51 protein-coding genes are annotated in these 54,210 nt (G+C 59.2%); 16 read left to right on the forward strand and 35 right to left on the reverse strand.

The features are described 5' to 3' along the window. From ACFQ95_RS22800 to rpsP, 6 genes are all read right to left on the reverse strand, one after another. Positions 1-766 (reverse strand): cobalamin biosynthesis protein (locus tag ACFQ95_RS22800; protein WP_422834771.1); only part of this gene is annotated, 766 nt, incomplete at its 3' end. Between the two features lie 51 nt (positions 767-817). Then, positions 818-1,582 carry a CoA pyrophosphatase gene (locus tag ACFQ95_RS22805; protein ID WP_422834773.1) on the reverse strand — a complete coding sequence of 255 codons (765 nt, stop codon included), beginning with the start codon at positions 1,580-1,582 and terminating at the stop codon, positions 818-820. Between the two features lie 129 nt (positions 1,583-1,711). Then, entirely contained in the window at positions 1,712-2,104 is a 393-nt protein-coding gene (gene rplS / locus ACFQ95_RS22810) for a 50S ribosomal protein L19 (RefSeq protein ID WP_422834775.1), read from the reverse strand. Between the two features lie 172 nt (positions 2,105-2,276). Continuing rightward, a complete protein-coding gene (gene trmD / locus ACFQ95_RS22815; protein ID WP_422834777.1) occupies positions 2,277-3,026 on the reverse strand; it encodes a tRNA (guanosine(37)-N1)-methyltransferase TrmD in 750 nt (249 codons plus the stop codon). 12 nt (positions 3,027-3,038) lie between these two features. Then, complete coding sequence (gene rimM / locus ACFQ95_RS22820; protein ID WP_422834779.1) at positions 3,039-3,623, reverse strand: ribosome maturation factor RimM; 585 nt, start codon at positions 3,621-3,623, stop codon at positions 3,039-3,041. A gap of 62 nt (positions 3,624-3,685) precedes the next feature. Then, on the reverse strand, positions 3,686-3,952 hold the full coding sequence (rpsP, locus tag ACFQ95_RS22825) for a 30S ribosomal protein S16 (protein WP_422834781.1): 267 nt from the start codon (positions 3,950-3,952) through the stop codon (positions 3,686-3,688). Positions 3,953-4,110: 158 nt separating this feature from the next. Between rpsP and ACFQ95_RS22830 the strand changes: the two genes are divergently transcribed. Together ACFQ95_RS22830 and ACFQ95_RS22835 are read left to right on the forward strand one after the other, a co-directional pair. Then, positions 4,111-4,632, forward strand: coding sequence for a GNAT family N-acetyltransferase (locus ACFQ95_RS22830; RefSeq protein ID WP_422834783.1), 522 nt, complete (start codon positions 4,111-4,113; stop codon positions 4,630-4,632). A 19-nt stretch (positions 4,633-4,651) separates the two neighbouring features. Further along, a complete protein-coding gene (locus tag ACFQ95_RS22835) occupies positions 4,652-5,107 on the forward strand; it encodes a hypothetical protein (RefSeq protein ID WP_422834785.1) in 456 nt (151 codons plus the stop codon). Between the two features lie 20 nt (positions 5,108-5,127). On the opposite strand, the gene ACFQ95_RS22840 is transcribed toward ACFQ95_RS22835, so the two are convergent. Beyond that, the gene (locus tag ACFQ95_RS22840) at positions 5,128-6,138 is read right to left on the reverse strand and encodes an inorganic phosphate transporter (protein ID WP_422834787.1); all 1,011 of its coding nucleotides are present in this window, start codon (positions 6,136-6,138) and stop codon (positions 5,128-5,130) included. A gap of 17 nt (positions 6,139-6,155) precedes the next feature. Continuing rightward, positions 6,156-6,803 carry a DUF47 domain-containing protein gene (locus ACFQ95_RS22845; protein WP_422834789.1) on the reverse strand — a complete coding sequence of 216 codons (648 nt, stop codon included), beginning with the start codon at positions 6,801-6,803 and terminating at the stop codon, positions 6,156-6,158. A gap of 565 nt (positions 6,804-7,368) precedes the next feature. Here ACFQ95_RS22845 and epsA point away from each other — a divergent pair. The 4 genes from epsA to epsE all read left to right on the forward strand — a co-directional run bounded on the left by epsA (position 7,369) and on the right by epsE (position 11,757). After that, a complete protein-coding gene (gene epsA / locus ACFQ95_RS22850; RefSeq protein WP_422834791.1) occupies positions 7,369-8,166 on the forward strand; it encodes an XrtB/PEP-CTERM-associated transcriptional regulator EpsA in 798 nt (265 codons plus the stop codon). A 34-nt stretch (positions 8,167-8,200) separates the two neighbouring features. Beyond that, positions 8,201-9,583 (forward strand): undecaprenyl-phosphate glucose phosphotransferase, encoded by a 1,383-nt coding sequence (locus ACFQ95_RS22855; protein WP_422834854.1) that lies wholly within the window; start codon positions 8,201-8,203, stop codon positions 9,581-9,583. A gap of 162 nt (positions 9,584-9,745) precedes the next feature. Beyond that, positions 9,746-10,897: an XrtB/PEP-CTERM-associated polysaccharide biosynthesis outer membrane protein EpsL gene (gene epsL / locus ACFQ95_RS22860; RefSeq protein ID WP_422834792.1), complete on the forward strand. Its 1,152-nt coding sequence runs from the start codon at positions 9,746-9,748 to the stop codon at positions 10,895-10,897. Next, on the forward strand, positions 10,894-11,757 hold the full coding sequence (epsE, locus tag ACFQ95_RS22865; protein WP_422834793.1) for a polysaccharide export protein EpsE: 864 nt from the start codon (positions 10,894-10,896) through the stop codon (positions 11,755-11,757). The genes epsL and epsE overlap by 4 nt, the downstream gene beginning before the upstream one ends. 189 nt (positions 11,758-11,946) lie before the next feature. On the opposite strand, the gene ACFQ95_RS22870 is transcribed toward epsE, so the two are convergent. The 14 genes from ACFQ95_RS22870 to epsF form a co-directional block, all read right to left on the reverse strand. Next, positions 11,947-13,428: a lipopolysaccharide biosynthesis protein gene (locus tag ACFQ95_RS22870; RefSeq protein ID WP_422834794.1), complete on the reverse strand. Its 1,482-nt coding sequence runs from the start codon at positions 13,426-13,428 to the stop codon at positions 11,947-11,949. Beyond that, entirely contained in the window at positions 13,428-14,420 is a 993-nt protein-coding gene (locus ACFQ95_RS22875) for a glycosyltransferase family 2 protein (RefSeq protein WP_422834796.1), read from the reverse strand. The genes ACFQ95_RS22870 and ACFQ95_RS22875 overlap by 1 nt, the downstream gene beginning before the upstream one ends. After that, positions 14,417-15,526, reverse strand: coding sequence for a polysaccharide pyruvyl transferase family protein (locus tag ACFQ95_RS22880; protein WP_422834798.1), 1,110 nt, complete (start codon positions 15,524-15,526; stop codon positions 14,417-14,419). Before ACFQ95_RS22880 ends, ACFQ95_RS22875 begins: the two co-directional genes overlap by 4 nt. Before the next feature lie 23 nt (positions 15,527-15,549). Further along, positions 15,550-16,758: a glycosyltransferase family 4 protein gene (locus ACFQ95_RS22885; RefSeq protein WP_422834799.1), complete on the reverse strand. Its 1,209-nt coding sequence runs from the start codon at positions 16,756-16,758 to the stop codon at positions 15,550-15,552. Next, a complete protein-coding gene (locus ACFQ95_RS22890; protein ID WP_422834801.1) occupies positions 16,755-17,993 on the reverse strand; it encodes a glycosyltransferase in 1,239 nt (412 codons plus the stop codon). The genes ACFQ95_RS22885 and ACFQ95_RS22890 overlap by 4 nt, the downstream gene beginning before the upstream one ends. Further along, positions 17,990-19,642, reverse strand: coding sequence for a GMC oxidoreductase (locus tag ACFQ95_RS22895; protein WP_422834803.1), 1,653 nt, complete (start codon positions 19,640-19,642; stop codon positions 17,990-17,992). The genes ACFQ95_RS22890 and ACFQ95_RS22895 overlap by 4 nt, the downstream gene beginning before the upstream one ends. Beyond that, complete coding sequence (locus ACFQ95_RS22900; protein ID WP_422834804.1) at positions 19,632-20,504, reverse strand: aldo/keto reductase; 873 nt, start codon at positions 20,502-20,504, stop codon at positions 19,632-19,634. Before ACFQ95_RS22900 ends, ACFQ95_RS22895 begins: the two co-directional genes overlap by 11 nt. Positions 20,505-20,508: 4 nt before the next feature. After that, positions 20,509-20,973: a serine O-acetyltransferase gene (locus ACFQ95_RS22905; protein ID WP_422834806.1), complete on the reverse strand. Its 465-nt coding sequence runs from the start codon at positions 20,971-20,973 to the stop codon at positions 20,509-20,511. 116 nt (positions 20,974-21,089) lie between these two features. Continuing rightward, positions 21,090-22,025: a glycoside hydrolase family 26 protein gene (locus ACFQ95_RS22910; protein WP_422834808.1), complete on the reverse strand. Its 936-nt coding sequence runs from the start codon at positions 22,023-22,025 to the stop codon at positions 21,090-21,092. A gap of 13 nt (positions 22,026-22,038) precedes the next feature. Then, complete coding sequence (locus ACFQ95_RS22915) at positions 22,039-23,226, reverse strand: OpgC family protein (RefSeq protein ID WP_422834810.1); 1,188 nt, start codon at positions 23,224-23,226, stop codon at positions 22,039-22,041. Beyond that, complete coding sequence (locus tag ACFQ95_RS22920) at positions 23,219-24,607, reverse strand: hypothetical protein (protein ID WP_422834812.1); 1,389 nt, start codon at positions 24,605-24,607, stop codon at positions 23,219-23,221. The genes ACFQ95_RS22915 and ACFQ95_RS22920 overlap by 8 nt, the downstream gene beginning before the upstream one ends. Next, positions 24,502-25,530 (reverse strand): glycosyltransferase family 2 protein, encoded by a 1,029-nt coding sequence (locus tag ACFQ95_RS22925; RefSeq protein WP_422834814.1) that lies wholly within the window; start codon positions 25,528-25,530, stop codon positions 24,502-24,504. The genes ACFQ95_RS22920 and ACFQ95_RS22925 overlap by 106 nt, the downstream gene beginning before the upstream one ends. A 4-nt stretch (positions 25,531-25,534) precedes the next feature. Next, the gene (locus tag ACFQ95_RS22930) at positions 25,535-26,491 is read right to left on the reverse strand and encodes a polysaccharide biosynthesis tyrosine autokinase (protein WP_422834815.1); all 957 of its coding nucleotides are present in this window, start codon (positions 26,489-26,491) and stop codon (positions 25,535-25,537) included. A gap of 8 nt (positions 26,492-26,499) precedes the next feature. Continuing rightward, a complete protein-coding gene (gene epsF, locus ACFQ95_RS22935) occupies positions 26,500-27,909 on the reverse strand; it encodes a chain length determinant protein EpsF (RefSeq protein ID WP_422834816.1) in 1,410 nt (469 codons plus the stop codon). Positions 27,910-28,108: 199 nt separating this feature from the next. Between epsF and ACFQ95_RS22940 the strand changes: the two genes are divergently transcribed. The 3 genes from ACFQ95_RS22940 to ACFQ95_RS22950 all read left to right on the forward strand — a co-directional run bounded on the left by ACFQ95_RS22940 (position 28,109) and on the right by ACFQ95_RS22950 (position 30,829). Continuing rightward, positions 28,109-28,393: a hypothetical protein gene (locus ACFQ95_RS22940; RefSeq protein WP_422834818.1), complete on the forward strand. Its 285-nt coding sequence runs from the start codon at positions 28,109-28,111 to the stop codon at positions 28,391-28,393. 346 nt (positions 28,394-28,739) lie between these two features. Then, positions 28,740-29,828, forward strand: a complete 1,089-nt coding sequence (gene opgC, locus ACFQ95_RS22945) for an OpgC domain-containing protein (RefSeq protein ID WP_422834819.1) — start codon at positions 28,740-28,742, stop codon at positions 29,826-29,828. Positions 29,829-29,995: 167 nt separating this feature from the next. Beyond that, positions 29,996-30,829 carry a THxN family PEP-CTERM protein gene (locus ACFQ95_RS22950; RefSeq protein ID WP_422834821.1) on the forward strand — a complete coding sequence of 278 codons (834 nt, stop codon included), beginning with the start codon at positions 29,996-29,998 and terminating at the stop codon, positions 30,827-30,829. Between the two features lie 218 nt (positions 30,830-31,047). Here the strand turns inward: ACFQ95_RS22950 and ACFQ95_RS22955 are convergent, their stop codons facing one another. From ACFQ95_RS22955 to ACFQ95_RS22990, 8 genes are all read right to left on the reverse strand, one after another. Beyond that, positions 31,048-31,416, reverse strand: a complete 369-nt coding sequence (locus ACFQ95_RS22955; protein WP_422834823.1) for a DMT family protein — start codon at positions 31,414-31,416, stop codon at positions 31,048-31,050. A gap of 53 nt (positions 31,417-31,469) precedes the next feature. Then, positions 31,470-32,936 (reverse strand): TrkH family potassium uptake protein, encoded by a 1,467-nt coding sequence (locus ACFQ95_RS22960; protein ID WP_422834825.1) that lies wholly within the window; start codon positions 32,934-32,936, stop codon positions 31,470-31,472. 16 nt (positions 32,937-32,952) lie between these two features. After that, the gene (trkA, locus tag ACFQ95_RS22965; protein WP_422834826.1) at positions 32,953-34,419 is read right to left on the reverse strand and encodes a Trk system potassium transporter TrkA; all 1,467 of its coding nucleotides are present in this window, start codon (positions 34,417-34,419) and stop codon (positions 32,953-32,955) included. Between the two features lie 9 nt (positions 34,420-34,428). Continuing rightward, positions 34,429-34,938 carry a 2-amino-4-hydroxy-6-hydroxymethyldihydropteridine diphosphokinase gene (gene folK / locus ACFQ95_RS22970; protein ID WP_422834827.1) on the reverse strand — a complete coding sequence of 170 codons (510 nt, stop codon included), beginning with the start codon at positions 34,936-34,938 and terminating at the stop codon, positions 34,429-34,431. Further along, on the reverse strand, positions 34,931-36,577 hold the full coding sequence (gene pcnB, locus ACFQ95_RS22975; RefSeq protein ID WP_422834829.1) for a polynucleotide adenylyltransferase PcnB: 1,647 nt from the start codon (positions 36,575-36,577) through the stop codon (positions 34,931-34,933). Before pcnB ends, folK begins: the two co-directional genes overlap by 8 nt. Further along, positions 36,574-37,266 carry an HAD family hydrolase gene (locus ACFQ95_RS22980; RefSeq protein ID WP_422834831.1) on the reverse strand — a complete coding sequence of 231 codons (693 nt, stop codon included), beginning with the start codon at positions 37,264-37,266 and terminating at the stop codon, positions 36,574-36,576. The genes pcnB and ACFQ95_RS22980 overlap by 4 nt, the downstream gene beginning before the upstream one ends. Before the next feature lie 139 nt (positions 37,267-37,405). Then, complete coding sequence (gene hda / locus ACFQ95_RS22985; RefSeq protein ID WP_422834833.1) at positions 37,406-38,092, reverse strand: DnaA regulatory inactivator Hda; 687 nt, start codon at positions 38,090-38,092, stop codon at positions 37,406-37,408. Positions 38,093-38,106: 14 nt separating this feature from the next. Further along, positions 38,107-39,186: an AI-2E family transporter gene (locus tag ACFQ95_RS22990; protein ID WP_422834835.1), complete on the reverse strand. Its 1,080-nt coding sequence runs from the start codon at positions 39,184-39,186 to the stop codon at positions 38,107-38,109. A 200-nt stretch (positions 39,187-39,386) separates the two neighbouring features. Here ACFQ95_RS22990 and purM point away from each other — a divergent pair, with 200 nt between their 5' ends. Next, on the forward strand, positions 39,387-40,433 hold the full coding sequence (gene purM, locus ACFQ95_RS22995) for a phosphoribosylformylglycinamidine cyclo-ligase (RefSeq protein ID WP_422834837.1): 1,047 nt from the start codon (positions 39,387-39,389) through the stop codon (positions 40,431-40,433). Positions 40,434-40,505: 72 nt separating this feature from the next. Here the strand turns inward: purM and ACFQ95_RS23000 are convergent, their stop codons facing one another. Both ACFQ95_RS23000 and ACFQ95_RS23005 read right to left on the reverse strand, forming a co-directional pair. Then, positions 40,506-42,140, reverse strand: a complete 1,635-nt coding sequence (locus tag ACFQ95_RS23000) for a methyl-accepting chemotaxis protein (protein ID WP_422834838.1) — start codon at positions 42,138-42,140, stop codon at positions 40,506-40,508. Positions 42,141-42,404: 264 nt separating this feature from the next. Continuing rightward, a complete protein-coding gene (locus tag ACFQ95_RS23005; protein WP_422834840.1) occupies positions 42,405-43,304 on the reverse strand; it encodes a LysR family transcriptional regulator in 900 nt (299 codons plus the stop codon). A gap of 114 nt (positions 43,305-43,418) precedes the next feature. Here ACFQ95_RS23005 and ACFQ95_RS23010 point away from each other — a divergent pair, with 114 nt between their 5' ends. The 5 genes from ACFQ95_RS23010 (at position 43,419) to ACFQ95_RS23030 (ending at position 47,548) form a co-directional block, all read left to right on the forward strand. Beyond that, on the forward strand, positions 43,419-44,432 hold the full coding sequence (locus ACFQ95_RS23010; protein WP_422834841.1) for an aldo/keto reductase: 1,014 nt from the start codon (positions 43,419-43,421) through the stop codon (positions 44,430-44,432). An 83-nt stretch (positions 44,433-44,515) separates the two neighbouring features. Next, the gene (locus ACFQ95_RS23015) at positions 44,516-45,148 is read left to right on the forward strand and encodes a LysE family translocator (protein ID WP_422834843.1); all 633 of its coding nucleotides are present in this window, start codon (positions 44,516-44,518) and stop codon (positions 45,146-45,148) included. 117 nt (positions 45,149-45,265) lie between these two features. Next, the gene (locus ACFQ95_RS23020; RefSeq protein ID WP_422834845.1) at positions 45,266-45,832 is read left to right on the forward strand and encodes a cysteine hydrolase family protein; all 567 of its coding nucleotides are present in this window, start codon (positions 45,266-45,268) and stop codon (positions 45,830-45,832) included. Then, positions 45,829-46,440 carry a DJ-1/PfpI family protein gene (locus tag ACFQ95_RS23025; protein WP_422834847.1) on the forward strand — a complete coding sequence of 204 codons (612 nt, stop codon included), beginning with the start codon at positions 45,829-45,831 and terminating at the stop codon, positions 46,438-46,440. The genes ACFQ95_RS23020 and ACFQ95_RS23025 overlap by 4 nt, the downstream gene beginning before the upstream one ends. A 7-nt stretch (positions 46,441-46,447) precedes the next feature. Next, the gene (locus tag ACFQ95_RS23030) at positions 46,448-47,548 is read left to right on the forward strand and encodes a GlxA family transcriptional regulator (protein WP_422834849.1); all 1,101 of its coding nucleotides are present in this window, start codon (positions 46,448-46,450) and stop codon (positions 47,546-47,548) included. An 89-nt stretch (positions 47,549-47,637) separates the two neighbouring features. Here ACFQ95_RS23030 and ACFQ95_RS23035 read toward each other — a convergent pair whose 3' ends face one another. Next, positions 47,638-48,942: a hemolysin family protein gene (locus tag ACFQ95_RS23035; RefSeq protein ID WP_422834850.1), complete on the reverse strand. Its 1,305-nt coding sequence runs from the start codon at positions 48,940-48,942 to the stop codon at positions 47,638-47,640. Positions 48,943-48,966: 24 nt separating this feature from the next. Between ACFQ95_RS23035 and ACFQ95_RS23040 the strand changes: the two genes are divergently transcribed. Next, a complete protein-coding gene (locus ACFQ95_RS23040) occupies positions 48,967-49,812 on the forward strand; it encodes a symmetrical bis(5'-nucleosyl)-tetraphosphatase (RefSeq protein WP_422834856.1) in 846 nt (281 codons plus the stop codon). A gap of 77 nt (positions 49,813-49,889) precedes the next feature. Here the strand turns inward: ACFQ95_RS23040 and ACFQ95_RS23045 are convergent, their stop codons facing one another. Next, entirely contained in the window at positions 49,890-51,389 is a 1,500-nt protein-coding gene (locus ACFQ95_RS23045; protein ID WP_422834851.1) for a DEAD/DEAH box helicase, read from the reverse strand. Between the two features lie 209 nt (positions 51,390-51,598). Next, complete coding sequence (gene lon / locus ACFQ95_RS23050) at positions 51,599-54,037, reverse strand: endopeptidase La (RefSeq protein WP_422834853.1); 2,439 nt, start codon at positions 54,035-54,037, stop codon at positions 51,599-51,601. Positions 54,038-54,210 lie beyond the last annotated feature (173 nt).

The following is a 54,210-nucleotide window of genomic DNA, read 5'->3' on the forward strand; positions in this document are numbered from 1 at the left end:
CGCCGGAAGTGGCGGCGAGAATCACGCCGTCGTTGTCGTTCGGAAAGTGTTCGGCATAGTTGCGCCAGCTGTCGATGGCGTCTTCAAAGCTGCCCATCACCGCGAAACCCAGCGCCGTGACACGCGCCGGCACCCAATCGATCAGCATCCAGGCACTGGCTGCAGCACCGCGCACGGCGGGACTGGAATCCTGCTGGGCAAACGGGTTGTTGGCCTGCCAGTAGCGCGAGGCAAATTCGCTCAAGCGGTAGAACACCGCGCCCGCCGGCCCCAGCCCCACGGCGGCCAGCACCAGGGTCCAGCACAACACGCCAAACACGTGGCGATGGGCGGCCAGCACCGAATACTCGATCACGTGGCGCACGACTTCACTGCGCGGCAGCGCACTGCCATCGACCCGCTGCCATTGCGCCAGGAGCTGGCGGGCCTGGATTTCATCACCCGCTTCCAGTGCATCACGGATGCTGGTGAAGTGGTGGCTGAACTGGCGAAAACCGAGTGTAGCGTAGAGCACCACCACGTTCCAGATAATGGCGGCCGGCCAGCCCAGCGTCCACAGCAGGGCCCAGTGCATGCCCAGCACGGCTGCCGTGGGCACCAGCACCGCCAGTGACCACACCACCCAGCCATGTGCGGGGCGGCCAGCGTCGAAGTTGCGGGCCATGGTGCCGACCCATGCGCGCAGCGCCATGTGCACCGCGTTATCACGCGCCAAAGGGCGCACCTGTTCAATCAAAAGAGCAAAGAGAATGGCAAAGAAACTCATGCGTGCATCATAACGAGGCACTGCAGGGCAACACGTCGGATCAGGCGCCTATCAACGCCCTGCGGGCAGCATCAACGGCACGGACAGGAATCTGTAGAAGTTGCGCAACATTCCCGCCGTGGCACCCCAGACAAATCGCTCGTCCGCACCATCCTGGTAGGGCATGGAAAACCATTCGCGGCGTTCCGGGCCGGTTGGTGTTTGCCAATCAAAGGCGTGGCGCTGGTGGTGCGCCGGGTTCATCAAAAAGGCCAATGGCACTTCAAAAGCCGCCGCCACTTCATCCGGATTTGGCCGCAGCACAAAGCCGGGTCGCACCAGCGCCACCACGGGCGTGATGTGAAACGACGTGCCGGTCACGTACTCGGGCAGCGTGCCCAGCACTTCAATAAACCCGTCTTCCAGCCCCACCTCTTCCCAAGCTTCACGCTTGGCCGCATCGATGACGCTGGCGTCGTCGGCATCAACCTTGCCCCCCGGGAAGGCGATCTGGCCGGAGTGCGTCGACAGATGACTGGCACGCTCGGTCAGCAGCACCGTCACCCCACCCTGCTCCGGCGGGTGCGCCACGATAGGGATCAGCACCGCCGCCTGCATGGGCAGACGGTCGGCAAAGCGCTTTTCCAGCCACACCTCGGGCTGCCACACAGGCTTTGCCTGAAATCGCGCGCGCAACGCTGACGGCAAGAGTTGCTCGAGCGCAATCGCCGGCAAACCCGCGTCATTGCCCAGCAAGGGCGCATGGCGTGGATCGAAATTTGGCAGTTTCGACAACGGCGTGGACGCCGCTGGCAATGGTTTGTCGGATGGATTCAAGGCAACAGGCTCAGCGATGAAAACTCGGCACTGGCGAGCCAACGGGCACGGCTCCAGAAGCGCGCGCCCATGAAAAAAGCCGCCACATGCTTTCGCTGTGGCGGCTTGTTTTGCACGGCTTGCGAGTGCTTATGCTGCGGTGGTAACAGCAGCCACCTTGGCGGCGCGCTGTGGCAGCTTTTCCTTGATACGTGCCGAGCGGCCGCTACGGTCGCGCAGGTAGTACAGCTTGGCGCGGCGCACATCGCCACGACGCTTCACTTCGATGGCAGCGATCAATGGGCTGTAGGTTTGGAACGTACGTTCCACGCCTTCGCCGCTGGAGATCTTGCGCACGGTGAAACCGCTGTTCAGGCCACGGTTACGCTTGGCGATCACAACACCTTCGTAGGCTTGCAGACGCTTGCGGGCACCTTCAACCACCTTCACGCTCACGATGACGGTGTCACCGGGGGCGAATTCAGGAATGTCTTTGCCGAGGCGAGCAATTTCTTCTTGCTCAAGAGTTTGAATCAGGTTCATGAATTTCCTTCAATGATCGTGTCCGCGCTGTCGGGATGACACAAAGTTCTGTGGACTTGATTTGCTCCGTTGGTGCCAATCAAGTGACCAAAAAACGGCCGGGCAGAGGATCGAAAAGCCTTTGAGTATAACAGTTTAGACCGCCTCAAGGCAAACAATGTACTGAACCGCGCTACAGCTCGCGCAGGACCTTCTCATCCAGCTTGTCCAGCCGTCCCGCAGTGCGTGCTGCGGTTATCAAATCAGGGCGATGCTTGGCCGTGATGGCCAGGCGTTGATCACGGCGCCAACGCTCAATCTTCAGGTGGTGGCCGGACATCAACACATCCGGCACCGTACGCTCGGCCCATACTTCGGGGCGGGTGTAATGCGGACAGTCGAGCAGACCATCCAGCGCCGGGTTGAAGCTGTCGAGTTGATGGCTGCCCTCGTCGTTCAGCACACCAGGCTGCAGCCGGGCCACCGCATCCAGCAGCGCCATGGCCGCAATCTCGCCGCCGGACAATACAAAGTCACCCAGGCTGATTTGATGCGTTACGTGAGCGTCGACAAACCGCTGGTCCACACCCTCGTAACGGCCACATAAAAGCACGGCGCCAGCGCTGTCAGACCAGTGCGCGACGGCCGAATGGTTCAGCGCCGGGCCCAGCGGCGAAAACAGAACAACCGGCGCAGGCTCGGCATCCGCACGCTCTGCCCGAATTTTGTGCAAACACAAAGCCAGTGGCTCGGCCATCATCACCATGCCCGGGCCGCCGCCAAACGAGCGATCGTCGATACGGCGGTAATTGCCTTCGGCGAAATCGCGCGGATTCCACAAATGCACCTGCACCAGCCCGGATGTATAGGCGCGCCGGGTCACACCTGTTTCCAGGAATGGCGCAAACAGCTCAGGAAACAGGGTGATGACGTCAAATCGCATGGCCAGCCACGATCAAACCGAATAATCGGGCAACCAGTCGACGTTGATACGGCGCGCCGCCAACTCAACACCGTCGACAAAGTTGGCAACAAACGGGATCATGCATTCCAGCGTTTTCGGCTGACCTTTGTCGTCCACCCCTTGCGAGCGGATCACCAGCACGGTTTGCGGGCCGGTCGACATCAGTTCGGCCACCTGGCCCAGGTTCACACCTTCACGGTTCACCACGTCCAGGCCAATCAGGTCAACCCAGTAAAACTCGTCCGCCCCCACGCTAGGGAAGCTTTGGCGCGAAATGAAAATGCGCGCACCGCGCAGTGCTTCGGCGGCATTGCGATCGTCTACATCTTGGGCAGTGGCAACCACGGTGCCGGAGTGGTCCTTGGCTTCGCGCACCTTCATCAGCAAAGTGCCAGAAAACGTCTTGGCGCCCTTTTCTGCGGGCAGCAGGTACCACCGCTTGGACGAAAAAAGCGCTTCCGGGTCGGCGCTGTAGGGCAGCACCTTGAACCAGCCCTTGATGCCCCAGGCGTCGGCAATACGCCCCACTTCTATGGCGTCTTCAGGCAGCTCGGCCGCTTCCAAAATGAGATTCATAAGTTCCAATGAAAAAAAGCCCGCCGCCAATGGCGACGAGCTTTCAAGGTCTTGAAAAGGCCTTAAACGGCTGCGGGAGCAGCAGCCTTCTTAGCGGCTTGTTGAACCAGGCGTTCCACGGTGGGGGACGCTTGGGCGCCAACACCACGCCAGTAGGTCAAACGGTCTTGTTCAATACGGATGCTTTCTTCGCCACCGCGAGCCAATGGGTTGTAGAAACCCACGCGCTCGATGAAACGGCCATCGCGACGGGTACGCTTGTCAGTCACCACGATGTTGAAGAAGGGACGTGCCTTGGAACCGCCACGGGAGAGTCGAATAACGACCATGATTTATCCTTTGGGAGGACTGAATACAAATTCAGCCGACAATATCGGTCTTGAGAACCGACGTTTTATTCCAGCGTTGAGACACGCGACTGACCACCCGACCAGCGACACGCCGAAAAGCCCATCATTATACCTTTTTCTCCAGCAACAACCAAGACATGCCACTCATACGCCCTAGTCGAGAAGACGACGTCGCTGCCATCACGGCCATTTATGCCCATCACGTTCTCCACGGAACCGGCTCTTTTGAGACCACGCCGCCAGATACCCAGGCCATGGGCGAACGCCGCGCCGACGTTTTGTCCAAAGGGCTTCCTTACATCGTGGCCGAAGACCAGGGCCGTATCGTCGGCTTTGCCTACTGCAACTGGTTCAAGCCGCGCCCGGCCTACCGCTTCTCCGCCGAAGATTCTATTTATGTAGCAGCAGACCAAGGCGGCAAAGGCCTTGGCCGCCTGTTGCTGACAGAACTCGCGGCCCAGGCGGAACGCGCCGGGGTGCGCAAACTGATCGCCGTGATTGGCGACTCCGCCAATGCCGGCTCGATTGGTGTGCACCGCGCGGCAGGCTTCAAACAAGTGGGCGTTTTCGAGTCTTGCGGCTGGAAATTCGATCGCTGGCTGGACATCGTGCTGATGGAGAAATTCATAGGCGCGGGCAATACTACCGCCCCGGTTTAACACAGCAAGCCAACCCCGCATGAAAAACAAAACTCTGGCGGCCTGGCTGTCAATCCTGGGCCAACCACTGGGCTTGCAGCGCTTTTATCTGCATGGATTGGGTGACATCTGGGGCTGGCTCAGCCCCATTCCCACGGCACTCGGCGTCTACGGCGTGCGCCGCGCCCAAACCCTGGGCCTGGACGACCACCTGAGCTGGCTGCTGATTCCCCTGCTCGGGCTAATGGTCGCCATCGGAGCCCTTACGGCCATCGTCTATGGTTTGATGACACCCGAGAAGTGGAATGCGCGGTTCAACCCCGAGCTTGGCCCAGATGCGGCCAGCGGCCAAACCAATTGGCTCACAGTCGGCGCCCTGGCTTGCTCACTGTTGATAGGCGCGGGTGTGTTGATGGCCAGCCTGGCCTTCAGCTTTCAACGCTACTTTGAGTATCAGATAGAAGAAGCGCAAAAGATCAGCCAGCCAGATTCTTGATTCTGGCTGGCACGCCGTCATCAAAAGATTTGCAGGCTGATCCAGTAACCAATCGCTGCCACAAAGGCGGATGCCGGGATCGTCAGTATCCAGGCCCAGACGATATTGCCCGCTACCCCCCAACGCACAGCACTGGCACGCTGGGTCGAGCCCACACCCACAATAGCGCCGGTGATGGTGTGTGTGGTCGATACCGGAATACCCAGCACCGTCGCCAGGAACAAGGTGATGGCGCCACCGGTCTCGGCACAAAAACCACCCACCGGCTTGAGCTTGGTGATCTTCTGCCCCATGGTGCGCACAATGCGCCAGCCACCAAACATGGTGCCACCGGCGATGGCCGCATAACACGAGACAATCGTCCAGGTGGGCGGCGCCGCATCAGAGGACGAGGCGTAACCCGTGGCGATCAACAACATCCAGATGATGCCTATGGTTTTTTGGGCGTCGTTGCCGCCGTGGCCCAGGCTGTAAGCACCCGCAGACACCAGTTGCAGCCGACGGAACCAACGGTCCACCCTGGACGGCGTGGAGCGCCGGCAGATCCAGGCCACCAGGACCATCATCAGTGAACCAAGCAAAAAGCCCAGCACTGGCGACACAAAAATGAACAACACGGTACGCCATATACCCGAGGCCACCAGCGCACCCGTACCCGCCTTGGAGATCACGGCGCCCACGATGCCACCGATCAGCGCGTGGGATGAACTGCTGGGAATGCCGTAGTACCAGGTGATCAGGTTCCAGGTGATGGCACCCGTCAACGCGCCGAACACCACATGAATGTCAATCACGTTGGCATCGGCAATGCCCTTGCCCACCGTGGCCGCCACACTCAGATGGAAAACGAATAGCGCCAGCAAGTTAAAGAAAGCGGCAAACACCACGGCCTGCCCAGGGCGCAGCACACCGGTAGAAACCACGGTTGCGATGGAGTTCGCCGCATCATGAAACCCGTTCATGAAATCGAACACCAGCGCCAACACGACCAACAAAATCACGGCCCACAGGGCCACTTGCGCGGTTGCCATACCCTAGCCCCGCGTGATCAGGAGTTTTCGAGGACGATGCCCTCGATCAGGTTCGCCACGTCTTCACACTTGTCGGTGATGGTCTCCAACAGTTCATAGATCGCCTTGAGCTTGATCAATTCACGCACATCGGGTTGCTCACGGAACAACTTGCTCATGGCCGCACGCATCACACGGTCAGCATCCGACTCAAGGCGGTCAATCTCCTCACAGGTCTTCAGCGCAGCCTCGGCCGTGGCCGGGTCGGCAATGCGCTCCAGCATGTAGATGGCGTCCTTCAGACGCTCGCAGCACTTCACACTCAACTCGGTGAGGCGCACCATTTCGTCGGTCATATGGTGCACGTCGTACAGCGCCATGGTCTCGGCCGAATCCTGGATCAGATCGGCCACATCGTCCATGGTGTTGATCAGCGAGTGGATTTGCTCGCGATCGATAGGTGTGATGAAGGTCTTGTGCAAGGCACGGTTGACTTCGTGCGTGATGCGGTCCGCAGCCCCCTCGGCCCGGTCGACTTCGGCGTTGTACTTGGCCCGCGCATCCAGATCCGCATAGTTCCCCACCAGCTTGGCAAACGCATGCGCCGCCTCGACGATACGGTCGGCGTGCTGATTGAACATTTCGAAAAAATTGCCTTCGCGCGGCAACAACTTGCCAAAAAACATGGCGTAACTCCTCAGGATGGGGGATGAACGCCAGAATGTGACGTTTACATGACAAACCCCGGAAGTTTAACCGGCGGCAATTTACCCGTCGGCGCACCCCAAAAGCCCAGCGTTAGGCGACAACGATCAAAACGTTGGTTTTTTGCGACTCAAGGCCACGGCATCCCCGGCCGACGATGCCGCACATTCATTACAAGATGTACGAAGCAAGTTGGTCCATGGATCGCCTTTTTTGCGCTCAACCCCTCTTGGATCACCGCGAAATGGCCAGCCCCACCCGGTACGGTTCCTGCAAGCGCAACAAAGCTCTCTAATTGTGTCGGTCATCTGGCACCAATTTGAACGAATTGGCGCTTCATGTTGGGCATAACCGTCGAGTCGTTGCGTTCACTTACTAAAAAAACCCGCCCAAGTAAGTGCGCGTCATCAATTGATTGCAACATACAAGGGTAACTACTCACCGATATTCACAACTATTTAACGCTTCCGAGAAGCGGAGATCTTGACTTCCCCAAGACAACGATCCGCTTCGACGAACACAGCAAGATAAAACCTAAAAGCCTATATGTCATTTCTGACCAGCTTCTCAGAGGACGATCAGAGTCACTTCTTCCAAGTGGCGGGACAGGTGCCGGACATCCACTCACACTTTGACCTCTTCATGTGGCTAGGTGGTGGCTTGCAGCGCTTTCTTCCGCATGACATTCTGGTCGCGGCCTGGGGCGATTTTCAAAGCGGTGCATTACACATCGACATTGTTTCGCCGCTGACGGGCATACGCACAGACGACATCAACGTGCGTGCTGCAGCGCCTTTGATGAGCGACATGTTCAAGCGCTGGCAAACCGGACAAAAAGTCCCGTATGCCATACAGGTCGGAAGCAAAGGGTTTGATCTCCCCGAAGGATATGCAGGCTCGCCTCTGGGCAGAGCTCTGCAACAGATGCAGGCGAGTGTGGTGCACGGCATTACCGACCATCGCGGCCAATACGATTGCATCTACGCCATTTTCAGCAAACAACCGCTGCCGCCCAGTAGTCGTTATGCGCTCGGTGTCCTCTTGCCCTACATTGACAACGCATTGCGCCAGGTGATGCATACCCCGGCAGACATCCCTGACAGTCAGCCGGCGGCACTCGCCGCCAGCGCGGCCGCACGCTCAGGTGTTGCACCGATGTCGGAACGAGAGCGCCAGATCATGCGCTGGGTGCGTCAAGGCAAAACCAACGGTGAAATTGGCACGATTCTTGAGATTAGTGCCTTCACTGTGAAGAACCACATGCAGCGGATCTTCAAGAAGCTGGATGTCTACAACCGGGCCCAGGCCGTTTCCAGATTCAAGGACAGCACACTCAATGGATAGCCAAACTTTGCAAAGCGCCGGTTCGCCTCTGGAAATGAACCGAACCGGAGCTGGAAGCGTCGGCAGAGACACGTTGCTGAGCATGATAGAGTCGTTAATCGACCCGGGCATGCTGGTGCTCTCTTTGTGGGCAGTGGCAATTTTTTATGAAAAAACGGTGCCGCCTGCGTACTTGATCCTGTCCGTCATTGTCTTCGCAATGACTTTCCCAGGTACTTCGCATCTCCAGTCATCTTTCACCAAGCTGGTCGGCCAAACGCTCATCAACTGGATAGTAGTGGCTGCACTGGTGTTGGTCACGGGCATCGTCACCCGCTACATCAACGAGTTTTCAACCAATGCTGTGCTCGCCTGGCTGTGGGTCGCGCCGGCCTCACAAATCGCCGCACACCGCGCATTGCGCCTAGCGGCACCGGCTGTGATTGCACTGCAAGGTCCGCCACGCCGTGCGGTGATTGTGGGCATGAATACCCAAGGCATTGCCTTGGCACGGCGAATTCGTGAAACACCCTATTCTCGAATCGAACTCACCGGTTTTTTTGACGACCGCGAACTGCACCGGCTCAACGCACCACCTGGCTTTGCGCTCATAGACAAACTCAAAGCCCTGCCCGCCTTTGCCAAAGAACACGGCATTCAGCAAATCTACTTGTCGCTGCCAATGGCCTCGCAGCCACGCATCCTGCAGGTGCTCGACGACCTCAAAGACACCACCGCCTCGATCTATTTCGTGCCCGACATGTTTGTCACCGACCTGATACAGGGTCGCAGCGGCTCGGTCTGCGGCATGCCGGTAATTGCTGTTTGCGAGACCCCGTTCCGCGGCACCAATGGCGCGGCCAAACGCCTGAGCGACATCGTCCTGTCGTCGCTGATTCTGCTGCTGGTGTCGCCGGTGCTGCTGGCAGTGGCGGCCGCCATCAAGTTCACCTCGCCCGGCCCCGTCATCTTCAAGCAGCGCCGCTACGGGCTCGATGGCAAAGAAATCCTGGTCTACAAGTTCCGCTCCATGACCGTGACCGAAGACGGTAAGAGCACCTACACCCAAGTCACCCGCAATGATGCACGTGTGACCCGCGTTGGGGCGTTCATACGCAAAACATCGCTAGACGAACTGCCGCAGTTCATCAACGTGCTCGAAGGCAAGATGAGCATTGTGGGCCCACGCCCGCATGCCATCGCCGTGAACGAGCAGTACCGCAAACTCATTTCGGGCTACATGGTGCGCCACAAGGTCAAACCCGGCATCACCGGCTGGGCCCAAGTCAACGGCTACCGTGGTGGCGACGATCTGGTCCACATGCGCCACCGCATCGAGTACGACCTGGACTACCTGCGCAACTGGACGTTGCGCCTGGACCTCTACATTATTTTCCGCACCGTGAAAGTGGTGTTCAACGACAGCAAGGCGTTTTGATGCAGTGTGCAGACGAAGTGTTTGATACGGAACGCAGTGCCTCATCACTAGAGGCCATGTCCGCTTGCACGCTGGTGCCATCGATTGCGTCATAAGCGCATGCGTTCGCGGCTGGTTTTAGGCCCCCTGGCCACAGCTCTTTTGCCATTGCTGCATGTTTCCATGGCCCGGGCTGATGCGGAAGACACGCTGAATCTCACGGCCAGGTACTCGGTGCGAACCGATAGCAATGTGTTTCGCCTGTCCTCGGCGGCGATCCAATCTGGCACGCCGGGTAACCAACTCGAAAGCGAAAGAATCGATACCGGGTCTGTTCTGATGTCCATAGACAAAAGTTACTCCTTGCAGCGCTTTCGCCTCAATGGAAGTCTTGTGGACTACCAATACAAGACCTACAGCTATTTGAGCTTCAACGCGGTGAACTACGCTGCCATTTGGGACTGGAGCGCCACCCCCTGGCTGCACGGCAAACTGTCGACCACCCAAGAACAAGGGCTGAACAACTTCGCCGACTACCGCGACTCACGAGAGCGCAACGTCCGCACCACCAAGACCACGTTATTCGATGCAGAAGGCAACCTGGGCGCGGCTTGGCGCCTGCTGGCCGGGGTAGAACAATCCAGCCGCAGCAACGAACTGCCCGTGGCGCAAGAGGGCGACGACCGGGCACACAATTACTCACTCGGACTTCGCTACATTTACCCCTCGGGCAGCACGTTCAGCTACCGCATGCGCAATGCAGAAGGCGACTACTTGAACCGCGTGCAAACCATTCAATCGGTGCTGCCGCGCCATTACGACGAGCGTTTGCATGAGCTCCGCGCCTCGTTGCCGCTGACCGGCAAGTCCAGTTTGCAAGCGCGACTAGCGCACATCGAGCGCACGCATCCGCTGCTAAGCGTTCGAAACTACAGTGGCCCGGTTGGCGACATCACGTTCAACTGGGCGCCCACCGGAAAACTGAACATTGCCACGACGCTGGGCCGCAGCATCGCCCCGTACCAAACCGACACCAGCAGCTACGTCAACCGGGACAACTTCAGCCTGACGCCATCTTGGCAACTCACGGCCCACACCAGTCTGCGGGCCACGTACACCAGAAGCAATGAAAAGTTCGGCGGTGCCCTGCCCGGCCGCGCGCCCGCCTTCGAACGGCACGACAAGCTGGACGCCATACAGCTCGGCCTGGATTGGCGTCCTCGGCCTACCATGGCGCTGAGTCTGTCCTTGCAAAATATCAACAACCAGAGCAACACCACTGGGTACGACTACAAAGCCCACGGCGCAACAGTCTCAGGTCAGATCACGTTTTGACTGTTCACCAGCACACCCTGTCACCCTTAGCCCACTACGGACATCCAACGCGTATGCCATTCACTAATCCATCCCGTTTTCTGGTTGCCATCTTCTTCGTGCTTTCACTGCTGATGGCCAAAGCAGCCACGGCACAGGACTACCAGCTCTCCCTGGGCGACACCATCCGCGTGCAGGTGTTTCAAAACCCAGACCTCACGGTCGAGACCCGCATTGCTGAAAACGGCATCGTCACCTACCCGTTGGTCGGTACCATTGCGCTGGGTGGTCTGAGCATTCCGGCAGCCGAGAAAAAACTGGCTGATGCACTGCGTACCGGAGGCTTTCTCAAACAGCCCCAGGTCAACATCACGCTACTGCAAGTACGCGGCAGCCAGTTCTCGGTGCTGGGGCAGGTCAATCGCCCAGGCCGCTTTGCGCTCGACACGGCCAAGCTTCGCGTCAGCGACGCCCTGGCGCTGGCTGGTGGCGCCACCGGCAGCGGCGACGACACCGTCATCTTGAGCGGCGTGCGCGACGGCAACCCCTTCCGCAAAACCATTGACATCCCAGCCTTGTTTCTGGACGCCAACTCGACAGAAGACGTTCCGGTCGCCCCAGGAGACACGCTATATGTGCACCGCGCCCCCGTCTTCTATATCTATGGTGAAGCACAACGTAACGGCCCGTACCGGATTGAGCGGGGCATGACCGTCATGCAAGGCCTTGCCACCGGCGGAGGTACGACCAACCGCGGCACCGAATCACGCCTACAGCTCTATCGCAAGGATGCCAAGGGGGTGACTCAGAAATTCAGCCCCGAACTGACAGAGCCACTGCAGCCGAACGACGTGATCTACGTGCGCGAAAGCTTGTTCTAAAAGTAAAGGGCGGCCACAGCGGCCGCCCTTTTTGCCCAGTCTTAAGTCGCCAACGAGGCACCAGCCCTGCCGGCACTCAAACCCCTCACGCAGCGACATTCAAAGCCCGATCCACACAAGCAACACAGGCGCTCGTGTGCAGATGGCAAGCTGCGCAGCGCCTGTTTCAGCGTCTACAGAAAAGGCCGGTTACTGGCTCTTTTTCTTGCGCGCCAGCGCCATGCGCACCATGCCCAGCAACTCACGCAACAAGGCTGGCTTCAGCACCTGCACGGCAGCCACATATAGCAGCGCACCTAACGGCACAGCGATCAGCAAACGCAACCAAGCCGATGCCGGCGGCGTCCACAGCCACTGCAGGCCCAGAACCCCGGCTGCGGCCACGGCACAGGCCAGCGCCGGCACAAAGGCGCCACGCCATTGGTCCACATAGCCAATTCCCGACAGCTTTTTCAAAAACCACATGTCAATAGGCGTACTGATCAGCAGCCGTCCGGCCCATACCGCCATGACCAACGCTGGCGAGGGGTTGGTAGCCGCGACTGTAAACATAGCCACCATGAAGACTGTTTGCGACAGTGATCCGACCATGATGGACGATGGCCGTCCCAGCGCACTCAACAGTGGCGTCACAAACATGCGCGGGAAAAAATGCACGGTCAACACAGCCAAGAGGCTCACGTAAGGCGCAGCAGGAATCCACCTCGCCCCAAACGCCACTTCCACCACTTCGGGCGCCATTAGCGCCAGACAAGCAAACACCGGAAACATGGAAACCGACGTCATGGCCACCGCTTTGATGAAGACCGAGCTGCGATCCCCACCATCCCTCTCCACGCGAGCAAACAGTGGCAGCGCCAACTGCGAAACCGCTTGAGCCAACATGTCGCGCATCATGTCCACGACGCGAAACGCCAACGCAATCTGGCCCACTGCGGAGGCGCTTAACTGGGCCCCGGCAAACACTAAGAATACCCGCGAGTTTGCAATCCAAATGAACTGCTGCAAGGTAGTTGGAATACCCACCTTGAGCAAGTCTTTTACCGCTGCGCTATTCCAACCAAACTTGGGCCGCGCCACCGCACTTAACCACCAAAGCGCGGCGGCACTCAGCGTAAACGTCAACACCTGCTGTGCCACCAAGCTCCACACCCCAAAGCCCGCCACCACCATCACAATTGCAATGACCGCAGCGGAACTCCGCGCCGCAAGCGAACGCACTGCCAGAGCGTGAAACACCATTTCCCGGCGGTGCAAAGCAGTAAGCACACTTGCCAACGCTGCACCCAAAATGCTGATCGACATCCACTGCAGAATCGGCGTCATTTCCGGCTTGCCCACCATCCTGCCCCAGGTCGGTGCGGTAAACCACACCGCCACCGTCAGGAAAACGCCAAGACCCAGCGTGGCGGTAAAGGCACTGGCTGCATCTTTGGGCCCGAGCGCTGGGCGCTGAATCAACGGGTCGTGAAACAAGCGCTCCACCAAAACCACCAGCATCTGAACAATCGCCAGCGCCACGCTGGCTACACCAAATTCTTCAGGGCCCAGGTACCTGGACAACACCACCAGCGTGACGACGGACAAGCCCGACAACCCAAAGCTCTCTAACAGAGTCCAGACCAACGCGCGCGCAGCGACCTCTCGATTTGCCCCAGCAGGTGACGCCATCAAACCTCACTCGCGAGCGATGGCTGAGCAGCCTTGTCTGTGCCCGTCAGACGTCGCCATACACCGCGCACCGCTGGCCACGGCCGGTACGCTGCCGCACCGATCAAACTTGCAATGCTTTGAAATCGCCGTCCTTCTGCCTTGTGGTATAGCGCTGAACGCTGCAGCACGTCCGAGCGGAGGTGCGCCTCTTCACGCAGACGCTCCAATACCGGTGCTCTCTCGAGCTTCTGCTCGTAAGCACTGCGCTCAAGCACTGGCAACCCCTGACGCAGTGCGTAGAAAGAGGCGCGCACAAAGTCTTGCGTACGTACCTGATGCGCAACCTTGGACCCTGAAATACTTGCGCCATGCACGCGGTACCGCATCAACACAGCTGGCAACACAATGCCTGGGAAGCCTGCGGCAATCAGCCGACCAAATAACTCCATGTCTTCGCAAGGCTCATACAGTTTGTTGTAGCCACCTACTGCCTTCACCGCGGACGCACGGTAAGTGACAGTGGGGTGCGTAAACACTATGGGCAACTGATCGGCCATCATGGCCTCAAGCTCAGAAACCGTTCCCGGTCGCCCCGTGTATTGAGCGAACACGCGTCCATTCTTGTCAATCATCTCCATGCCACAGGCACAAAAGCCCAGCTCAGTGCGGACTTGCAGAAAGCTGACTTGCGCGGCAATCCTTTCAGGCAACATGATGTCGTCGGCATCCATGCGCACGATGTATTCGCCGCGTGCTGCCGCAATACCGGCATTCAGCGCTGCCGAGATACCAGCGTTGGCCTGGCGCACCACGCGCAGGCGTGGATCGGTCAAAGCGTAGTCCGCCAACATTTGCGGCGAGTTGTCCTTGGAACCATCGTCAATCACCAAAATCTCGATGTCCTGAAATGTCTGTGCCGAGACACTCTGCAGGGTTTCCAGCAAGTAACGCTCGGCGTTATAAACCGGAATCAACACCGTCACTTTAGGGGCAGATTCAGTATTTTTCATACCGAACTTTTCGTCGTTTCTTCACGAACGATGGGATTAACCAACGGGCTGTCCTTCAACCAAACGCCTACGTAGCGAGACAGTTTTCCATACGAGTTATCCGAAAATTGCACCGGCCTTGCCAGGAGTGTCGACAAAATCATGCCATGCAAACGGTCGGTGATCACACGATCATGAGAGCCAAAAATGCCAATGGCGCGTTTCGCCAATCGATCTCGCAACTTGTACCAAACTAACAGCGGCACGCTGTAGCTGCGATCAACATTCGCCACCATTGCTTTTCGAACAAAACGAAACACAAGCTTGTCAACCGAAGTCACGATCGTCGGCCAATCAAGGCGCGTAGACATTCCTTCTGCCATTGCCAAGCCCGTAGATTCGGAGTCGGTACGCTCCATGACCAAGGTTCCTTTACCGCCCTTATTTTGGGCCGGCCATCCCGCCGTGTCCCACAAGGCATGCGCCATGTCAGGGAGTAGCGCACTCGAAATGCCACTGTACTTGCTCAGAGTATTTTGAGATTCCACGTCACGCACACAAACATGAAGATCTGGATGCTTGGAAAGCTGTTCGATGTTTGACTTCTCCTGTTCGAGAGAAGAGAAATGCAAGCTCTGCGGAAGTACCACGATACGACGATCAGGAAACGCAGCTACAACCGCCTTTCGCATCATCTGGAACTCAGGGTAAATGTCACCAAAATTCCCCCCGCCCTGAAATACAAGGATGACGTTCTTATCTAGCCCAGCGAGCCGCTGCCTCGCAAGCTCTTTCAGCTTGGTACGCTCTGGTCGCTGCCAATCCAAATCGCATAGATCAAACATCGACATCCGTAAACGAACATCGTAGGCCATTCGCTTGAAGAACACTTCTGTACCCAAGTTGATCAACTGGTCCCCGACATTGAAGTAAACCGGAAAATCAAGATAGGCGATTGCAGATCCACTGGGAATGAAATCGCCAATTCGATTCAGCTCAGCACTTAGTTTCTGCATGACCACTCTATGCGCTGCAATGGCATCCGCGGATGAGGAAACGGTTACCGAGGGGTTGGGCACAACACGTGCCTTGATGGCAGGAGCGACATTTGGCAAAGGGCTTAACATTTATTTTTTTCCTTTGAGTACGGTTAGGGCTTCGATGTACCCATGGTCACGGCTTTAGCCACTTGGGTTGTGGAGATTCTGAAAGTGGCACGAACATCCACCACCAGCTGCGCCACCGCTTTGGCAAACGCCGCACTCGAGGCTGAAGCCTCATAGCTGGTACGGCCCTCGTCTGCCAACACCTGCCGGCGAGCCTGGCTGCGTAACGAGATTAATATTTGCACGGCAGAATCAATGTCGCCTACCGCAAACAAACACTGACTTGGTATGTAGGCCCGAATGCCAGGTAGGTCGGAGCCCACGACAGGGACACCCAAGGCCATGGCTTCCAGCATGACCAAGGGCACCCCCTCAAACCGCGAAGTCATCAACAAAACATCGTTGCCCGCCAACGCTTGCTCAGCCGGCATCCAGTCGCCCAGAGTCAAACAGCTGGCCAAGGCCGGGTTCACTTGCAGGCGCGCCTCTACCGTGGCGCGGAAGGGCCCCTCGCCCGTCATACACACCAGCAATTGGGCTTGCACCTCCGCCGGCGCAGCGTCCAGATAGTCCAGCAACCAGTCCAGCCCTTTGTGCTTGGCATCCAGTCGGCCCAGCACCAACACGCGCAGGCGGTCACCATCGTTCAGTGGCCGAGGTGCCAACCGTGGCGCGGCCTCAATGGCCGGTGCCACCGTGTTTTGCAGCACAAATACAGGCCCGGTCGGGCGCGCCCAGCGCCGAAAATGCTCGGCGTGGTTCTCGGATATCGCCACCCAGCCACTAGGCACACGCCCATAAACCCAGCGCACAAAAAGATCCTTGATGCGGCCACCCCGGTAGCCCATGGCTTCAAAGGTATCAAGCAGCGGAACATACACCAGCACACGCGCACCCAGCACCCGCGCCACGGTGACCATCAGCATCTGGTAGCCCAACGCACCCGAGGCAAAAACCACACACTCGGGCTTCTCAAGGCTTAGCGCTCGGCGCAGAGTCTTCAGTTCCTGCCAGATGTTGCGCAACCCGCGCAGCCGGCCCGACTGAATCTCAGGCGGAAACGGCTCGAAGGAAAGTGTTTGTTGCGGCGCGAGCTGCTGCAGTCGGCTTCCTGCGCGCGCCAACAGACGCGGCTCCACATCTTTTCCCTGGAGCAACTGCTCCAACCAGCGCAGCAGCATGACCTCGTGCCCGCCGAAATGCGGAATCGCATCGACAAACAACCAACGGCGGCCGTCCTTATGCAGGCTCATGACAGGGCCCGTTCAACTACTGGCAAGCGCGTTGTTGTTTGGCCGGCGGGGGCATTGGAGAGACGACTGATAGCCTCCAGCAGATCACGGCCGCGATCCTCCCAGCGGTAACGCGATTGTGCGGCCGTCAATGCTGCGGCCTGCAGGTTTGAGAGCTTTTCGGTGTTGTCGATATGGGCCACGATATCGCGTACCAAATCGGCTATGTTGGGGCTGCAAATCATGGCATCACGAATCTCGCCGGGCAGGCCGGCAGTCGCATGGGTCAAACTGGCGACCGCCACGCGTGCGAAAAAGTAATCCAGAAACTTGAGTTTGAAGCCACCACCAATTTCCTCGGGCACCACGGCAATCCGCGCATTTGCAAAATGCGGCGCAACATCGTCCACAAAACCATGCAGTACCGTGGCGCGCGTGCTCTGGCGCAACTCGTTGGCAAGCGCCTCGGTCATGGCGCCGATCACATGCAAGGTAATGCCGGCTGCGTGAAAAGCAGCATCTGCAGCCGCCACAAACTGCCGCAGGTTCTCTGATTTGGCCACCCACTTGTAGTTACCCACCATGATCACGTTGCGTGGCACCTCGGGGCCAATGCTGCTGCGCTGCGAAACAGCGCCTAGATAACCGGGCGTAAGCACCACGCTGCCGGTACGCGGCGCATCAGCGGCAAACAACTTGGCGTCCTCGTTGGTGATCGCGGTGACCAGGTCGACGGTACGCGCAATGTGGCGCTCCAACGCGCGCGTTTTAAGCCAGTTCTGCCAAAGCCCGGCACGCCTAAAGAAGGAACCCTGGAAACCACGAACCAATGACTCGTAAACCGAGGCTTCGTGGTCATGTGCCACATGCACCAGCACCGGGGCCTGGCCGCTGATTCTGTGGCTGCGAAATTCGGGCATGGCCCAGCCAGTGCCGTATTGGTCGAACACCACGAAGTCCCACGGCTCCCGCGCGAGTTCGTGCACCAGGCTGCGATAACCTCGCGTGGCATGGGCTGCGGCCACCAGGGGCATGGTGTGGAGCAACGCACGTGCTGTGCCGTGCGGCTCGCCCTCGACCAGGCGCCACTGCACGGGCCAGTCTTCAGGTACAGCACTCGCTGGGGTGGGAGCAAAGCCCACCACCGTCAAATCGGCACCGGCATCAGCCACGGCGCGAATCAAGCGGGCGCTGTAGATACGATCACCGGTGTCCAGCGGAAAGGGCAATGCCCTGGTGATCCAGAGTCCTCTCATACCTTGTTCTCCTGCGCTACCGAGTTGCGCAAATGCTCTGCCAAACGTATGGCCATGGCCACGATGGTGAGGGTTGGATTGGCATGGCTCGAAGTGGGGAAGACACTGGAGCTTGCAATAAATAAATTGGGTGCATCGAATACCGCCGAATGGCGGTCAACCACGCCCAATGCAGGAGATGAGGCCATGCGGGTGGTGCCAATATGGTGCCCTCCCAACGGCACAGAAGCCGCAATGGTTTCTCGCAGCGCCGCGTCGTTGAAATCCAGCACCGCGGCGCCCTCCTCCTGCAAACTCTGGCGCAGGCGCCGGTAGCCGCGACACAGGCTTTCGATGTCGTCATCGGCCAACTTCCACGCCACGTGCACACGCGGCACACCGTAGCCGTCTTTTTGATCGCTGAGCGTGATGCGGCTTTGCCGCAAAGGTGTTTGCTCGGCATTGAACTCCAGCACGAAGCTGCCATCGGCATTGGGCACCAGTACATAAGGCAGTTTGCGCTTGGCCAGAATACGTCGACGCGTCCAGTCCACACCAAAACCAGCCAACTGGGGCAGGCCGGTCGCCACGTTGCGCGCATGGGCCCACGCAGAAGAGGTGCGCACGGCTTCACCCACGCCGTACTGCAGAATGCGCCGGTATTCGGGGATCAAGGTACGTCTGGCGAGGTACACAGCAGACAACACCGCACTGCCATGCGAGGCATCGGCCACGTTGGGGTAGTGCAGCCGAAACGAAGTGTTGAGCAGACGCTCTTGCCTCTGCAGTTGCGGGTCAAAGGTCAGCTTGCGTCGGCCATACACACCGTCGTGGGTTTTCTCAAAATGGAATGCCGCCCCCGGACGACGAGGCCGTAACGTGCCGACGAAGTTTTCGATGTGACAGGTGTAATAACGTCCCACGTTATCGTGTGTGTTGCCAACGTCGGAAGCCAGCAACAGGCGCGCTGTTTCGATGCCGCCGGTTGCCAACACAAAATGCCTGGCTTCGATACGAAACGCTGCCCCGCCCTCTTCTGCACAACATTCGATGGCGGCGATGTGGCCACTCGCCGCATCACGCACCAATCGCGTCACCTGTGCAGGGCCCAACACCGACACGTTGCCCGAAGCGGCGAGCTGAGCGCCATAACGTTTACCAAAATGTGTGGGCAGGCTGTAACGCTCTATGCCATCGGTTTGAATGCCATCGGCCGAAGTCATCCCTGGAATGGTGTCACCTGGTTTGGTGAAGGCCGTTTTGGCATTGAACTCAAACGCGCCAGCATCGCAATACGCCATGGCTTTGGGGTAGTGCCGCGCAACCTCTTCGTAAGCAATGGGCCAGCCGCTGCCCTGCACAAAATCACGCGCCTCAAAATCGATAGGGTCGTAGGGCACACAGCGCCCGCCCCAGATGGCTGTGGTGCCGCCAAAACCACGCCGACGAAAAAAACGCGGCGTGGCATGCGCGCCTTCGCTGGAGCCCTCATAAGGGTCTTGCGAAATCTCTTTGCTGGCATGTATTGCCCCCGCATCCACGAGCAGCACTTGCACGCCCGTAGCATCGAGTTCGCAAGCCAAGGTAATGCCCGCCGCCCCCGCCCCCACAATACAGATGGTGGTGCGCAGCGCCTTCGTGGCCTCCGCGTTGAGTGCATCAAGAATCATGCAGTGCCCCGTCTTCTAGCGCGCGCGCGAACGCCGCCACGTTTTGCCGCAGATGCTGCAGCTTGGTGGTCCCCACAATGAGCCCACGCACAGCGGGCAAGCGCAAGGTCTGCGCAAAGCTGGTACTCAGGGCACTGCCCGGGGCTTGACCATCTGCTGCGCCATGCACAAACCCGCGCAACACTGCGCTCTTGCCGTTAGCCGACAAGGTGTCCAGCAAGGCGCGATGTTCCCTGGAATGGTCAAACGCAAACTGCACCGCTTGCACCGCTTCGTGTTGGGCCGCCGCCCAGGCCACATCAATCTCGTCGCAAGACACCCCAAAGGCGCGAAACAGGCCACGCTGCCCCAGCACCTGCATGCGTCCCATCAACACATCATCAGAGAGTACTTCCAGGTCGGGACTGTGCAGATAGAAAAGGTCCAGATAGCCGGTGTTGAGACGCTTCAAGCTAGCCTCTAATGAACGCTCCACATAATCGACTTCAAAACACCGCGGCACACCTTGCGCACGGTGAGCCGACACACTTGCACGCACCTTGGCACGCCGCGCAGCCAGCCAACGGATAGGTGTTTTGAATTGCGACAGCAGCATCTGTTTGCCAGAAAGCCGCTGCCCGGCTTTACTGGCCAGACAGACATCGCCACGGTGAGCCGCCAAGGCTTCACCAATGTATCTTTCGCTGTCGCCCTGACCGTAAACACTGGCGGTATCGAAGTGGCGAATGCCAAGTTCAAACGCCTGCTCCACCAAGGCAATACACTCCCGGCGCCCAAGCGGTGTCAACGCAGAACCCAGGCGCGCGCAACCCAACGCCATCGCCGAGGTGGCGACATCAGTTCCGGTAAAAGTCACACGCATGGGGCTAGGGCCTCCAGGGGTTTTCAACGTCGGGCGGCATACCGGTTCGCACGATCTGTGCCGGATTGCCGATCACCAGGCTGGCGGGTGGTACGTCTTGGGTGACAAATGCGCCCGCCGCAATACGGCTGCCGCGTCCGACGGTAATACCGCCCACGATCACCGCGTGTGGGCCAATCCATACTTCGTCTTCGACAAGCGGCGTGCCCGTCACACGCGTGCCGTCGGGCGCTACGCGGTCACGTTGGCCGAGTGTGACCCCGTGGAACATGGTGACGTTGCTGCCAATCACCGAGCCCGCGTTGAGCACCAAGCCCCAGCCATGATCGATTCGGAAACCTGGCGCAATGCGCGTACTCCAGGGCAGGTCCAAGCCAGCGAAGTGGCGTGCCGCACGGTGCACCAACACCGCAATAGGCAAAGCCCAGCGCCATGTGGTCGAGCCATCCAAGGCCTGGCACAGGCGCATGGTGAACAATGGGCGATAGCAGCGTCTTGTGAGTGCAGCCAAAACCACTTGTCCCTTGCTCGTGCGCCCTTTCATGCGCAGCAAATCGGCTTGTGTGGCATCCCAAAAACCAGTCATCAACGCGGCCCCCCAAAGGTTTCAAGAAACGCTGCTGCTGCCTCTGGCTTACTGCCATCGGACAGGATTGCATTGAAATCTGGGGCCGGAAAATCCCAGTAGTTGTGATAAGCGACGTTTGAAGACGCAATCCACTCCGCCATTTTCCTGACGTAGTACGGATCGTCGCCACCACCCCGCCCATCCGGTCTAGTGCCTGTGCCCCATTCTGGGAATGACACTGGTTTGCCGCGTGCGGCAGCGAACTCTTTCTGCCACTTCAGTCCATAGGGTGCGTTCAGCTTGAGAAGCCAACGCTCCTGAGGCGTGCGAGGATTCCACGAGGTGTTGTAGACGTCCATGCCGATGATGTCGACATAGGCATCTCCCGGGTAGACCTCGGTTGGCGCAATTTTTCCTTCGCTCCAGGCTGTGCACCAGTCGAATTTGAAGTTCGCTCCTGCCACCGACCGCATGGCGGTCACGATACGCCGCCAGTAAGCCACCCATGCCACGGGATCTGTGTCAGCCCGCCATACAAACCAAGTGTTATTGAACTCCCATCCCACACGCACCACTGCATTCGCCTGGCCATTACGCACCAGGATTTCTGCGATTTTCACGAAGTGCTGGTCGTATTCTCCAGCGGCCCCGCGAGCCAACGTAGACGACTTGTCACGCGGCAGCATGGGCAAGGCAAATGACATCGCAAAGCCGGTTGGTGTCCAGCAACGTGTACTTCGCTCTGCAGCCTTGGCCATTTCCAGCCAGGAGTGGTCGCTAAAGAAATCCGACGCTCGCTCGGGCTTGCGGCCTAGCCATTTTCCGAAGCTCTCAACCCTTTTCACACCGACACAACCGGGCCCAAGGTACATGCCCAGAGGAGCAGCAGGCATCGCGCCAGCGCTACCGGCCAGCAGCAGGCAAGCTAGAAAAGAAACACGGTATTTATGCATAAGCCCTCAGAAATCAGGCGTGCGACAAACCTGATGTGGCAGCGACTGGCGTGGGCGCGGAGGCCTTGGACGCGCCGCTGGAAGGAGGACGCCAAGGAGGAGATTTCAACCACGTAAACCAAAATGCTGCCAAAACAACACCGGCAACATTCACAAACTCCAAAATGAAATATTCCAACGTGCCACGCTCTGTCATTGAAAACAAACCCGCTGTGGCGTAATTCAAGAGAATGCTGAAACAAAAACAATCCAATGAATTTGTTCCAACCTGAGCCACGCCCCTTGTTAACAACCGTTTCTTCACCCAATCATTCGATGGCATCACAATACCAACCAAATAAATTACCAGCATAAAATGGATCAAGCGCAATGGTTCCACATTAGGCTTATCGTGCCAAGGAATGTTAATAGACCCAATGATTGGCATTGAGACATCATACTTATCAACCAGCTTCAGAAGCATAAAAGCAATAAGTACAGCGATCACTCCGGCAATCTTCACTTTGAAATTGTCGCGATTAAACGACGTCAAAGGAAGTTCCTTGGCGAACCACATTCCAAGAAAGAAAACAAATTGCCAAGCAAATGGATTGAAATTCCAAGGCGAATCATTTTTATAAAAATTCAATTGCGGATGAATTTGCACAGCCAGCCAAATCAATCCAGAAAATATAATTGACAAATGGCCAAAACGCTTCTGTAGCCAAATATAGCCGGGCGCAACAATCATCAAAACCATATATAGAGGCAACACTTCCAAATATGTTGGAGCATACTGAAGAGTCATGAATGCTGGAATGCCACTCATTGGAAAAATATTTGCTCTAGCAATTTGCGTGACTTCAAACAATTTTGTATTGTCTGTAAAAAATATACACAACATTGCGACAGCCAACAACCAGATAAAGGCATTTCTGACATACAGCTCCCATGCCCTGTGAAAGCCTCTTAACTGGGTTTTCCAAAAACCTCGATTTTGCATTGATTTTGAATAAACAATCGCAATCACATAGCCGGAGAAAAAAACAAAAAACTCAGCACCGGACGACAAACCAATGCTATTATATGTGTAAATCTTGGCTTTGGCATTTGTTCCTATCAAGGAAAGCAAATAACCAAAATGATCCACACACATCATCAAGATAAAAAAACCACGAATAAAATCAATTCGCGTATCACGCTCATTCAAAGAATTATTCATTATCTTCCACTTCAGATTTAGTAATTTGAGGAGGATTCGGCCACACCACAAGAGCCAGCGCTAGCGCATGTGAAAATGGAATGTAAACACCGCTAAGGAAATAGGTTAGGCCTACCGCAACCCGGATCATGACTGGCGCAGCACTTCGCGCAAGACAATAATAAAGAAAAATGAAATACAGTCCGCCACCAACAATGCCAAATTCAAAAACCATTTTGAAAAAAGCATTTCCGCCTGATGGCAGGGTAGCCTTCTGCTGATAGGCCTGTAAGGAACCCGCACCAAACCCGAATAATCCCCGCAATGGCTCCGGCCACAAGAATTGCTCAAAGAGATAGAAGCCACCTACAAAACGAGCAAAGCCACTGGATCCCGTTGCCGAAAATTCGTTTGCTCGCTTAAAGAAAACATTCAAAAATGGATGGTCAATCAGCATCGCCAAAAAAATCACCGCCGCCAGTCCCACTGCACCTGCGGCGAGAAGGTCAAACCTCCTTTTTGCGATAGCAAGGCACGGCAAACAGGCGGCCAACAACATCAGCCCCGTGCCAGAAAAACAGACAACCATTCCTGTAAAAAAAATACCAAATACCCACAGGCGTCGAAAAGAAATGGCTTCAACCACTATTGCAACAGCAAGGAATTGGCTGAAGAACGATGGCTCCAGCATAAAAACGCCATTGGCACGGTAGACATCAGAACCGTACTCCAAATACCCTTGTTGATTAAATTTCGAAACCAAAAATGGCTCAGGAAAAAAATTCTCAAGAGGAAAAGCAAACTTTGACCCTATTGCAAACTGAATCGAATATTGCAAAATCCCCAAAATAGCAATCACAAGAGCAACATTCTGAAAAAAGGCAAGCACCTTTTTATAATCAGGTCGCCCTGTGAGGCTTAACACATAAGGAAAATGAAGGGCACCGAACAAAAGAAGCGAGGGGAGCGAATAGTTATCTCCACGCGTCACCTGCACCAATGCCATGAAGGACAACAGCAGAATGTAAAACTGCAATCGGCGTGCATCAAAAAGCAAGCGCCCAGACAACACGCCCACAGCGGCGGCCAGGCAGAGCTGGGGAATCGCCAATGAAAGTCCCAGCGCGCCAAAAGGTGGGATAGATATCTTCGACAAAAATGTGGCGGTGATGACAGGCGCACAAGTCAACCATCGGTCGACTCGGCGGCGTACCAAAATCGCATCTGCGCCTTTGAGCAAACCGAATTCCCGGTTCGCTGACTTCACCGCTGGCAAATGAGCCGCTGTCATTGAGCTCAGCCCTGCGGCAGAGAGGAGTCTTGCCAAAAAGGCGATGCGGCAGAGGGAGTCCACTGCTTTTCGCGCAAAAACACAAAACTCCAAACGAAACCGCTTGCCCATGCAGCGTGCATGACCCCAGCAGCAGGCCCGGCCAACAGGCCGCAAACCGAACCCCGCCTCAGCGCGATCATCAACGATGCGCCGATCAATGCGGCTACATAGAGCGCCGGCCAAACCAGCAACCATGGGAGCCACACTGCCAAAACAATGCAGAGGACCGACAGCAACAGATGCACCGGAACCGCCAATTGCCGAGGACGCAAGGAGCCCGGATGGCGACGCACGGTGCGAGCACGCCCTTTGCCATAACCGAAGTACTGCCGCCACAATCCACGCAAAGTGTCCCGCGGGTGGTAGCCCAAGCGAATTTCGGCGTCCAGGTAGATGCGGCTACCCAGCGCCCGTTGGCGGCAGTCCAGCTCGGCGTCTTCGTTGTGCGAGAAGCTTTCGTCGTAACCGCCGGCACGGGTAAAGCTGGCCATGCGAAAAGCGGCGTGGTGGCCGTGGTCGATGAAGCCGCTTTTGCGCCCTCCACGGTGAGCCGAACCGCCAGAGCCCAAAGGCGTGTCAGACACCCAGGCCACCGCGCGCTGCACACAGTTGTCGCCAGTGGAGTCCATGGGCACCACCACGGCATCGGCACCCGTGCGCTGCAAACTTTCCACCAGACTACGCACATAACCACGCGGGTAAACAGCATGCGCATCACAGCGGATCAGCACCTGTGCATCTTGCCCAAATTGGCGCACGGCCAAATTGACCGCCGCACTCTGGATGCGCTTGGGATTGGGGCGCACTTGCAACCGCGGCTCGCTGGCCGCCATTTTTTCAACCAGCGCCACCGTACCGTCGGTACTGCCGCCATCCATCACGACCAGGCGAACACTGGCTTCAGTGGGCAGATCTTCCAGCAGCCGTGTAATGACCGGCTGAATGCCACGTGCTTCATTCAACGTCGGGATCACGACAAGAATGTTGTGCAAGGCCTCAGTGTTCATTGATCATGACCCCTGCAAATCTGGCGTGGCTTTTTTGGACCTGCCCAACCAGCACTTCAATCGCATCCAGGCGGCTACGGCCACGGCGGCCAATCACCAGTGCAGCACCACACTTGGCGGCAATGACGCGCGCATCGGCGCCATGGGTTGCGGCTGGGGTGTCGACGACCACATGGTCGAACTTGGCGCACAGCTCATGCATCAGCAAGCCAAACGTTGGGCGCTGTACCAACTCAAGCGGGTTAGGCGGTACCACACCAACAGGCAACACAAAAACGCCAGGCAAGGCGGTGGATTCATGAATCACATCCGCCTCTGCTCGCCCTGCCAGAATGTTGCTGAGCCCAGTTCGGCCAGGTACATTGAAAATCTCGTGCTGCCGCGGCGTACGCATGTCTGCATCTACCAGCAAGGTGCGCCCGCCAAGCTGACTGAACGCCACAGCAAGATTGGCGGCAAAGAATGTTTTACCGTCACCCACGTCAGGGCTCAACACGGCCAGCGCGCGCGGTGGCAGATCGGGGGCCATGATGCCCGCGAGCAATTGGCTGCGCACGTCACGAAAAATCTCTGATTCGTCGCTGAACGGGTCAATCGCCGTAATCAACTCTTCGTTGAGATTGGCGACATCGCCCTGGGTGGCATAGGGGTAGTGAAACTGTTGCGCCAAAGCCCAAAGCACGTCGTCCCGCGTCGCAAACTTGAGCGCTATAGCCGCCTCACCAAACGGCACGCGGTGTTGGCGTTGGTATTGCAAGACCTGTTCAATCTGCTGCTGATTGAGATTGCGTGCTTCGCGGATCAGGTCACCGATCGATCGCCCCACCACCCGTGCATCCGCGCTCTGCGCAGAATGCGATGCCGCAGCGTTCACCTCTTGGTGCTCGCTGTCCGCCAGCACTTTCATGGCACGTAGGGGGGTTACATCACCTTGCATAGATTTCATAGGGTGCGTTAGGCCGTTTTAATTGCTTTGAAACCTGAAGCAGGCCGCAGACGAGCACTGCCGCGTTTGGAATTCGACTTGGCGGGCAACACTCCCAACAGAGGCAGACGCAAGCTTTTAAGCACGTCGCCATCGGTACGCAAACGCCGATCGCGCGCTTCACGCATCAACGCGGCAGCCAACGCAAGCAGGGCCCCAACCAAGAAGGAGACAGCAATATTGAGAGCGACACGTGGGGACGACGGCTTGATCGGAGCAACCGCACGCTTGAGTACGGACACGTTGGTCTGCGTAGTTTGGCTCTCCATATCGCTCTGCCCGGCACGGGACACAATGGCGTCGTAAGAGCGCTGTGCGTTTTCCACGTCTCGCTGCAACACCGTGAGTTGGTCACGCTGACTCTTCAGGCCCAGAAGCTTTACGCGCTGTTCGGCAACAGATGCCTGCAGTTGGGCCAAGCGGGTTTGGTTGATGTTGTTGGTGACAACCAAACTCCCCACAATACGCTTGGTTTCACTGTCGATAGCCGATTTGATCTGCGCAATCTTGGCGCGCAGCTCCACTATTTCTGGATAGTTTTCGCCGAGCTTTGCGCTCAGTTCGTTCAGCCGGGCTTCATCGCGGCCCAGTTCGGTGGACATCGAGAGAATCAGCGGATTATTAAAAACCTCGGGCATGCGGTTGGGGTTGCCCACCGATTGAGACTGTCGGCCACTGGACTCGTTGGATATACCTTGCAGAACAACCAGTTGAGAAGTCAGCTCCGCTAGCCGCAGACTCTCTGCATCGACCTTTTCGTCTGTGGCAATGATGCCGCTTTTCTGCTGAAAACCGGACAACCTAGCCTGCGCCTCTTCCAGCACGCTGCGCAGTTCTTTGCCCCGCGTATCGAAAAAGCCGTTGTACTGCTTGGCGGGTTCCACACGTAACTCGAGCGTAGTTTCGATATAGGCCTTCACCCACGCATTTGCCACATCGGCGGCAAATGCCGGGTCAGGCGATGTGTAGGCCACCGTGATCACATTTGAATCTTTGGTCGGCGTTACGTCCAACTTCTGCATCATCCCGCCAGCAAGCCAGGACTTGAACTCCCCCTGGCCATCGGTGTCCTCGCGCCACTGATTTTGGAGCTTGGCGTCTTGATCCAAGCCTAACTTTTCGATGGCCCTTATGGCTACCCGCTCGCTCTGGATCACGTTCAACTGCGTAGCCATGTAGCCAGCCGTGTTCAAACCAGGGAGCACTACTCCGGCGATGGGATCCGGAGACTTCACGTCCAGCACGGCGGCGGCAGTCGCCGTGTACTGCGGCGTGCGAAGCAAGGTTATGCCGACCACGAAAGACACAACAAGAACCCATACCAAGGCGGCAATTCGCCAGCGGGCACGTAACGCAATCAAAATTTCAGTAATGGTCATTTCGCAGCTTTCGCAAGATTCGCGCCACGCCACATGCGGTTCGCACGGACAAATTGGCCCCATTCAAAGCGCATTGTGTCTGCTGGTACTTTCTGCAAATTAGTGCTTTCGGACTATTGTTGCGCCGCAGCATTTTCTACATACTAACCCTAGGAACTAGCGCAAGTCCAGCGCTAAGGGGGAGTAAATGATGCACAGAATGTCAATCAAAGTTGCAGTGACGGCCTTGGCTTTCACAGCCCTAACAAACGTCCATGCTGCCGTGGAACAGTCCAAAATTCAGGCCAACAGCCTGCGCACCACGACTGCTATCTCCAGCAGCATCGACCAGCCGACACGTCCCAAACTGATGACCACCAGCACGGTGGCAACCGAGGGTCGATCGAACAACCCGGTTGCGGCGCTGGAGGAATCCAACACACTGGGTATGTTGCTCGCCGGTCTAGCCATCATGGGCTTGGTTGTTCGACGCCGGATGAACTGAAGCTTTGTGCCCCTTGGGGAAACTGTCGCCCCAAGCTTGCTTGAGCCAACGTGGCCGATCTTCCTGATTTGGTTCGCATCAAGCAGCGAGACAAAGTTGGATTAGTCGTGTGGCAACTGGCTTGCCAACCAAGCTTGCGCCAGTAAAGACAGACAAGGGTTTTAGGAAACCCAAATTTCCTCATACGGGATAGGAGCACAAAAATTGCCCTGACAACATCCCCCGAACTCACGAGACTGGCCCGCAGTGGCGCGTTGCTGCGTGTTTGTCTCGGTATCGGCACCTTGGCTCCATGTGACACATTGGCGCACGCCGTTATATCGGCCCTAACACTTCAGAACAGACCATGAATCGAGAAATTCGCATCGATATTATTCGAGGTCTGGCAATGATTACCATTGCGTTGAACCATATGGGTTCCCTACTGGATGATTTGGGTTATCAAGGGATAAACATTCCTACCTTGACTCACTTTGGCTACTCCTCGTCAGCCGAAATATTTTTTCTAATCTCCGGCTATATGGTTGGATTGGTATATCTCGGCAAAGCCAATTTAAAATCAAAAACTTTCTCTAGGGCTGGAAAAATCTACCTATACAACTTATTGACATATATCCTGGTCATTACCTTAGTCTATTTTTTGCCAAACAAGGTTGAAGTCGCCACCGACCTGAACTATTCACTTGATAACCCACTTTTCGCGACCGCCAAGTTCCTGCTACTTCTTCAGCACCCCTATTTACTCGGCGTGTTACAACTTTATGTTCTATTAATGCTTTTAACGCCTGCGGCGGCGGCGCTACTTCAGTACAACAAAATTTTATTTTTCTGCATATCAGGCAGCATTTTTTTAGTTACGAAATTTTTCCCCCATTTCAATTTGCCAGGAGGCTCGCCAGACGGGGACTGGTTATGGAATTTCAATCCATTTGCTTGGCAATTCATCTTCTTTATCGGCATGTACCTCGGGAAAATTGGTATGCATAAACCTTTTTTCGCATGGCTCGACAAATCGAAGAAAAATATTGCATACATTTTAATAATTTTTACTATCTTTGCAGTAATTTTTCGCCTAGGCATTGGCACCGGATTGCATAGTGCTTTCTTCTCTAAAACCAATCTAGGTTTCTTTAATTTTGCACATGCGTTTTTGGGCGTAGCCACAATGGCAGCCTTTTCTACCATACTGATGCATAACGCCAGGTGGATTGAGAAATTACTAACCAATGTGGGAAAAAACACTTTAGAGTGTTATGCAATGAGCATCCCCATTACTTATATTCTGGGTGGGATTTGGCTCAACTTGCCAAATAATCTCTCATCATATATTTTGGTAAATGCTCTTGTGATTGCGGGAGTTCTCATCACCACATTGATGAAATCCCATCTGAATCGCGCCCACCCCACACTCAGTCCGATAAGAAGCGCAGAATAATCTCCTCAAAATCCGATCCAATCCTATAGAGCTAGATTTTCAGTTTCAGGAAATTTATTTCAATATCAAGGAGGAGTCAATTGATTGGTGAGACCGATACAAATCAATGTCGCGGCCTCGTGTTCCCGGGACTTCAAATCTCAATCAATGTGTGAGGAACTTTCACTATGAAATCTATTAAATGCGCCTGGCTTTTAGGTGTGGCAACACTGGCCTGCGTCACGACTGGTTCTGCCGTTGCTGGTCCCGTCATTACGGATTGGAACTACACCGTGAGTGCAGCCTTTGATACCGCATCACCCACTTTTTCCAATTCAAGTGGTTGCAACTCCATAAGCGGCAGCTTATTGTCTTGGGGATCATGTACGTCAAACCTCTCCCCTATCGGTAACCCGAGTCGCAGTGGACTTGGCATAGTGAACAGCAATGCCACAGGTGTCATACAGACCAATGGCGCGGCAGGGATCGCCAATACCTATGTTCATTACAACAATACGGCAACTACCGGGACTCTGCAGACGGCGATAGTCCAATCATCCCTGACTCTTTCTTCTCTTGCACCAGTCGCAGGTTTAGATTTTGGACCGGCGACGTTGCCGTATTTCATCCAGTTTGTGGAAACGGCTAATAACGTCCCCTTATCGACTTGCGTAGTGACGGATAGCACACGCCCTTGTGCCGATATTTTTGTGATCACGGGTGTGCTTGAAAACACATTCAGCCTGGATGGGAATACCTACAAGGTGAGCTTTTTCGCGCCGACAGAAGATCTCTACACACTCTCAGATGAAGTCTGTGCCGCAGCGAATGCGGCTTCGGGTTGCACCGGATTCACTACGCAGGAACGTGAAACCAACGCCTTCACCTTCAACTTCACCATCACCAATGTGGCGGCTGAAGTACCCGAACCATCGAGTTTGGCTTTGATGGGTTTAGGCTTGGCGGCTGCGCTGGGCGCTCGACAAAAGCGTCGTGCTCGGTCGGACCGGGTGGAGAGTTGACACAGAGGCTCTGTCCATTGGCCTTGTTTAGAACAGAGACCGAGTATGGATAGAAGTGAACACGCAGGTACAAAGCCGTTCTGCAGGAACAGGATGTCGGGCGACTGATTCCAGGACTGCCGTCCAATAGTCGCCCGCTTCACGCAGCAGTGAGGCCCACTTGGGACACCCATGGAAATCTAGTTGGGCGGCAGCGCTGCAACCCATCCGACGTGCGATCAAGCCCCGCGAAAGATGAAATACACCGCGCCCACCATGCACAGCCCGGCCCAAACGTAGTCCAGCTTGAACGGCTCGCCCATGTAGAACATGGCAAAGGGCAGAAACACCGACAGCGTGATCACCTCCTGCATGATCTTCAGTTGCCCCAGACTGAACCCGGCCTGCTGAAAACCGATTCGGTTGGCTGGTACTTGTAGCAGGTACTCGAACAGCGCAATGCCCCAACTCGCCGCTGCCGCCAGGTACCAGGGCGCTGTCGCCAGATTCTTCAGATGGCCGTACCAGGCAAACGTCATGAACACGTTGGACAACACCAGCAGCAAAATGGTCTGCAGCGACAGAGGAATGGACGATAGAAATTGCATGGCGGGATTATGCAAAGGATGGACCAAGCGTCTTGTAGGACGCCAGGTAAAGACTAACGCCGCCAGAACGACGGCGTCAGCAACGCCATCAAGCTCAACAGCTCCAGCCGCCCCAGCACCATCGCAAAGGTGCACACCCAGATCTGAAAATCGCTGAGCACCGCGTAATTCGACGCGGGCCCAACCTGACCCAGGGCCGGGCCCATGCAGTTGATGCTGGCGATGACGATGGAAAACGCGGTGACGGGGTCCAGGTCGGTGGCCAGCAACACCATGCCCAGCACCAGGATGGAGCCGCCATACACCAGCATAAACGCCAGCACCGCAAAGATGGTGCGCGGCTCAACCACGCGCTGGCCCAGCGTGACCGGCTGCACCATGCGTGGATGCGCCAAACGTCTGACCTCGTGCAGGGCTTGCTGCACCAGGATCACCAAACGCACCATCTTGATCCCGCCGCCCGTGGAACCCGCGCTGGTCGCCACACCCGATAGCAGCAGCATCAACACCGGCGCAAACACCGGCCACTGCAGAAAGTCGACCGAGGCATAACCCGTGGTCGAGGCGACCGAGATCACATGGAACATGCCCAGACGCAGTGCGGTCAGCGGCGCGTAAACCCCTTTCACCCACAGCAGCAGCGACACCAGCAGGCCGCCCCCGAGCAACGCCGTCATGGTGGCGCGCATCTCAGCATCGCGCCAAAACACCTGCACGCTGCCCTTGCGCACGGCGATGAAGTACAGCGCAAAGTTGCAACTGGCCAGCAGCATGAAGAACATCGCCACCAGCTCCAGCGGCACTGAATCAAAGTACGCAAAACTGGCGTCGTGTGGTGACAAGCCGCCCAGGCTGGCGGTGGTGAACATGTGCATCAGCGCGTCCAGCGGTGTCATGCCACAGGCCCAGTACGCCAGAAAACAGGCCACCGACATCACCGAGTAAATTTTCCACAAACCCTTGGCGGTTTCGGCCATGCGTGGAGTCAGTTTGGTGTCTTTCACCGGCCCCGCCACCTCGGCCTTGAACAACTGGCTGCCGCCCATGCCCAGCAGCGGCAACACGGCCACGGCCAGCACCAGGATGCCCATGCCACCCACCCACTGCAAAAAGGTGCGCCAGATGTTGACCGACACTGGCAAAGCGTCCAGTCCGCTGAGCACAGTGGAGCCGGCCGTGGTCAGGCCGGACACGGCTTCAAAGTAGGCATGGGTAAAAGTCAGCGGCTGCTGCAACAGCGAAAACGCCAGCAGCAAGGGCAGTGCAGCAAACAGCGGCAACACCACCCAGGTGGAGGTGACCAGCATCACGCCATGGCGCGGATGCAACTCGCGCGAGAACTGGCCAAAGCCGCGCCACAGGCTCACGCCGCAGGCCAGGGTGATCATCATGGACAGCGGATAGGCCAGCATCACACCATCGGCAAACCACCAGGAAAACGCCCACGGCACACCCATGGCCAGCGCGAAGAACATCAGCAGCAGGCCAAGCACATGGAGAACCGGGAACAGGTCTTTCATACCGGCAACGCCAACACTAGAAGAAGGTGGCGCTGACGCGGAACAGCTTTTCCACGTCGCGGATCAAGCGCTTGCGCGGCAGGAAGATGACCACATGGTCGTTGCTCTCTATCACCGTGTCACCATTGGGAATGATCACCTGGGGCGGCGGCAGGTCGGCAACATCGTCGTCGGCTGGCACCGTGTGCGACTCTGGCAGACCACGCACCACCAGGCCGATATGCGCCTCCGCCGGCAGGCGTATCGCATCCACCTTGCGGCCCACCACCCGCGAGGTCTTGCGGTCGCCGCGCGCCACGATCTCCAGCGCCTCGGCCACGCCCCGGCGCACACTGTGCACGGCTTGTACATCACCCTGGCGCACATAGGCCAGCAGTTCACCCAGCATGGCCTGTGCGGGCGACAGCGCAATGTCGATCTGCGTGCCGTGCATCAGGTCGGCATAACTGCGCCGGTTGATCAGCGCCAGCACGCGGGTCGCGCCCATTTGTTTGGCCAGCAGGCTGGCCATGATGTTGTCTTCGTCGTCACTGGTGATGGCGAGGAACAGGTCCACATCTTCAATGCCCTCCTCCTCCATCAGGTCTTCGTCGGTGGCGTCGCCCTGCAGCACCAGCACTTCGGCCGGCAAGATGGTGGCCAGCTCGACACAGCGCTGCGGATTCGACTCTATGACCTTGACGTTGTAATTCTGCTCGGACTGGCTGAGCTGCAACGCCAGGCGCAGACCAACACGGCCGCCACCGGCAATCAGGATGCGTTGCACCGGCCGCGCCGTGGCCGGATCACGTCTATGCAAGGCATGCAGCACGGCCGGAATATGCTCGCGCGCGGCCAGCACAAACACTTCGTCGCCGGGCTGTATGCGCACATTGGCTTCACAGATGATGAAGCGGTCGGCCTCTTCTTCGAGCCGCCGGTAGATGGCCACGATGCGCATGGCCACACCCGGCACCAGCGCCGCCAGCTCGGCAATGTTGTGGTTGACCAGGGGTGCACCGGCCACGGCACGCACCGACACCATACACGCCAGTCCGCCCGCGAACTCGCGCACCTGCAGCGCCTCCGGGTGCTCCACCAGCTTGCCTATGTAATTGGTCAGCGACGCCTCAGGGCAGATGATTTGATCGACCGCAAAACCGTCGTGGCCCATCAGTTCGTGGTGCTCTTGAAAGCCGCTGGAGCGCACACGGGCGATGCGGGTCGGCACGCTGAACATCATCTGCGCCAGCTTGCAGGCCACCAGATTGGTTTCGTCGCGTGCGGCACAGGCGATCAGCAAATCGGTATCACGCGCGCCAGCATCGGCCAGCACTTCCGGGTCGACGCCGCTGCCTACCACGCCGCGCAAGTCCAGCCGGTCCTGCAGCTCGCGCAGGCGCTCGGGATCGCTGTCGATGACGGTGATGTCGTTCTGCTCGGACAGCAGCGCGGACGCCACACTTTCACCAATGCGGCCGGCGCCAATGATCAGAATTTTCATGCTGGATCCTCAGCTACACAACGGTGGGCCAGGCAAGCAGTGAATGTCTTGGTCTTGCACTGCCGCCAATTGTGCGGGGCTCACCTGGTCGGGGGCAATCTCGGCCAATGGCAACAGCACAAAAGCACGATGCAGCATACGCGGATGCGGCAGCGTCAGCTGCGGGCTGTCGATATGGCTTTGGCCATACCGCAGCAGGTCCAGGTCGAGTGTGCGCGGGGCGTTGAAATACGGCCGCTCTCGGCCTGCGCCCTGCTCTATGTTTTGTAGCTGCTGCAGCAAATCTGGCGCGCTCAAATGCGTCAAAACCTCTACAACTCCATTCAGGTAATCGGGACCGCTGGAATCGATGGGGGCGCTGCTGTAGAGCGACGAGCCGAGCACCAGGCGGGTACCGGGCAGCGCGGCAATCGCCTGACCGGCAGCACGCAGAGCGGCAGCCGCATCACCCAGATTAGCGCCCAGCGCGACAAAGGCCCGAACTTCAGGCCGCGCGCCCAGGCCAGGAAAATCAGTCACCGCTGCCTGCGTTGGGTGCGCCCGCGCCACCAGCTTCGGCGCGTCCGGCACCCGCTGGTTTGCGACGGCGGCGGCGTTTGCGTGGCGCCGCAGCTTCGCCGCTCTCGCCCGTGACGCCTGCTTCACTGGCCTGCGCTACAACTGCGGCTTCAGCCGCAGCGTCACCCGCAGGCATGGCGGCCTTCTTGGCCGGAGCCGCACGCTTGGCAGCACCTTCGGCTGCGGCTTGACGTGGCACACGCACCACGCGCTGGCGTTGGTTGGCTTCTTCGCGCGCCTGGGCCAGCAGGTCTTCGCGTTTGTCGTCATCACCGACACTGAACTCTTGCCACCATTCACCCAGGGCTTCGTCGACCTCGCCGGTGTCGGCGCGCAGGCGCATGAAGTCGAACGCGGCGCGGAAACGCGGCTGGTCGATCAGGCTGAAGGCCGCGCTGCCGGTGCGCTTTTCAAAGCGTGGCTGCATCAGCCAGATTTCGCGCATGTCGCCGGCCAGTTTGCCACGGCCGGACACGTCGCCTATACGCGAGTCGAACACATCGTTGATGGCATCTTGCAGCGCCGCAAACGGCGGTTGGCGGTGTTTGTTCTGGCGCTGCGCCCAGCCTTCGCGTACATCGGCCCACAACACACAGGCCAGCAGGAAGCTCGGTGCCACGGGTTTGCCTTCGCCGACGCGGCGGTCGGTGTCTTGCAGGGCGGCGCGCACAAACGGCTGGTCGGCGCGCTCCACCACCACGTCCAGCAGCGGGTAGATGCCGGTCGCCATGCCAAGCGCCTTGAGCTGCTCTATGGTGGCAATGGCGTGGCCGGTTTGCAGCAGCTTGAGCATCTCGTCGAACAAGCGGCTCTGCGGCACATCGGCCAGCAGCTTTTGCGAGTGGACCAAGGGTGCGGCCGTTTTCGGCTCGAGCTTGAATCCACGCGCGCCCAGCTTGGCGGTAAAACGCACAGCCCGGATGATGCGCACCGGGTCTTCGCGGTAACGCGTGGCCGGGTCGCCAATCATGCGGATGATGCGTTTCTTGCTGTCCGCCATGCCACCGTGGTAGTCCACCACGATCTGGCTCTTGGGGTCGTAATACATCGCGTTGATGGTGAAGTCGCGGCGCGCGGCGTCTTCGTCTTGCGGGCCCCACACGTTGTCGCGCAGCACGCGGCCGCTCGAATCCACCGCGTGTTTCATGTTCGCCAGTTCACTCTTGCTGGTGCGCTCGTTGCCTTTGACCTGCTCGGCCGCAGCATTGTCCATCTGCGCGCGGAAGGTCGAGACCTCAATCACCTCGTGCTCGCGCCCGCGGCCATACACCACGTGCACGATGCGAAAACGTCGGCCGATGATGAAGGCGCGCCGGAACAGGCCTTTGACCTGCTCGGGCGTGGCGTTGGTGGCCACGTCAAAGTCTTTGGGGCGCATGCCGACCAGCAGGTCGCGCACGGCGCCGCCGACGATATAGGCCTCAAACCCGGCTTGTTGCAAGGTGCTGACCACACCGATGGCGCGTTCGTCCACCAGATTCGGGTCTATGCCGTGGACTGCGGGGCCCACTTCCACGCGTTTGCCGAGTTTGTTTTTCTTGGCCGCAGCAGCGGAGGCGGGTTTCTTCCCGAGAAGCTTGTCGATGAATTGCTTGATCATGTTAATTTTTGGAACAGGTCGAGTATGCGCCATCCGCGCTCGGTCGCGATCGCGCGCAGCCGTTCGTCGGGATTGGTCGCCACCGGATGGTTGACCTTTTCCATCAGCGCGAGGTCGTTGATGGAGTCTGTGTAAAAGGTGATGTCGACGTCGCCCCAATCTAGGCCACGCGCGGCCAGCCACTGCGCCACACGCGTGACCTTGCCCTCACGTGCCGAGGGCACGCCATGGATGTCGCCGGTGATCCAGCCGGGTTGGCCATCCACACCCTGGGTGCGCGCCAGCTCCACGGCCAGCAGTTCCGACACGCCCAGCTCGCTCGCAATCGGCCGGGTCACAAAGTCGTTGGTGGCCGTGACGATGACCACCATGTCGCCCGCATCCTGGTGTTGCCGCACCAGCGCACGCGCTTGCGGCGTGATCGCAGGCAGCACCATGGAGCGCATGAAATCAGCGTGTGCCGCTATTGATTTTTCTGCACCCTGGAGGCGTGCGGCGTCGGTGGCAAAACGCACGTAGTCGTGGATGTCCAACGTGCCGGCCTTGTAGTGGGCATAGAACTCGTCGTTGCGTTGCTTGAATTCGGCCGGGTCGGTCCAGCCGATCTGTGTGGTGAACACACCCCAGGAATAGTCGGAATCTATGGCCAGCAGGGTGTGGTCCAGATCGAAAAGCGCCAGCTTTTTCATGCTTGCCTTGGATGCCGATAGAGATGAATGAAAGCGCCCTCTTCGCGGGGAACGCCGCGGAACCGGCTTTGCCGGGCCGCTGACGTTGCCCCCTGCAAGGGGGTTGGCAGCCACACGAAGTGGGCAAGTCTGGGGGTGTTCACAAATTCTCCAGCATGGATTTGATCAGGGGAATCGTCAGCCCGCGCTGGGTCTGCATGGCAAAGCGGTCGAGATGGTCGAGCAATTGCATCAGGCTGCCCAGGTCGCGGCTGAAGCGTTTGAGCATGAAATCAACCACTTCCGTGCTGAGCTCCAGCCCACGCGCCTCGGCCTCAGACTGCAGCACGGCACGGCGTTCGTCTTCGTTGAGCAACTGCAGCGCGTAGATGTGGCCCCAGCCCAGGCGCGTGCGCAAATCGTCGCGCAGCAGCAGATCGGCCGGCGGCGCATCACCCGCGCCCAGAACCCAGCGTTGCCAGGTTTGCGCGTTGACGAACCATTTAAACGCCGCGTGTTGCTGCTCGGCGTTGAACAGGTGCACATCGTCCATCAGGATCGCGGCCCAGCGCTCGTCGAACTCGGGTGGCGACAATTCGCTGGGGTCCAGCCAGCCAACCACGGCGCCCTGCTCGCGCAGCGATTCACGCACGGCTTTGAGCAAATGGGTCTTGCCACTGCCGCTGGGCCCCCAGATGTAGCTGGGCACAGGTGAACGTGTGGTCTGGCTGGTCTCGGGCCCGGCCCAGAGTTGCAAATGGCGCAACGCGGCTTCATTGGCGCCGGGAAAGAAGTTTTGCAGCGTAGGCCCCGAGGCCATACCGATATCGAGCACCATTTGCTGCATATGCCGAGGCTGGGTCACACCTTGCCCCCGGTATAGAGTGGGCTGGCCAGATAACCGGTGCGCAGGCGGCGAATCGCCACCAGCAGCACGGCACTCGCCGGCAAGGCGATCAGCACGCCCACAAAACCAAACACCTGGCCAAACGCCAGCAGCGCAAAAATCACCGCCAGCGGGTGCAGGCCAATACGCTCCCCCACCAGGCGCGGCGTGAGCACCAGGCTTTCCAGCAGTTGCCCCAGACCAAACACAACAGCCACCATCACCACCACCTTGGCCACACCCAATTGCAATAGCCCGGCCAGGATGGCCAGCAGCAGCCCCAAACCAAAACCCAGGTAAGGCACAAACATGGCCAGGCCGGTGAACAGACCAATCGGCAGCGCCAGATCCAGGCCAAACAGCGCCAAACCAATGCTGTAGAACGCCGCCATGATCAGCATCACCAGAATCTGGCCGCGCAGATATTGGCCCAACACCTCATCGGCCTCGTGGGTGAAGCTGTCAAAACCGGGGCGCGCACGCACCGGCACCAGCTCTTTCAGCCGTGCCACAAACGGCTTCCAGTCCATCAGCAGATAAAACAAGGCCACCGGGATCAGCACGGCATTGCCCACCACCGCCAGGGCCACACTGCCGCCCAGCTTGAGTGAGGACAAGGCAGACGCCAACGAGGCTTCGGTGTTGTCATTCAAATACTGGCTCAGCAGACTTTTCAGGCTGGCGATGTCCAATGACACCTTCAGGCCCCACTGCGCCAGAAGTGGCTGCAGCCAGTCGTTGAAGCGGTCCAGCCCACGGGGCAGTTGCTCGCGCAGCAGCGGGATTTCCTTGGCCACGATGGGCACGATCAACAGCAGCAAAGCCATCAGCGCCAGCAAGAACAGCAGCTCCACCAGCATCACGGCCAACACCCGCGGCACCCGCCCGCCTGCAGCGCGGTCAAGCCGGTCGACCACCGGGGTCAAGCCATAGGCCAGCACGGCAGCCACCACAAAGGGCACCAGCACCGGGCCGAGCAGCCACAGCGCCAGCACGGTCACGGCGGCAATCGACAACCAGGCCAGGGCGTGGCGTTGGGTCGAGGTCAGTTGCATGAGAAGAAAAAGAACATTCAGAGCGCCACAGCAGTGGCCGGTTGGAGTTCGTTGCGGGTCACGGTCCGCAGGCGCGGGACGCGGCAGGGTCAGTAGCCCTTAAAATCAGGCAAATTCTATAGGGATGCGTGCACTTCTCCGCGCTGCGTATCCTGTTTCTGCCCTTTCCCTTCACTGGTTTTCCTCCAAGCAGCTTCAACATGACCTCATCCAACGCCACGCCCCTCTCGTACAAGGACGCCGGAGTCGACATCGACGCAGGTGACGCCCTGGTCGACCGCATCAAGCCTTTGGCCAAGAAAACCATGCGCGAAGGCGTGCTGGCCGGCATCGGCGGCTTTGGCGCGCTGTTTGAAGTGCCCAAGCGCTACAAAGAACCGGTGCTGGTGAGCGGCACCGACGGCGTGGGCACCAAGCTGCGCCTGGCATTTGAATGGAACATGCACGACACCGTGGGCATAGACCTGGTGGCCATGAGCGTGAACGACGTGCTGGTGCAAGGCGCCGAGCCGCTGTTCTTCCTCGACTACTTTGCCTGCGGCAAGCTCGACGTGGACACCGCTGCAGCGGTGGTGGGCGGCATCGCCAAGGGTTGTGAGCTGTCTGGCTGCGCCCTCATAGGCGGCGAAACCGCTGAAATGCCCGGCATGTACCCGCCCGGTGAATACGACCTCGCAGGTTTTGCGGTTGGCGCGGTCGAAAAGAGCAAAATCCTGACGGGCCAGACCGTGGCCGCCGGCGACGTTGTACTCGGCCTGGCCTCAAGCGGCGTGCACTCCAACGGCTTCAGCCTGGTGCGCAAGTGCATAGAACGCGCGGAAGCCGCGGGCACACTGCCCGCCACGCTGGACGGCAAGCCGTTTAAACAGGCGTTGATGGAGCCCACCCGCCTGTATGTGAAGAACGTGCTGGCCGCGCTGGCCCAGCATCCGATCAAGGCGCTGGCACACATCACCGGCGGCGGTTTGCTGGAAAACATTCCGCGCGTGTTGCCCGAAGGCACGGCTGCACATCTGAAGGCTGGCAGCTGGCCACAAACCGAACTCTTCGCCTGGCTGCAAAACACGGCCGGCATCGACGATTTTGAAATGAACCGCACCTTCAACAACGGTATCGGCATGGTGGTGGTGGTGCCCGCGGCTGAAGCCGAAGCCACTGCCGCCACGCTGCGCGCAGCCGGTGAAACGGTCTACACCATTGGTGCCATTGCAGCGCGTGGCCAAGGTGCGGCGGTGGTCGTGGCCTAAGGCCTCAGGCAGCCCCCTAAAAAAAGGCCCGCTGGTTCGCCAGCGGGCCTTTTTTCTTGCGCCTTCAGCTGATCAAGCGGCCGCTTCGCGCGGCGCAGGCAAACGCCCGGCAGCGCGCTCTTGCAGCACAGCGGCATCGCCCGCCAGCGTGAAGATGGCCACTGTCTGCACCAACTGCTGGGCCTGGCTTTCCAGGCTCTGCGCGGCGGCGGCACTCTGCTCCACCAGTGCGGCGTTTTGCTGCGTGGAGTTGTCCAACTGCGCCACCGCTTGGCTGATCTGCGTCACGCCCGTGCTTTGCTCGGCACTGGCGGCACTGATGTCGCTGACGATGAGGCTCACGCGGCGAATCGCCTCCACCACCTCCTGCATGGTTTGACCGGCCTGGTCGACCAGGGCCGTGCCCTGCCCGACTTGCGCCACGCTGTTGTTGATCAAGGCCTTGATCTCCTTGGCGGCGCCGGCACTGCGCTGCGCCAGGCTGCGCACTTCACCGGCAACCACGGCAAAGCCACGGCCCTGCTCGCCCGCACGCGCCGCTTCGACTGCGGCGTTCAACGCCAGGATGTTGGTCTGGAACGCAATGCCGTCGATCACGCTGATGATATCGGCAATTTTGCTTGAGCTGGTGTTGATGCCGCGCATGGTGCTGACCACTTGCAACACCACCTCGCCGCCCCGGGTGGCCACGCCCGAAGCGTCTTGCGCCAGTTGGCTGGCGGTTCTGGCGTTGTCGGCGTTGTTGCGCACCGTGGTGCTGAACTCTGTCATGGTGGAGGCGGTTTCTTGCAAAGCGCTGGCCTGCTGCTCGGTACGCAGGCTGAGATCGGCGTTGCCGCTGGCGATCTGCGCTGAGCCGGTGGCGATCGAGTCTGACGCACCGCGCACCTGGCCGACGATCTGCACCAGGCTTTGCTGCATGGCGCCCAGAGACGCCAGCACACTGCCCATAGGTGCGTTTTGCACACCGACCACCGGGCGCAAATCGCCGTCGGCCACACGCTGCGCCGCTTCACCCAAGGTGCCCGGCTCGGCACCCAGCGCGCGCGACAAGCTGCGCGTGAGCCAGATGCCCGCCACGGCGGCGGCGGCAAAAGCCAGCACACAGGCCGACACCAGCAAGCGCCACGCCAAAGTGAACTGCTCATCGGCCTGGGCAATCAGCTGCTGCGCACGGTCTTCGGTGGAGCGCGAAAACTCTTCCGTCTTCGCCACCAGCGCCGCCAGCAGGGGGCGGCATTCTTCGTTCATTTTGAGGATGGCTTGATCGCGCTTTTGCTGCAAGGCCAGGTCCACAATCGCCAGCGCAACCGGGCCATAGGCGGCTTCGACCTTGTCGATCTCGGCCACCAGTTGCCTGTCGGCCGGGAGCACGCCGGGCTGCGCCATCTGCTCTTTGAGCTTGGCCAAACGAGTCTGTACGTCCTGGTGCGCTTCCACAACGGCCGCCTTCTCCACCGCAATGTCGGCCGGCCGGGTGACCAGCACCAGGTTGCGCGCAGCAATGGCGCGGCGGTCTACCGCTGTGCGCACCTGCTCAGCCAGTTCGGCGCGGGCCTGTATGCCGTCGACAAAGCCAACAAACATACGGTTCGCGTTGCCCAACTCACGGACGGCCAAACCCGAGGTGAGCAACACCAAAATCGCCAATCCACCAAAAGCGGTCGTGAGTTTGGCGCGTACGGTCCATTGCGCAGAAGTCGACATCGTTTAATCCATTTGCTACAAAACCAGGAGCACCGCTGCACTTGCCCTAGCCCTGACGCAACGCGATAACGCACCATCGTGAACCATTTAAGACAAAAGCCGCAAGATTTGCATACATCGCACATCCAACACATTTGTTTTGCTGTTTGGCGAGCGGCACGGAATGTAAATTATTTGTCAATGAAATGCGAACTATTCCCATGATTTGCATCAATAAACGATGCATGGGGCTTCATTTGCTTAATATCCTAAGCAAATCGACCGTCAATGTTTGCTTTGTGCGGCTTTGAGCCAATCGATAAACGCCCGCAAGGCCGGACTCACCTGGCGCCTATCCGGGTAATAAAGCTGAAAACCTGGCTCGGGCGGACACCAATCGGCCAAGGCTTGCACCAAGTTGCCGCTTTTCACGTCTGCAGCGGCCATGGCCTCATAGACGTAGGCCCAGCCGACCCCACCCAGGGCAGCACCCAGCGCGAGTCGCTGATCGTCCACGGTGAGCGGGCCGTTCACGTTCAGCGTCCGAACCACCTCAGCCTTGCGAAACTGCCAGTGGTACAAGGCGCCGCTGGGGAAACGTTGGCGTATACAAGGACGCGCCAGCAGATCATCCGGCACCAGCGGCTCACCCTGGGTTCGCGCCACAGACGGCGTCGCCACCACGGTGAAACGCTGCATAGGCCCCACGGGTATTGCCACCATGTCGCGTGGCAAGGCCTCGGGAAAACGCACACCGGCATCAAAACCACCGGGCACGATGTCGGCCATCGCATCCTGACTGCTCACCTCCAGATGAATGCCGGGGTGGGCCCGCAGAAAGCCGCCGAGCAGCGGCTCCAGCCATAGGCTGGCAGCGCTGCGCGGCAGATTCAAGCGCAAGGTGCCGCGTACCTCGGTTTGAAACTGCCCGACATTGGCCATCGCCGCGTCCAAGCCCGCGAGCAGCGGGCGCAACTCGGCCAGCAGTTGTTTGCCAGCCTCGGTGGGCGCCACACTGCGCGTGGTGCGCTGCAACAGCGGCACCCCAAGCGACTGCTCCAAGGTGCGCACGGCTTGGCTCAGTGCCGAGGGCGACACGTTCATGGCCAGCGCTGCGCGCCTGAAGCTGGCCCATTCGGCCACGGCAGACAAGGCGCGTAAATGCAGCAGCTCGGGTGTAGGCATGGCGTCCATTCATTAACCAAACAGCACAGTACGTACTGATTTCGCCCGATTGTGCCGCAAACGTTTGCAGTGGATGATGCAGCCCTTGCCACTTCACCAACTTGATAAAACACCATGCACACAGCCGCCTCGACCCCTACCCGCGCACTTGCCGGCCACCAAATCCAGCCACTAGGCTTGGGCTGCATGGGCATGAGCGAGTTTTACGGCGCGCATGACGACGCCGAATCCCTGGCGACGCTGCACGCCGCGCATCAGCTCGGTGTGCGGCATTTCGACACGGCCGACACCTATGGCTTTGGCCACAACGAAGAGTTGCTGGGCCGTTTTTTGCGCGGACTGTCATCGGCCCAACGCGCCGAGCTGGTGGTCGCCACCAAGTTCGGCATCGTGCGCCAGCCCGGCCAATACGAGCGCCGCATAGACAACACAGCGGCTTACATTCGCAGCGCCGCAGAGGCTTCGTTGCGCCGCCTGGGTGTGGAGTGCATAGACCTCTATTACTGCCACCGGCGCAACCCGGAAGTGCCGATAGAAGACATGATGGGCGCCTTGGCCGACCTGGTGCGCGCCGGCAAGATAGGCGCCATTGGTTTGTCGGAAGTCAGCGAGGAAACGCTGCGCGCGGCCCATGCGGTGCACCCGGTAGCTGCCGTACAAAGCGAGTATTCGTTGTGGGAGCGCGGTGCCGAAGCCCGGGTGTTGCCCGCCACCCGCGAACTTGGTGCGGCCTTTGTCGCCTACAGCCCGCTAGGGCGCGCATTTCTCACCAACCAGCCGCCGGCCGATAACAGTCTTGCAGCCGACGACTTCCGCCGCGCACTGCCGCGTTTTCAAGGTGAAGCCGGCCAGGCCAACCAACAGTTGCACACCAGCATGGCGGCGATGGCCGCCGAACTGGATCTGCCTGTGGCCACCATCGCATTGGCCTGGGTGCTGCAAAAGCAGCCCCATGTGCTGCCGATTCCGGGCACACGCCGCCAACGCCACCTGGCGCAGAACCTCGCGGCCAGCACGGTCGTGCTGCCCATGCCGGTCATGCAGCGGCTGGACAGCTTGTTTGCGGCCGGAAGCGTACAGGGTGCGCGTTATCCAGACGCCGGCTGGGCCGGGGTCGAGACCCGCTGACCAGCGCCGGGCCAGCGCCGCCAGCCAGCACCAGCCTGGGCGCGCTAGACTGCGACTCCACTCGCAACACACAGAGGCCACACATGTTTGATATCTCTACCCTGGCCACCTTTGTGGCCGTGGTGCTGGGTTTGTTTTTGATTCCCGGCCCCGCCGTGTTGCTGGTGTTGACGCGCACCGTGCAAGGCGGGCGCAAGGTGGGCATCTACACCGGTTTGGGCGTGGCGGCAGGCGACTTCCTGCATACGCTGTGTGCGGCGGTCGGTTTGTCGGCTTTGCTGATGACTTCAGCCCTGGCCTTTAATGTCGTCAAGTGGGTGGGCGCGGCCTATCTGCTGTACCTGGGCCTGCGCGCTCTGTGTGCCAAGCCCGCCGGCGCGTCGGCCGGCCAGCCTACGGCCGCCCCCATCAGCGCCCGCCAGGCCTTTTGGCAAGCCATTCCGGCCGAGCTTTTGAATCCCAAGACGGCCTTGTTTTTCCTGGCCTTTCTGCCGCAGTTTGTGCAGCCGGAACAGGGTTCCTCGTTTCTGCAGTTTGCGCTTCTGGGCTTGATTTTTGTGGCACTGAGTGCGCTCTACACCACGCTGCTGGTACTCGCCATCCGGCCCCTGGGGCGGCTCGTCAAGCGCCTGGCCTGGCTCACACGCTGGCAACACAAGATCATTGGTGTGTTGTTCATCTCACTGGGCTTGCGGGTGGCCATGCAAGCGCGCTGAAGACGCACCAATAAATGTCTCAAAATGATCTAATCTGGTCTTTTTGTGCATTTCATGCAGGCCACTGGCGCAGCAAAATAAAGCGCATCAACCTTCATCCCTCGAAAGTACCGCGCCATGAAAAAATGTCTCATAGTGATCGACGTGCAAGAGTCGTTCCGCCACCGCCCGTTCTTCACCGAGGACGCCCTGCCGGCCTATCTGCAGGCGCAGAACGCGCTGATTGAAGGCTGCGTGCGCGCCGGTGTGCCGGTGGTGCGGGTGTTGCACAGCAGCGGTGCCAACACGGTAGAAAACCCGTTTTCTGCCGCCTCTGGTCACGTGCGCCCACTGGAAGGTCTGGTCGATTTCACTCCCGCCGCTACTTTCACCAAAAGCCGCCACAGCGCGCTGGTGGGTACGGGGCTGGATGTGTGGCTCACGCAAAACGGTGTGCAGCGCTTGTTGGTCAGCGGCATCCGCACCGAGCAGTGCTGCGAAACCACCACGCGCCATGCGTCCGACCTGGGCTGGGAAGTGGATTTTGTGCTGGACGCCAACCACACCTGGGACATGACGCAAGCCGACGGCAGCAGATTGGCGGCGGCAGACATCAACACCCGCACGGCCACCGTGCTGGCGGGTCGCTTTGCGCGCGTCGTCAACTCCGCACAGGCACTGGAAGAACTGGCGGTGGCCGCGTGACCCTGCAAGTCCAAATCCTCGCGTTTGACGATGTTGAAGCGCTAGACCTGGCCGGCCCGTACGAGGTCTTCACCACCGCCACCCGCATGGGCCTGCGTGTGCGGCCCGACGCAGCACCACGCTTCAACGTGGTGTGTGTGGCACGCGACAACGCCACTGTGCGCGCCCGCGCGGGCTTGTCCATCGTCGCCGAACACAGCTTTGCCAACGCGCCCCGGGCCGATGTGCTGATCGTGCCCGGCGGCGTCACCACCCAGGCCGAAGCCTGCGCCGCCACCCGTGCCTGGATCGCCCAGGCCAGCGCGCAGGCGCAGATCACCGCATCGGTCTGCACCGGCGTTTTTCTGCTGGCAGAGAGTGGCGTCCTGCAGCCGGGCGAACCGGTTACCACACACTGGGAAGACATGGCCGAGCTGCGCCAGCGCTACCCCTGGCTGAAGGTGGAAGACGCGCCGCGCTGGGTCGACAACGGCCGCATCGTTACCTCAGCCGGCATCAGCGCCGGCATAGACATGAGCCTGCACCTGGTGGCGCGTTTGGCCAGCCCGGCCTTGGCCGAACGCACGGCGCGGCAGATGGACTACCCCTACCGGCCCGAGCCGCTTTGAAGCCCCGATGAGCACACCCGGCCCTGGCCCCATACAAGTCTTGTTTGTGCTGCTCGACAGCAGCCTGGTGCTCGACTGGGCCGGTCCGGCCGAGGCCTTGCGCATGGCCAACCAGGACCTGCTGGGCAGCGGCGCGGCGGCGCGGTTCACGCTGGCATTCGTCAGCCCCACAGCGCAGACCCAGGGCTCGGTCGGCATCACCCTCGCCGGCCTGGCGCCCCTGCCCGATCTGAGTCCGGGAGACACGCCGCCCACCTGGGTGGTGCTGGTGGGCATGCCGGGCAGCACCATCGACGTCAGCAGCGAAGCCGCGCGCACATTGCTGCATTGGCTGCGCGGCCTGCGCCTGCAGCGCGAGCGCCTGGAGCTGGTCGCGATTTGCGCCGGTGCGTTGCTGGCGGCGCACGCCGGCCTGCTGGCCGGGCGTCGCGCCACCACACACCACCACCATCTGGCCGAGTTGCAGCAGGTGGAAGCACGCTGCGACGTGGTGGCCAACCGGGTGTTTGTGGAAGATGCACCGGTCTATAGCAGCGCCGGGGTGACCGCCGGCCTAGACCTGATGCTGCAGCGAATTGGCGACCACTGCGGTGAAGCACTGGCCGCACGTGTGGCCCAGCGCATGGTGGTGGGCCTGCGGCGCAGCGCACACGACCCAGAACTGTCGCCTTTCCTCGCCCACCGCAACCACCTGCATCCGGCGTTACACCGCCTGCAGGATGCGGTCAGTGCCCAGCCGCAAGACGACTGGAGCGTGCCGCGCATGGCGGCGCTGGCGCATGTGTCGCCGCGCCATCTGGCACGGCTGTTTCTGGAGCACACCGGGGTGTCGCCGCTGCAGTATCTGCGTGGCCTGCGTTTGGCCTTGGCGGAACGTGTGTTGCGCGCGGGCGGCAACGTCACCCAAGCCGCGGCCGATGCGGGCTTCACGTCGGACACACAACTGCGGCGAACCTGGCGCCAGGCCGGACGCAGCGCGCCGCCGTCGCAGTGGCCACGTGGCACTGGTGCCACTGGCGGCACTGGCACTGGCGGCACTGGCACTGGTGGCACTGGCAGTAGCGCAACAACACACCGCGCCGGCGCAACGCAAGCACTAGCAAATTAAGAGCATCTCACGCTTTCCCAGCATGCGCTGGCGGCCGATCTTTCTTGCGGTATTTTGAGTGGCGCGCTGAACCCAGCCTCGACCGCGCTTCAAGCCGCCTGGTCGGCCATCACCGTCGCCAACACCTTGTCAACACGGCGGCCGTCCATGTCGACGACCTCAAACGTCCAGCCGGCGCATTCAATGGTCTCGCCTGCGGTGGGCAGATGACCCGAGACCGACAATAACAAACCAGCCACGGTGTTGTAGCGGCCGCGGTCTTCTTCGGGCAGCTCGGCGCGGATATCGAGCTGGCTCTTCATCTCGCCTATGGGCATCAGGCCGTCCAGCAGCCAACTGCCATCGGCGCGCTGCGTGGCCCAGGCGTCCCCCTCGGTTTGCGGGCGCAGTTCGCCGGTAATCGCCTCCAGCAGGTCACGCGGTGTCATCATGCCTTGCACCACACCGTACTCATCGACCACAAACACCACACGTGCGGACTTGGCGCGGAACTGCTCCAGCAGCTCCATGCCGCTGAGGGTTTCGGGCAAAAAGACTGCCGGCTGGGCATGTGTATCAATGCTGCCCGCATGTGTGGAGCCCAATTCGAGCAGGCGGGCGACGCTGATCACGCCCACCACGTCATCCAGAGAGCCACGGCACACGGGATACCAGGAGTGGGTGCTGCGTTCACCGCCACTCGCGGCTTTTTCCAGGGCTTGAGCCACGCTGCTGCTCGCCTCCAGCCAATCCATGTCGGCACGCGGCACCATCAGCGAGGTCAGAGGACGGTCATCCAGATGGAACACGTTCTGCACCATCCGGTGCTCGTGTTCCTCAATCACACCGGCTTCGCGGCCTTCATCCAGGCTGGCGGAAATTTCTTCTTCCGTCACCGAACGGCCCGCCGCATTGTCGACCTGCAGCAGCTTCAACACCGCCATGGTGCTGAGCGACAACAGGCGCACAAACGGTTTTGCCACGCGCGCCACCCAGGTCATGGGCCGCGCCACAAAGCGCGCCACAGGCTCAGGGTAAAGCTGGCCGATGCGCTTGGGCACCAGCTCACCAAACACAATCGTCACAAAGGTGATCACCGTGATGACCAGGGCAGTGGCGGTGATTTCTGCCGGCTGCCCCGGAACCCCCAGGCCTTGCAGCCAGCGGGCCAGGCTTTCACTGAAGGCCGCTTCGCCCAAGATGCCGTTGAGCATGCCGATGGAGGTGATGCCGACCTGCACCGACGAAAGAAACTGGGTCGGATCGTCCAACAGCTTGAGTGCGGCCTGCGCCCCCTTGTCGCCGGTTTCGGCCATTGCCGCGAGCCGCGCCTTGCGGCTGGATGCGAGTGCCAACTCGGACATGGCAAACACACCATTGAGCAATGTCAAAAACGCGATCAGCAGGAAATCCATGGAAGCAATGTGAGAATGAACACCATGGCAATGTACTTGATCGGTGACATACAAGGCTGCGATGCTGCGCTGGAGCAACTGTTGCAGAAGATTGATTTCTCGCCCAGCCGCGACACACTGGTACTGCTGGGCGACCTGGTGAACCGCGGTCCCAGTTCGGCGGCCGTGCTGCGCCGCCTGGCGGGTTATGGCGCGGCCGCGCGTTGCCTGCTGGGCAACCACGACCTGCATCTGCTGGCCGCCGCGTACGGCGTGCGCCCGGCGCATAGGCTGGACACACTGCAAAACATCCTCACCGCACCCGATCGGCAGGCCATGCTCGATTGGCTGCGCCAACAAAACATGGCCTTGCTGGAACACGTAGCCGGCGCGCCGCTGCTGATGGTGCATGCCGGTGTGTTGCCAAGCTGGAGCGCGAAGAAAACCATCAGTCTTGCCGCCGAGGTCGAGACCGTGCTGCGTGGCCCTGCCCTGCCCGACTTTCTGCGCCAGATGTATGACAACCAGCCCGACCAATGGAGCGACGCGCTGCAAGGCATGGAGCGTATCCGCGTCATCGTCAACGCGCTCACCCGCTTGCGTTTTTGCAGCGCGGACGGACGTATGGAGTTTGACAGCAAAGAAGGCGCGGGCTCTGCCCCCGAGGGCTATATGCCGTGGTTCGATGTGCCACACCGGCGCACGGCGGATATCACCGTGGCGTTTGGCCACTGGTCGACACTGGGCTGGCTGGAGCGGCCCGATGTGTGGTCGCTAGACACCGGCTGTGTGTGGGGTGGCAAGCTCAGCGCCTTGCGTGTGGGCGCCAGGCTGGCTGAGCACACCTTGGTGCAGGTGCAGTGCGCCCAGGCGCAACAGCCCGGGAAATAAGCCGCCGAAAAAAAAAGCGCAAGCCTCAGGCTGCGCTTTCTTGATCTCACGCCTGGCGCGTGTGGACCGAACCGGGCTTAAACGTCGGCGGTCACATTCACCGGGGCGACTTCCACCTTGGCCTGGAACAAAGCCGCCACTCGGCGCTTGGGCTTGATGTTGGTCGAAATACCCTTGCCCATGTTCTTGCGCATGGAGGCTTCCCAAGCCGGCGCGGCTTCGCTGGGCGCGGCGCTTGGCTCATAGGGTTTGTCGAAAAACGGATCCCGCGAGGCACGTGGTGTGCTCGGGCGCGGGCTACGCGCGGGCGCGCCGCTGCCACGGCTTGGGCGCAGCTCGTCGATCACGTCGCGCGGATCATCGCCACCCCAGGCACGGCGGCCATCGTTGAGGCGGCCCTGGGTCTTGATGCGCGGCGTGTCTTCTTCGAACTCCACGGCTTCCAACTCGATCTTGGTGCGTATGAGTTTCTCGATATCACCCACCAGACGCGCATCGGAGCTGGCCACAAAACTCACCGCCAAACCAGAGGCGCCAGCACGGCCGGTGCGGCCAATGCGGTGTACGTAGTCTTCGGCGTTGAACGGCAGGTCGAAGTTGAACACGGCAGGTACGTCCTTGATGTCCAGCCCACGCGCGGCCACGTCGGTACACACCAGCAGATCGACCTCGCCCTTCTTGAACGCGTCCAGGGCCTTCAGGCGTTCGTCCTGGCTCTTGTCGCCATGCAGGGCGGCGGTCTTCAGGCCGTCACGCTCCAGTGAACGCGCCAGACGCGCGCAACCCAGCTTGCTGTTGACAAAGACAAAGGCCTGCTTGTTTTCGCGCGCCCTGATGATCTGCAGCAAGGCGCGGCGTTTGTCGTCGGTGTTGACGCTGTAGAAGTGTTGTTCCACCGTCGAGGCCGTGGCGTTGGAGCGCGCAACTTCGATGGTCACCGGATCTTGCAGGTAGCTGTTGGCCAGGCGCTTGATCTCGGGTGAGAACGTGGCCGAAAACAGCAGCGTGGTGCGCTGCTTGGGCAAGTAGCTCAAGATGCGCTGCAGATCGGGCAGGAAACCGATGTCGAGCATGCGGTCGGCTTCGTCGAGCACCACATACTCAACCTGGTTCAGCACCGCATTCTTGGCTTCGATGTGGTCCAGCAGACGGCCCGGCGTGGCCACCAGAATCTCCACGCCCTTTTTCAGCTCGGCGGTTTGCGGCTTCATGTCCATGCCGCCAAACACCACCGTGCAACGCAGGCCCGTGTGTTTGGCGTATGACTTGATGGCCTGGGCCACCTGGTCGGCCAGCTCTCGCGTGGGCAGCAACACCAAGGCCCGCACCGGGTGGCGTGCGGGCGAGGTGGAATGGTTTTCGTGCCGCAGCATGCGTTGCAGCAGGGGCAACGAGAACGCCGCAGTTTTACCCGTGCCCGTTTGGGCGGCGCCCATCACGTCGCGCCCTTGCAGCACAACGGGAATGGCTTGCGCCTGGATGGGCGTCATGGCCGTGTAACCCATGTCGGCGACGGCACGGGAAAGAGGTTCCGCAAGCTGCAGCTGCGAAAAAGAATCCAAAGGGGTATCGATCATCAAATCCAGCATTGATAGGCTATCAAGTTGATAGCACATTGCGCGCAATCGGCAATGGGAAGTCCATCATTATCGTATAAAACGGAAAATCACTCTCGTAGACCGCCTTTGACGCAGGGTCACCTGTGCCCTGAAAAGCCAAAAGCCAGCAGATCTGAACGATCTGCTGGCTTTTGCCAAAGGCGCAGCAAAGGCAGGTGAGTTGAAACTCAGTGCTTCACGGAACCGGCTTCGGTGCTGGGTGGCGTGACTTCCACGTTCACCTTCAGCGCCACGGTTTCCACCGGCGATTCATCGTCAGACAGCGGCGTGGGCATGGTTTCCAGCGCCACTTCCAGCACCTGGTCTATCCATTTCACCGGCACGATTTCCAGACCGTTCTTCACGTTCTCAGGAATGTCCTGCAAGTCCTTGGCATTCTCTTCCGGGATCAACACGGTCTTGATGCCACCGCGCAATGCGGCGAGCAGTTTTTCCTTCAATCCGCCAATGGCCGTGACTTCACCACGCAGGGTGATTTCACCGGTCATGGCCACGTCGCCGCGCACTGGAATACCGGTGAGTGCGGAGACAAAAGCCGTGGTCATCGCAGCGCCAGCGCTGGGGCCGTCTTTGGGCGTGGCGCCATCGGGCACGTGGATGTGGATGTCCTTCTTCTCGAACACTTCGTCCTTGATGCCCAGGCGGCGCGCGCGGCTGCGCACCACGGTGCGCGCGGCCTCGACCGATTCCTTCATCACGTCGCCCAGCGAGCCGGTGCGGGTGATCACACCCTTGCCCGGCATCAGCGCAGCCTCAATGGTCAGCAGATCGCCACCGACTTCGGTCCACGCCAAACCGACCACCTGGCCGACTTGGTTTTGCTGCTCGGCACGGCCATAGGTGTACTTGCGCACGCCTAGGAAGTCGTTCAGGTTGTCCGGCGTCACCACGATTTGCGGCGTCATCTGCTTGAGCAGCAAGGCCTTGACGACCTTGCGGCAGATCTTGGAGAGTTCACGCTCGAGCGAACGCACACCGGCTTCGCGGGTGTAGTAACGCACTACATCACGCACGGCGGCTTCGGTCACCAGCAACTCTTCTTCCTTCACGCCGTTGTTAGCCAACTGCTTGGGCAGCAGGTACTTCACGGCGATATTGGTCTTTTCGTCTTCGGTGTAGCCCGACAGGCGAATCACTTCCATACGGTCCAGAAGGGCCGAAGGAATATTCATGGAGTTGGAGGTCGCCACAAACATCACGTCGCTGAGGTCGAAGTCAACCTCTACGTAGTGGTCACCAAAGGTGTGGTTTTGTTCGGGGTCGAGCACTTCCAGCAGCGCGCTCGAAGGGTCGCCACGGAAATCCGTGCCCAGCTTGTCGATTTCGTCCAGCAGGAACAACGGGTTGCGTGTGCCCACCTTGTTCAGGCTTTGCAACACCTTGCCAGGCAAAGCGCCGATGTAGGTGCGACGATGGCCGCGAATTTCGGCCTCGTCACGCATGCCGCCCAGCGCCATGCGCACGTATTTACGGCCGGTCGCCTTGGCAATCGATTGGCCGAGCGAGGTCTTGCCCACGCCAGGAGGGCCAACCAGGCACAGGATAGGCGCCTTGACCTTGTCGACGCGTTGCTGCACCGCCAGGTATTCCAGGATGCGGTCCTTGACCTTGTCCAGACCGTAGTGGTCTTCGTTCAGCACGGTTTCGGCGTTGCCGAGGTTGTGCTTGATCTTGGTTTTCTTGGACCAGGGCAAGCCCACCAGCACGTCGATGTAGTTGCGCACCACGGTGGCTTCGGCCGACATAGGCGACATCAGCTTGAGCTTCTTCAGCTCGCTCTCGGCCTTCTTCAGCGCTTCCTTGGGCATCTTGGCGAGTTTGATCTTTTTCTCGATCTCCTCGATGTCCGCGCCCTCTTCGCCTTCGCCCAGTTCCTTCTGGATGGCCTTCACCTGCTCGTTGAGGTAGAAGTCGCGCTGGTTCTTTTCCATCTGGCGCTTCACGCGGCCACGGATCTTCTTGTCGACGTTCAGGATGTCGACTTCGCGCTCGAGCTGGCCAAACAGATTTTCCAGGCGTTCACGCACATCGGACAGATCCAGGACGACTTGTTTGCTGTCGAGCTTGAGTGGCAGATGCGCGGCGATGGTGTCAGCCAAACGGCCGGCGTCGTCGATGCTGGAGATGGAGGTCAGGATCTCGGGCGGGATCTTCTTGTTGAGTTTGACGTACTGGTCAAACTGCTGCATCACCGCGCGGCGCAATGCCTCGATCTCGGTGTGTTTTTGCGTCGCATCGGCTTGCGCCATAGGCGTGACATTGGCGCTGAAATGCGCCTCGCCGTCTTCGATGAAGTTGACACGCGCGCGCTGTTGCCCTTCGACCAGCACCTTGACGGTGCCATCGGGCAGTTTCAGCATTTGCAGAATGGTGGAGACACAGCCAACATCAAACATGTCGGTGACGAGGGGCTCGTCTTTGGCAGCGGCCTTTTGCGCCACCAGCATGATGCGGCGCTCGGCTTCCATCGCGGCTTCTAGGGCCTTGATGCTTTTCGGCCGCCCGACAAACAGCGGTATCACCATGTGAGGAAACACCACCACGTCGCGCAGAGGCAGCAACGGGAGTTCGATAGGTTCAGCAGGCAGAGAGAGGGTTCCGGACATGTAAATCCTTTGAAGATCCTGATGAATATGGACGTGTTATCGGAATTTTCAACCCAAGGTGAACGCTGACGTTCACCTAATTGACATTATTTCGTCGGTGGCAACCCCGATGCGGCCAACAGTCCTGCCAAGTCTGTCTTGGCCGGACTCAGGCTTTCTTGGCGGCTTCGCGG

Source organism: Variovorax sp. HJSM1_2 (genome assembly GCF_049316285.1).
GTDB lineage: Bacteria > Pseudomonadota > Gammaproteobacteria > Burkholderiales > Burkholderiaceae_C > Rhodoferax_B.

Excerpts from the sequence above, each read along its gene's own strand:
- rplS (WP_422834775.1), bottom strand. The coding sequence starts at position 2,104 with ATGAACCTGATTCAAACTCTTGAGCAAGAAGAAATTGCTCGCCTCGGC.
- trmD (WP_422834777.1), bottom strand. The coding sequence starts at position 3,026 with ATGCGATTTGACGTCATCACCCTGTTTCCTGAGCTGTTTGCGCCATTC.
- rimM (WP_422834779.1), bottom strand. The coding sequence starts at position 3,623 with ATGAATCTCATTTTGGAAGCGGCCGAGCTGCCTGAAGACGCCATAGAA.
- rpsP (WP_422834781.1), bottom strand. The coding sequence starts at position 3,952 with ATGGTCGTTATTCGACTCTCCCGTGGCGGTTCCAAGGCACGTCCCTTC.
- ACFQ95_RS22830 (WP_422834783.1), top strand. The coding sequence starts at position 4,111 with ATGCCACTCATACGCCCTAGTCGAGAAGACGACGTCGCTGCCATCACG.
- ACFQ95_RS22835 (WP_422834785.1), top strand. The coding sequence starts at position 4,652 with ATGAAAAACAAAACTCTGGCGGCCTGGCTGTCAATCCTGGGCCAACCA.
- ACFQ95_RS22840 (WP_422834787.1), bottom strand. The coding sequence starts at position 6,138 with ATGGCAACCGCGCAAGTGGCCCTGTGGGCCGTGATTTTGTTGGTCGTG.
- ACFQ95_RS22845 (WP_422834789.1), bottom strand. The coding sequence starts at position 6,803 with ATGTTTTTTGGCAAGTTGTTGCCGCGCGAAGGCAATTTTTTCGAAATG.
- epsA (WP_422834791.1), top strand. The coding sequence starts at position 7,369 with ATGTCATTTCTGACCAGCTTCTCAGAGGACGATCAGAGTCACTTCTTC.
- ACFQ95_RS22855 (WP_422834854.1), top strand. The coding sequence starts at position 8,201 with ATGAACCGAACCGGAGCTGGAAGCGTCGGCAGAGACACGTTGCTGAGC.
- epsL (WP_422834792.1), top strand. The coding sequence starts at position 9,746 with ATGGCCCGGGCTGATGCGGAAGACACGCTGAATCTCACGGCCAGGTAC.
- ACFQ95_RS22870 (WP_422834794.1), bottom strand. The coding sequence starts at position 13,428 with ATGGCGTCACCTGCTGGGGCAAATCGAGAGGTCGCTGCGCGCGCGTTG.
- ACFQ95_RS22875 (WP_422834796.1), bottom strand. The coding sequence starts at position 14,420 with ATGAAAAATACTGAATCTGCCCCTAAAGTGACGGTGTTGATTCCGGTT.
- ACFQ95_RS22880 (WP_422834798.1), bottom strand. The coding sequence starts at position 15,526 with ATGTTAAGCCCTTTGCCAAATGTCGCTCCTGCCATCAAGGCACGTGTT.
- ACFQ95_RS22885 (WP_422834799.1), bottom strand. The coding sequence starts at position 16,758 with ATGAGCCTGCATAAGGACGGCCGCCGTTGGTTGTTTGTCGATGCGATT.
- ACFQ95_RS22890 (WP_422834801.1), bottom strand. The coding sequence starts at position 17,993 with ATGAGAGGACTCTGGATCACCAGGGCATTGCCCTTTCCGCTGGACACC.
- ACFQ95_RS22895 (WP_422834803.1), bottom strand. The coding sequence starts at position 19,642 with ATGATTCTTGATGCACTCAACGCGGAGGCCACGAAGGCGCTGCGCACC.
- ACFQ95_RS22900 (WP_422834804.1), bottom strand. The coding sequence starts at position 20,504 with ATGCGTGTGACTTTTACCGGAACTGATGTCGCCACCTCGGCGATGGCG.
- ACFQ95_RS22905 (WP_422834806.1), bottom strand. The coding sequence starts at position 20,973 with ATGCGCCTGTGCCAGGCCTTGGATGGCTCGACCACATGGCGCTGGGCT.
- ACFQ95_RS22910 (WP_422834808.1), bottom strand. The coding sequence starts at position 22,025 with ATGCATAAATACCGTGTTTCTTTTCTAGCTTGCCTGCTGCTGGCCGGT.
- ACFQ95_RS22915 (WP_422834810.1), bottom strand. The coding sequence starts at position 23,226 with ATGAATAATTCTTTGAATGAGCGTGATACGCGAATTGATTTTATTCGT.
- ACFQ95_RS22920 (WP_422834812.1), bottom strand. The coding sequence starts at position 24,607 with ATGGGCAAGCGGTTTCGTTTGGAGTTTTGTGTTTTTGCGCGAAAAGCA.
- ACFQ95_RS22930 (WP_422834815.1), bottom strand. The coding sequence starts at position 26,491 with ATGAAATCTATGCAAGGTGATGTAACCCCCCTACGTGCCATGAAAGTG.
- epsF (WP_422834816.1), bottom strand. The coding sequence starts at position 27,909 with ATGACCATTACTGAAATTTTGATTGCGTTACGTGCCCGCTGGCGAATT.
- ACFQ95_RS22940 (WP_422834818.1), top strand. The coding sequence starts at position 28,109 with ATGTCAATCAAAGTTGCAGTGACGGCCTTGGCTTTCACAGCCCTAACA.
- opgC (WP_422834819.1), top strand. The coding sequence starts at position 28,740 with ATGAATCGAGAAATTCGCATCGATATTATTCGAGGTCTGGCAATGATT.
- ACFQ95_RS22950 (WP_422834821.1), top strand. The coding sequence starts at position 29,996 with ATGAAATCTATTAAATGCGCCTGGCTTTTAGGTGTGGCAACACTGGCC.
- ACFQ95_RS22955 (WP_422834823.1), bottom strand. The coding sequence starts at position 31,416 with ATGCAATTTCTATCGTCCATTCCTCTGTCGCTGCAGACCATTTTGCTG.
- ACFQ95_RS22960 (WP_422834825.1), bottom strand. The coding sequence starts at position 32,936 with ATGAAAGACCTGTTCCCGGTTCTCCATGTGCTTGGCCTGCTGCTGATG.
- trkA (WP_422834826.1), bottom strand. The coding sequence starts at position 34,419 with ATGAAAATTCTGATCATTGGCGCCGGCCGCATTGGTGAAAGTGTGGCG.
- pcnB (WP_422834829.1), bottom strand. The coding sequence starts at position 36,577 with ATGATCAAGCAATTCATCGACAAGCTTCTCGGGAAGAAACCCGCCTCC.
- ACFQ95_RS22980 (WP_422834831.1), bottom strand. The coding sequence starts at position 37,266 with ATGAAAAAGCTGGCGCTTTTCGATCTGGACCACACCCTGCTGGCCATA.
- hda (WP_422834833.1), bottom strand. The coding sequence starts at position 38,092 with ATGCAGCAAATGGTGCTCGATATCGGTATGGCCTCGGGGCCTACGCTG.
- ACFQ95_RS22990 (WP_422834835.1), bottom strand. The coding sequence starts at position 39,186 with ATGCAACTGACCTCGACCCAACGCCACGCCCTGGCCTGGTTGTCGATT.
- purM (WP_422834837.1), top strand. The coding sequence starts at position 39,387 with ATGACCTCATCCAACGCCACGCCCCTCTCGTACAAGGACGCCGGAGTC.
- ACFQ95_RS23000 (WP_422834838.1), bottom strand. The coding sequence starts at position 42,140 with ATGTCGACTTCTGCGCAATGGACCGTACGCGCCAAACTCACGACCGCT.
- ACFQ95_RS23005 (WP_422834840.1), bottom strand. The coding sequence starts at position 43,304 with ATGCCTACACCCGAGCTGCTGCATTTACGCGCCTTGTCTGCCGTGGCC.
- ACFQ95_RS23010 (WP_422834841.1), top strand. The coding sequence starts at position 43,419 with ATGCACACAGCCGCCTCGACCCCTACCCGCGCACTTGCCGGCCACCAA.
- ACFQ95_RS23015 (WP_422834843.1), top strand. The coding sequence starts at position 44,516 with ATGTTTGATATCTCTACCCTGGCCACCTTTGTGGCCGTGGTGCTGGGT.
- ACFQ95_RS23020 (WP_422834845.1), top strand. The coding sequence starts at position 45,266 with ATGAAAAAATGTCTCATAGTGATCGACGTGCAAGAGTCGTTCCGCCAC.
- ACFQ95_RS23030 (WP_422834849.1), top strand. The coding sequence starts at position 46,448 with ATGAGCACACCCGGCCCTGGCCCCATACAAGTCTTGTTTGTGCTGCTC.
- ACFQ95_RS23035 (WP_422834850.1), bottom strand. The coding sequence starts at position 48,942 with ATGGATTTCCTGCTGATCGCGTTTTTGACATTGCTCAATGGTGTGTTT.
- ACFQ95_RS23040 (WP_422834856.1), top strand. The coding sequence starts at position 48,967 with ATGGCAATGTACTTGATCGGTGACATACAAGGCTGCGATGCTGCGCTG.
- ACFQ95_RS23045 (WP_422834851.1), bottom strand. The coding sequence starts at position 51,389 with ATGATCGATACCCCTTTGGATTCTTTTTCGCAGCTGCAGCTTGCGGAA.
- lon (WP_422834853.1), bottom strand. The coding sequence starts at position 54,037 with ATGTCCGGAACCCTCTCTCTGCCTGCTGAACCTATCGAACTCCCGTTG.